This is a genomic window from Micromonospora noduli, from assembly GCF_003264365.1.
Classification (GTDB): Bacteria; Actinomycetota; Actinomycetes; order Mycobacteriales; family Micromonosporaceae; genus Micromonospora; species Micromonospora noduli.
This window is the reverse complement of the sequence record NZ_PYAK01000024.1, coordinates 57,672-100,533: the sequence shown is the minus strand read 5'-3', so window position 1 is coordinate 100,533 and position 42,862 is coordinate 57,672. Positions and strand designations below refer to the sequence as shown.

Below are 42,862 nucleotides of genomic sequence, written 5' to 3'. Positions count from 1 at the left end.
GGCCCGGGTCGAGGGCGACGACGAACCGAACCCGCCGCCGGCCACCGCCTCGCCCACCGCCGGCGCGCCGGCCAGCACCGCGCCCGCCCCTGGCGGCACGGCACCCACGTCGGCTGCCGCCGCGGCGCCGCCCGGCACCCCACCCAGCGCGGTGACCCTGCGCGACAACCGGGACAGCATCGCGTTGAACTGGACCTATCCGGCCGGCGGAGAGGGCCCGGTGGTCATCGCGGGCGGCCGCACCGGCCAGACCCACAACATCTTCGCGACGCTGCCCGCCGGCACCACCAGCTTCGTCATCTACGCGCTCAACCGCACCAACGACTTCTGCTTCACCGTCGCCGTCGCCTGGTCCACCGACACCGTGGCCCGTTCCAAGCAGGTCTGCACCAGCCGCCGCTGACCCGCGGGGGTCGCCGACACGGGCCGTCTACCTTTGGCCGTCCTCGGCCGGCAACGCAGGCAGGAGCAGGCACACCCGTAGTCCTCGCTGCTCCGGCAGGTCGGTCAGGGTGATGCTGCCGCCCGCGCGTCGGACCAACTCCCGGACAATGGCCAGCCCCAGGCCGGCGCCCCCGTCGTCGCGGGCCCGTCCGTCATCCAGCCGGGTGAACCGGTCGAAGACCCGCTCCCGGTCCACCGACGCGATCCCCGGGCCGTCGTCGGTCACCGTCACCAGGTGGTACGCCCCGACGCCAGGCCCGGTCGTCGACGACGTCGCTTCGGCCGCGAGCACGACATCACCCTGCGCGTGGCGTACCGCGTTGTCGACCAGGTTGGCCAGCACGCGACGCAACTCCTCGACGGTGCCGATCGTCCAGAGCGGGCCGGCCGGCGGCGTCACCCGCACCGGCGGTGACGGATAGCGGGCGGCGACCTCGATCAGCAACGCGCCCAGCTCCACCGGGCCGGTCCCCCGGGCCGGCGGAGCCTCGTCCAGGCGGGCCAGCAGCAGGAGATCGTCGACCAGGCGGCTCAACCGGTCGGTGTCGGCGAGCAGGTTGGCGGTCACCGCCGTCCAGTCCGTCCGGTCGGCGAGGCGCTGGGCAACCTCCAGCTCGGTCCGGATGTTGGTCAACGGGCTGCGCAGCTCGTGTGCGGCGTCGGAGACGAAGGCCCGCTGTCGGACGCGGGCGGACTCCAGCCGGCCCAGCATGCCGTTGAGGGTGACCGCCAGACGGTGGATCTCGTCGGCCGACGCCGGCACCGGCAGCCGGCCGGCACCGGCCCTCCCGGTGATCTCCTCGGCACCTCGACGTAAGGCCTCGACCGGCCGCAGCGTCGCCCCCACCACCCGCCACGCCACCCCGGCCAGCACGGCCACCAGCAGCGGGAACGCCACCAGCAGGATGGTCCGGACCACATGGGTGCTGTGCCGCACGTCGGCCATCGAGCGGGCGACCAGCACGGTGAGCGGGTCGGCCGCGGTGCCGGCGGGTACGGCGACCACCCGGACCGGGCCGACGAGCCCGACCCGCTCGGCCGGCACCTCCAGCCGCTGCCGACCGTCGCGGTTCAGTCGCTCCGGGCGAACCATCGGCACCAGACGGTCGGCGTCGATCGAGGCCGCGCGGATCCGTCCCTGCCCGTCGACGACCTGCACGCGGACCTGCCCCCCGGCCACCGGCAGCGGGTCGGGCAGCGCGTCCTCGGCGGCGAGCAGGGCGACCGCGTCGGCGGTGCGGAACGCCTCGGTGTCGACAGTGCGTTGGAGCACGAAGCTGAGCGCGCCGAGCAGCACCACCCCGCCCAGGGCCAGCCCGATGGTGAGACCGACCACACCGATCGCCATGAGCCGCCCGCGCAGCCCGAGGGCCGGCATCCGGCCGAGCCTGGCCCGACGGGTGGGTGCCGGGCCGTCGGCGGTCACGTCGCCAGCCGGTAGCCGGCGCCCCGGACCGTCTCCAGCCGGTCCCGGCCGAGCTTGCGGCGCAGGTAGCCGACGTACACCTCGACGGCGTTCGGCGCGGTCTCCAGACTGGCGTCCCAGACGTGGTCCAACAACTCGACCTTGGAGATCACCTGGCCCGGCCGGCGCATCAGGTAGTCCAGCAGCGCGAACTCCCGTGCGGTCAGCGCCACCTCGGCGTCCGCCCGGGTCACCCGCCGGCGGGCCGGGTCCAGCCGCAGGTCACCTACCGCCAGCACGGTCGGGCGCTCCGGCGCGCCTCGACGCAGCAGGGCCCGCAGCCGGGCCAGCAGCACCACGTACGAGAAGGGTTTGGTCAGGTAGTCGTCGGCGCCGCAGTCGAGGCCGTCGGCCTGGTCGTACTCGCCGTCCTTGGCGGAGAGCATCAGCACCGGCAGCCAGTGCTGCTCCGCGCGCAGCCGCCGGACCAGCTCGTACCCGGAGAGGCCGGGCAGCATCACGTCGAGGATCATGGCGTCGTACCCGCCGTGCCGGGCCGCGTCCAGGCCCGCCGGGCCGGTTGCGGCCACGTCCACCGCGAACCCCTCCGCCTGGAGACCGCGTTGCAGGGCAGCCGCCAACCGGGCCTCGTCCTCCACCACCAGCACTCGCACAGCTCAAGGGTGCCACCCGGGTCAATCGGCGCGGTTCGCTGTCCTCAGCGCGTTCACAGCACGGAGGGGGCAAGATGGCCGCAGGAGGTGCCACCATGTCCGTCCTGAGAAGCCGTCCCGTCCTTCGTTGGCTGGTTCCGGCCACCGCGGCCGTCGCCGTCATCGGCGGTGGCGCGGCGATCGGCACGTTCGCTGCCGAGGCCGAGCCGAGCCTGCCGCCCCGAACCGCCGCTCAGCTCCTGGTCGATCTGCAGACATCCCGGCTGGAGGGGTTGTCCGGGACCGTCGTGCAACGCGCCGACCTCGGCCTGCCGCCCCTCGTCGGGCTGGTTCCCGGCAACGAGCTGACCACCCTGCTGACCGGCACCCACACCCTGCGGGTCTGGTACTCCGGGCCGGACCAGCAGCGGGTCGCGCTGATGGACACGCTGGGCGAGCAGGACATCATCCGCAACGGCCGGGACCTGTGGACGTGGCAGAGCCGCAGCAACACCGCCACCCACCGCACGCTGGGCGGCGACGCCGGGGCCCGGAAGCCCGCCCCCGAGCCGGCGGCGAGCCTCCCGGCCACCCCGCAGCAGGCCGCCGACCTGGCGTTGGACGCGATCGACCCGAGCACCGAGGTCAGCGTGGGCCGGTCGGCCACCGTCGCCGGCCGGGACGCGTACGAGTTGGTGCTCCAGCCACGCGACCAGGCCTCCCTGGTGCACCAGTTGCGGATCGCCATCGACGCCGAGCAGCACGTGCCGCTGCGCTTCGAGGTGCTCGCGAAGGGCAGCGACCGGCCGGCGTTCGAGGTGGCGTTCACCCAGGTCGACTACCGCCGCCCCGACGCTGACCAGTTCCGCTTCAACCCGCCGCCCGGCGTGACGGTCAACGAGGAGAAGGCCGAGCGCCCGACGGGCAGGCCCGGTCATGTCGAGCCGACGGGTGACCCGCAGGTCCGCGCGGTGGGCGACGGCTGGACGACAGTGCTGGTTGGCCGCCTCGACGAGGCCGATGTCGGCCGGAAGCCCGCCGCTAAGCCGGCCGCTCCCCCGGCCGGCGCCGGACCGGATCTGGACATGTCGAAGCTGCTCGGCGGGCTGCCGGCGGTCAGTGGGGACTGGGGCAGCGGTCGGCTCCTCACCAGCAAACTGTTCAGCGTCCTGCTCACCGACGACGGCCGGGTGCTGGCCGGAGCGGTGACGCCGGAGCGGCTCTACCAGGCCGCGCGCGGCTGATCTCCGCGGTGTTCGCGCCGGGTCGACCTGACGGTCGGCCCGGCGCTTCGCTGTGGGTCAGGCCGAGGAGACGCCGAGGGCGCTGAGGTACGCGTCGGCGAGGACCGCGTGGCCGGGCAGGTACGGGTGGACGCGGTCGTCGGCCCAACGCGTCGCCGGACTCACCGCCAGCACCCGGTCGAACGCCGCCTGGTTGGGCACGTGCACCGCGTCGAACTCGGTGGCCAGCCCCGCCACGACCGCCGCGTACCGGTCGGTGTCGGCGCGTTGCGGGACGCTCCGGTCGGCCTCGATGAAGAACGGGTCGCCGAGGATCAGTCGGCAGCCGGTGGCGTCGACCGCCCGACGGAGCAGGTCACGCAGAGTGCGCTCGTACTCCTCGATGCCGACGGCCTCATCCGGCCGGTCACCGTAGTGCCGCCAGATGTCGTTGATGCCGATCAGCACCGCGAGCCAGTCGGGGCGCTCGCCGATGGCGTCGTCGTCCCAGCGGGCGGCCAGGTCGCGCACCGTGTCGCCGCCCACACCCCGGTTGACCCACTCCAGCTCCAACTCCGGGTGCCGGGCGTCGACCAGGGCGCGCACGAGACTCACATATCCGCTGCCGTAGGGCGCGGCGACGTCGCGTCGACCACAATCGGTGATGCTGTCCCCGATGAAGACCACCCGTTGCCCGGTCCGCAGGATCATCCGTCGCCACCTCGCGATCACCGGCGCGCCGGACCGCCCGGCTTGGTGAGAACCGGCGGAACGCGCTATCTTCAACAGTTCCAAGGCACAAAAAAGAACGGCTAAAAGCCGTTCCTGCAAAGGATTCTAATCTTTAGGGAGACGGCTTGTCAAGGCACTCCGGCGGTTCCGGCGAATTGCCGCTCGACGACGAGATCGGTCGCGAGCAGGAGTACGTCTCGATGCTCTACAACCGGTTGGACCAACTGCGTGAGCAGGCCGCCCACCGGCTCACCGCCGAGCTGCACAACACCGGCGGCACCCTCCAGGACCGCTCGCAGCGCGACAGCTCGGTAGCGATGTACGCCGATCAGGTCGAACAGTTCTCCGCCGTGGAGAACGGGCTCTGCTTCGGCCGTCTCGACGGTGACGACGACTCCCGCCGCTACATCGGCCGGATCGGCATCTTCGACACCAGTGGTGACTACGACCCGCTGCTGATGGACTGGCGGGCACCCGCCGCCCGCCCGTTCTACCTCGCCACCGCCGCGAACCCGCAGGGCGTACGCCGTCGCCGGCACCTGCGCACCCGGCAGCGCAAGGTGACCGGGCTCAACGATGAGGTGCTCGACATCGACACCGCCTCCCCCGGTGCCCACGAGGAGCTGACCGGTGAGGCGTCGCTGCTCGCCGCGCTCAACGCGGGCCGTACCGGCCGGATGCGCGACATCGTCGAGACCATCCAGGCCGAGCAGGACGAGGTCATCCGCGCGGAACTCCCGGGCGTGATGGTGGTCCAGGGCGGTCCGGGCACCGGCAAGACCGCTGTCGCGCTGCACCGGGCGGCGTACCTGCTCTACACGCACCGCCGGGAACTCTCCAGCCGTGGCGTGCTGCTGGTCGGCCCGAACGCGACCTTCCTGCGCTACATCTCCCAGGTGCTGCCGACGCTGGCCGAGACCGGCGTGCTGCTGCGTACCCAGGGTGATCTTTTTCCCGGGGTGAGCGCCCAACGGACCGAGGCGGCCGACACCGCGGCGCTCAAGGGCCGGGCGGTGCTGGCCGAGGTGTTGGCGCTGGCCGTACGGGACCGGCAGTGGGTGCCCGACGAGCCGCTGGAGATCGAGGTCGAGCGGGAGACGCTGACCCTCGACCCGGAGATCGTGCGCGCGGCCCGGGACCGGGTCCGCCGCGCCGACCGACCGCACAACCTGTCCCGCGCGCTGTTCGACGTCGAGATCGTGCACGCGCTCGCCGACCAGGTGGCCGAACGGATCGGCGCGGACCCGCTCGGCGGGGACAACCTCCTCGACGAGGCGGACCGGGCCGAGATCCGCCGCGAGCTGCGCGAGGAGACGGAAATCCAGGCCGCCCTGGACCGGCTGTGGCCGGTGCTCACCCCACAGCGGCTGCTCGCCGACCTGTACGCCGACCGGGACCGGATCGCCGCCGCCGCGCCGATGCTCAGCGAGGACGAGCGGGCGCTGCTGCGGCGCGAGCGCGGTGGCTGGACGCCGGCCGACGTCCCGCTGCTGGACGAGGCCGCCGAGCTGCTCGGTGAGGACGAACGCGCCGCAGCCGCCCGGCGGGACCGCATCCGGATGATGGAACGGGAGTACGCCGAGGGCGTGCTGGAGATCGCCCGGGGTTCCCGCTCGATCGACGTCGAGGACGAGGCCGAGGGCGGTGAGATCCTCGGCGTGACCGACCTGATCGACGCCGATCGGCTGTTGGAGCGGCAGGAGGAGGCCGACCGGCTGACCACCGCGCAGCGGGCCGCCGCCGACCGCACCTGGGCGTTCGGCCACGTGATCGTGGACGAGGCGCAGGAACTCTCGCCGATGGCCTGGCGACTGCTGATGCGCCGCTGCCCGAGCCGGTCGATGACGATCGTCGGGGATGTGGCGCAGACCGGCGCGCTGAGCGGCACGCCGTCCTGGGCGGACGCCCTCGCCCCGTACGTCGAGCAGCGGTGGCGGCTAACCGAGCTGACGGTCAGCTACCGCACTCCCGCCGAGATCATGGCGGTCGCCGCCGAGGTGCTGGCCGAGATCGACCCGGCACTGCGGCCGCCGCGCTCGGTGCGGGAGAGCGGCGTACCGCCGTGGGACCGGACCGTGCCCGACGGTCGGTTGGCTGCGGAGTTGATCGCCGAGGCCACCCGGGAGGCGGCCGGGCTGACCGAGGGGCGGCTCGGTGTGCTCGTGCCGGCCGGCCGGGTGGGCGAGTTGGGTGCGGCGGTGACCGCCGCGCTGCCGGAGGCCGCCGTCGGCGAGCATCCGGAACTGGAGAGCCGGGTGGTGGTGTTGACAGTCGCGCAGGCCAAGGGGTTGGAGTTCGACTCCGTGCTGGTGGTCGACCCGGACCGGATGGTGGCCGAGTCCCCACGCGGGCGCAGCGACCTGTACGTAGCCCTGACCCGCGCCACCCAACGCCTGGGCGTCCTCCGCCCGACCCCCTCCCGCTGAGTCGATCATGAGGTTGACGTGGACTGGTCTCCGTCAGCCACGTCAACCTCATGATCACGCCGCCAAGGGGGCGGGTGGGTGGGGTTAGTCGTTGGATTTGTCCCTGATGGACTTTGCTGGGCCGGTCGCCGACGTGGACTGGTCGCTGGTGCCACCGCCCATCGGGGTGCTCAGGCCGCCAGTGGTGGCATCACCGGTGGTGGTCGGCGCGACAGTGCCCCGGTGTCGCTCCGGCTGTCGGGCCACCCGGCGTACGCTCGCCGGCCCGGCGGTGCCACCGGTGGTGGTCACCGCGCCCTGCCCTCCAACGGGACCACCGTCGCGCAGCACCTGTGGGTCGATCCGTTCCTTCGCCGGATCGAACGGGTCATCGCGCTGGATCTGACTCTCCACATCGGTGCGGGGCACCGTCACCTCGTCGAGGGCGCCCTTGCCGTACACGCCACCGGCGATCCGATCCTCGGCCTCGCGGGCGGCGTCCTGCCGCATGTCGTCCTCACGCACGTCCATCACCTCGCAGAAGCTGTGGAACTGACTGCGTGCCCGGTCACCGGCCGACCAAACCCAGCGTGACCGGGAGGTCGTCCACGGCGGTTCACCGTCACGCCGCCCGCTGGCCGCCTGCCCGCAGCCCGAGATGTCCATGCTGTCCCGCTACCGGTGGGAGATGCCCGCCGGCAGGAGGGGATGACAGCGTGCGCACAGTACGCCGTACCGCCGTCGCGGCCCTGGTGGCCGCGACGGTGACGACCGGGCTCGCGGTGCCCGCTCAGGCGAAGCCACGACCGGACCGGACATTCGACGTGCAGGCCCACCGGGGTGGCCTCGGGTTGCGGGTGGAGAACACCCTCGCCTCCTTCGGCAACGCCCTCCAGCTGGGAGTGAGCACCCTCGAACTGGACGTGCAGATCACCGAGGACGGCCAGGCCGTCGTCACCCACGACCGCAAGGTCACCGGCACCAAGTGCGTCGACACCACCCCGGTGACGCCCGGCGACCCGGAGTTCCCGTACGTCGGGAAGTACATCAACACGCTCAGCCTGGCCCAGGTGCGCTCGCTCGACTGCGGTTCCAAGACGCTGTCGGACAAGCCCGGCCAGCTCGCCGTCCCGGGTGCCCGGATGCCGCTGCTGCGTGAGGTCTTCGCGCTGGTCAACCGCTACCGGGCGAAGGACGTGAAGCTCAACGTCGAGACCAAGGTCGAGGCTGGCGCGCCGACCGAGACCGCCCCCCGCGAGCAGTTCGTCCGGGTCACCGCGGCCGAGATCCGCGCCGCCGGGCTGCTCAAGCAGGTCACCGTCCAGAGCTTCGACTGGGGCGCGCTGATGCGCATGCGTCAGGTCGAGCCGAAGCTGCCGCTGGTCGCCCTGACCAACTACGACTTCCTTCAGACCGGCCAGCCGGGTGCGTCACCGTGGCTGGGCGGGCTGGACATCGACGACTTCGGCGGCGACCCGATCAAGGCGATCCGCAGCTTCGGCGCCAGCGCCTTCTCGCCGGTGCACGGGTCCCCCCAGAACGGCACTGTCACCGACCCGGGCTACAAGCCGTACGTCACGAAGGAGATGGTCGCCCAGGCGCACCGCTATGGGATCAAGGTGATCCCGTGGACGGTCGACGACGTGCCGACCATGACCAAGCTGATCGACGACGGGGTTGACGGCCTCATCACCGACTACCCGGACCGGTTGCGCGGCGTGCTGGCGCAGCGTGGTTACCGGCTGCCGAAGGCGTACACCGCGCCGTTCGACATCCAGGCGCACCGCGGCGGTCGGGCCACCCGGCCGGAGAACACCCTGCCGGCGTTCGCGAACGCGCTGTCCAACCGAGCCATCTCCACCCTTGAGCTGGACACCAACGTGACGGCCGACGGCAAGCTGGTGGTACTGCACGATCGCACCGTCAACGGGTCACACTGCGTCGACACCGCCCCGGTGCGCCCGGGAGACCGCAAGTTCCCGTACGTGGGCAAGCCGGTGCACGAGTTGACCCTGGCGCAGCTCAAGACCGTGGACTGCGGCACGAGGACGCTGCCCGAGCTGCCCGCCCAGGTGCCCGCGCCCGGTGCCCGGATCCCGACCCTGGACGAGGTCTTCGCCCTGGTGAAGGCGAGTGGCCGCACCGACATCGGAATGAACATCGAAACGAAGATCAGTCCGGTGGTTAACGACACCGAGCCGTACCGCAGCTTCACCCGCAAGCTCGTCGACGCGATCCAGCAGGCCGGCTTCACCAGCCGGGCCACCATCCAGTCGTTCGACTGGCGCACCATCACGTACGCCCGGCAGCTCGACCGGCGGATCGGCACAGTAGGCCTGGTCTGGCAGTACGGCCCGGCCGAGTGCGCGACCCTCGCCGACGAGTGCTCGCTGGAGGCGGTCTACGGCGACCCGTCGGTGAAGAGCCCGTGGACCGGTGGACTGGACTGGTGGAAGTACCAGGACCTGGGCAAGCTCACCCGGGCCGCGGGCGCTGGCACGGTCTCCGCCAACTGGCAGGTGCACGACCCGAAGCAGGGCACCGTCGCCTCGACCGACTGGTACCTGCGGGAGAACCCGGCATACTTCCACGGACCGGACGTTCGGACCCTGCAGACGCGGTACGACCTGAAGGTGATCCCGTACACCGTGGATGACGCGACGGTCATGCAGCGGGTCATTGATCTGGGCGTCGACGGGATCATCACCGACGACCCGGGCCTTCTGGTGAGCGTGGCGATCCGCAACGGCCTGCGCTGACCCTGTCGACCACCCGATCGCCGGCCGGATTTCCGGCCGGCGATCGGTGTTACCTGCTCCGGGGCCTCGGGTAGTCGGGGGTTGTCCCCGCCACGAAAGCGAACCGTGCCGTGGCCGAAACGCGGTAGCGGGGCGGGGGAATGCAGGTACGACTCATCGCATCCTGAGGAGGACCAGATGAGCACGCAGGCTGCTTCCACCCGGCCGACGAACCGGCCCATGAACGACCCGCAGAATCCCGCTCAGATGCGGGACATGCAGACCCAGCAGATGCCGGTCATGCATGACGGGCGCCGCAACGACATGCAGGCACCCGGTACGGAGACCAAGCAGGCGTTCAAGACCACCGAGTTCTGGATCTACCTGATCGCGGTGGCCGCCGTACTGGGCGCGTCGCAGGTCGTCGGTCAGAACTCCGCTGGGGTGGACATCTTCCGGGCCGACAACGCCTGGTTCCTGATCACCCTGCTGACGCTTGGCTACCTCGGTAGCCGTGGCCTCTCGAAGGCCGGCAGCAACTGGCGCAGCGGCGAGGAGCGCAAGGCCCGGCACTGACCGGTTCACAGTGCACAGTGGCCTCCGGGAGATCCTCCCGGAGGCCACTGTGGTGTCTGTTTGTAACGGGCTACTCGTCGCCACCGAAGTCGCCGAAGTCGCCCTCGAACGCGTCCTCGATCATCTCGCCGGCGACCATGCCGCCGGCGACGCCCAGCGCGGCGCCGGCCACCATGCCGCCCATGCCGTGCCCGCGGCTGTGACCGTGGCCGTGGCTCGGGCCGTACTGGGAGCGCAGGCTGCCGTAGCGGGACGTGGTCTCGCGCAGCCAACCGTCGACGACCTGCGCCCAGTCCACCCGGTCAACGTCGGTGTGCGACACCTGGTAGCGGCCGAACGCGTCGTGCCCGGCGCTGAGGAACCCGCCGCGCTTGTCGCACTCCAGGATGACCTCCACACCACGCTGGCTGGTCACGAAGGTCAGCTCGACCTCCCGGATGGTGCTCGCGTACTGCGGGGAGGCGAAGAACTCGATCTCCTGGTAGAACGGCAGCGTCTGCTGCACGCCCCGGATGTGACCACGCTCCAGGTCGGCGTGCTTGAACCGGAAGCCGAGCCGCTGGAACGCCTCCAGGATCCGCTCGTGCACCGGCAGCGGGTGCACCGCCACCTGGTCCAGGTCGCTCTTGTCGACCGCGCGGGCGATCGCCAACTCGGTGCGCAGACCCATCGTCATGCCGTGCAGGCGCTGGCCGTACACGTCGGTGATCGGGGTCTCCCACGGCACCGGCAGCTGGAACGGGATCGAGAGCTGCTGCTTCGGGGCGAGTACGAGTGACCCGCTGACCGCCATGCGGTGGAACTCCATCGTGCCCGCGTACTCGGTGTCGTGTCCCTCGACCTCGACCCGCGTGACCAGGCCGATCACCACCTGCTCGATGGCTGCCTCAGCGTCGCCACCGACGAGGTTGACCTGCCCGTCGAGGGTCAGGCCGGGCCGGGTGTTGGGGTTGGTCAGCACGGTGTCCACGCTGGGACCGCCCACACCGAACGCGCTCAACATCTTCTTGAAGACCATCGGAACTCCTGTGCGACGCCGACCGCTCCAGGCTGGAGTCGGACGTTGACTCGAACGGCACCCTATCCAGCACCCCTGTGAGGTGGCTGTGAAGCGCCGGCGTCGGCGCCGCCCGCCGCCCCCTCACATCCGCGATCACCGACTCGGCCGCCCGAGGCCCGCCTCCCGTTCGGCGTCAGCGAAGGGGCGGATGTCCGTCGACGAGCCTTTGGAGCTGATGTCGCAAACGAATCAGGCGTTCGACCTTCCGCTGCACAGTCCAGCAGCCCGGCGACCGGTCAGAGCGTCGACGGCGATGCGGGCCGCCGAACGCAGCCCAGAGCGAACTTCCGCACTGCCGCACGCCAGGAGGTGGCACCCCCGACGATCCATAGACCGATCTACGATCTGCGCGCATGACGACGGGGAGACGGGCACGTCCAGCCATGCTCGCTGCGGCGGTGGGGCTGCTGCTGGTGGCTGGATGCGACACGGCTGCCGTGGACGAAACGCGTGGATGCCAGGAGCAACGGCAGGCTGACGAGGCGAAGGTACGGGTCAGTCGCTGGGATCCGCCGGAGGACCTTCCGTATGTCGGTGAGTATTCGGAGATTCACTGGCAGGCGCGCGCGTTGGGCAATCCGTGCTCGCGGGCGCCGGGCCCGACGGACTGGGAGTACCAGGGCGTCATCGTGCTGCGTCCGGAGGACGCGCACAGGTTGGCCGAGCAGTTCGAGTTCGTTCCGTTCGCATCCATCGACCCGGCCGAGCTGCTCCACTCGCACACGCCGACGGACGTGCGGCCGGACCTCGTGCCGTTACTCCCGGCCAAACCCCGCTGGCTGCACAGCGAGATGTACAACGAAACACTGCCGTCGGCAGTTTGGCGGGTGGTGTTCCTGGATCTGGAGCATCACACGCTCCTGTTCATGCTGAACGACCACTAGCGCCCAGGTCAGGCAGCCCGTGCGGCATGCGTGCTGTCAGGCGGGCGCGACGCTCGGCTCGGCCGGAACGCCATGCGGCGGCCTCGGTGCCCTGACCGTCGCGGTGATCAGCCAGGCGAACGCGGCCAGCAGCGCCACGAGCCCGGCGGGACCCAGACCCCAGGGCAGAGCACGCGGCGACAACGTCCATGCCTGCCGGGTGTCGGCGAGTACGCGGGGCTGTCGAGCCGAGGCCGGGACGGCCACCTCCCACTCGTACGCACTGTTGGGCTCGTCGTCGATGACCTTCCAGGACTTCTGGACGTCGAGGCCGTGGATGGGCCCCTGCCGCCCGCGTCCGCCGCGGGTCCAGTTGCCGACGCACCGGCTGTGCATGGCCTCCAGCCGATCGTGGGTCACATAGCAGTGATCGACTGTCGCCCGGGCCTGGTCGGCGGGCCACGAGCCAGCCACCCAACTCAGCATCCCGACGAGGGCCAGGCCCACGACGACGATCGCCGCCCAGCGCATCTTGACCGCGTGCATACCGTGCTCCTCTCACTCGAGGCGCATGGTCAGCGCCATTAATCAGGCTCCACGATCACCAGTTCGCCGACCTGTTCGCCGATCGTGGTGCGGGCCTCCGGCGGTAGCCCACGGTCGGTGATCAGCACGTCGGCGGCCTCCAGCGGGGCGATGGTGGCGATGCCTATCGTCTCCCACTTGGTGTGGTCGGCGAGCACCACGAGCCTGCGAGCCGCACCGATGAGGCAACGGTTGACGCCGGCCTCCAGCAGGTTTGGCGTGGTGAACCCGGTCCGTGGGCTGAGGCCGTGCACACCGAGGAACAGCAGGTCGACGTTGAGCGCGCTGATCGCCGCCTCGGCCACCGGCCCGGTCAACGCGTCCGACGGGGTGCGGATGCCACCGGTCAACACGACGGTCTGGTCGGCCCGCGGGTTCTGGTAGAGCGCGTCGGCCACCGGGATCGAGTTGGTCACCACGGTCAGCCCGCGTACGTCGGAGAGCAGCGTGGCCAGCGCGGCGGTGGTGGTGCCGGCGGAGAGCGCGATGGCCATCCCTGGCTCCACCATCGTCGCCGCCCGCTCGGCGATGGCCCGCTTTTCCGCCTGCTGGCGGATCGACTTCGCGGCGAAGCCGGGTTCCTCGGCCGAGCCGGGCCCGGCGAGGGTCGCGCCGCCGTGCACCTTGTCGACCAGGCCGCGTTCGGCCAACACCTCCAGGTCGCGCCGGATCGTCATGTCGGACACGCCGAACCGACTGACCAGGTGACTCACCCGCACCCCGCCACGTTGGCGAATCAGATCGAGGATGGCGGTCTGCCGCTGCTGGGCGAGCATGTGGGGAACCTCCTTCGCGCCGTGACCGTCGTCAGAATCAGGTCCGATCCTCACGGACCACCGCCACCTCACCGGCCGGCAGTGCCAGCTCACCGGCGCATTGTCCTCCGGTCAACAGCTCGACGCCGTGCGCCGGCAGGCGTACCTCGGTGTCGGTGTGGTTGATCGCGAACAGCCAGGTCCGGTCGCCGTCGCGGCGGCGGACCACCTCCACCCCGGACGGCGCCGACACCGTCGGGCGGACGCCGGCCTCGGCGAGCAGCCGGGCCACCAGTCGATCGGTGGCCTGCTCGTCCAGCCGGGTGCCGACATACCAGGCGGCGCCGTCGCCCACCGGGTGCCGGGTCAGCGCCGGCACGCCCGGCAAGGGCCCATCGGTGTACGAGGCGAGCACCTCGGCGCCGTCGGGGTGCACCCACTCGGTCCACACGTCCGCGGTGCTGCCGTCGTCCAATTGAACCTGCTCGCCCTCGCGCAGCGGGAAGAACTCCTCGGTCCGGACGCCGAGCAACTCCCGGAACGCGCCGGGGTAGCCGCCCAGCCGGATGTGGTCGTTGGCGTCGACGATGCCGCTGAAGTAGGTGACCGCCGCCGTGCCACCGGCCGCGACGTACCGGTGCAGCGCGTCGACGTCGGCGTCCCGGACCAGGTAGAGGGTCGGCACCAGGACCAGCCGGTAACCGCTGAGGTCGGTCGACGGGTGGACGATGTCGGCTGTTACGCCGGCCCGCCAGAGCGAGTCGTACAGGGCCTTGAGCCGGTCGGTGTAGGTGACGTCGACGCTGGGGTGTGAATCCAACTCGACACCCCACCACGCCTCCCAGTCGAAAAGGATCGCCACGTCGGCGTCCACCCGACTGCCGCGAACCTCGGCCAGCGCCTTGAGGTCCGCGCCGAGCTGGCAGACCTCGCGGAACACCTTCGTGTCCGGCCCGGCGTGCGGCACCAGCGCGGAGTGGAACTTCTCCGCGCCGGCCCGGGAGGCACGCCACTGGAAGAAGAGCACCCCGTCGGCGCCGCGGGCGACGTGCGCGAGGCTGTTGCGGCGCAGTTGCCCGGGCAGCTTGGCCACGTTGCGCGGCTGCCAGTTGACCGCGCTGGTGGAGTGCTCCATCAGCAACCACGGGTCGCCGCCGGCGACGCCCCGGGTGTGGTCGGCGGCGAACGCCAGCCCGAGGTGCGCCTGCGGGTCGGCGGCGGTCAGGTAGTGGTCGTTGGAGACGAGGTCCACGTCGGACGCCCAGGAGTGGTAGTCCATGTGCTTGATGCCAAAGCCGATCATGAAGTTGGTGGTGATCGGCTGCCGGACCAGCGTCTGCAACACCTCGCGCTCGGCGCGCAGTTGGGCGCGCTGCTCGTCGGAGGAGAACCGCAGGAAGTCCAGCTGCTGCGTCGGGTTGGCGAAGGTCAGCGCGGCGCGCGGCGGGTTGATCTCGGCCCAGTCGCCGTAGCGCTGGCTCCAGAACGCTGTGCCCCAGGCGTCGTTGAGCCGGTCCAGGTCGCCGTAGCGCTCGCGCAGCCAGCAGCGGAACGCCTCAGCGCTGACATCGCAGTAACAGTGCACATTGTGGCAGCCCAGCTCGTTGGAGACGTGCCACATGACCACGGCGGGATGCTCGGCGTACCGCCCGGCGACCGCGCGCACCAGCTCCAGCGACCGCTCGCGGAACACGGGTGAGCTGGGGCAGTACGCCTGCCGTCCCCCGGGCCAGAGGATCGCGCCGTCGGCCCGGCGGGGCAGCGTCTCCGGGTGCTCGCGGGCCAACCACGGCGGCGGGCTGGCCGTGGCGGTGGCCAGGTCGACCTGGATGCCACCGTCGTGCAGCAGGTCCAGCACCCGGTCCAGCCAGCCGAACTCGAACCGCCCCGGGGTGGGCTCCAGCAGCGCCCAGGAGAAGATGCCGACGGAGACCAGGTTGACCCCGGCCTGGCGCATCAGGTCGACGTCCTCGGACCAGGTTTCCTCGGGCCACTGCTCGGGGTTGTAGTCGCCGCCGAAATAGATGCCGTCACCCTGCCATCGCCGCATGACAGCTGAGGGTGCCCCCGTCGGACCACTGAAGTCAACAGGTTCCAACATCGAGCTTCTTTCCAACGTTTACCACGTAACGGCCGTGTCACGACTGGGTTATCAGAGGCGAACTGCCCTCTTGACAGCGCCCGACCGCAGGGTAGCTTGAGGCCCCAATGGCCGTTCGTGTTCGCCAATGTGGATTCTCGGTGGATCTCAATGTGTGATCACGGCGCTGGACCTGCCTTCACCACCCTGAGGCCCTTGGGCGTAGCTCCTTCTCATCCGCAGGAGGCACAGATGTCCCGTCCCCAATCCCAAGCCGAGTACCTGGCTCGGCTCGTACCGCCCTCAGTCGCCGGCATCAACCGACGATCGTTGCTGGCTGGCGCGGCCGGCACGGGCGCGCTGCTCGGCACCGGCCTGCTCGCCGGCTGCGGCGACGACTCCGGCTCCGGCGGGTCCAGCAAGGACGTGTCGCTCGGCTCGAACCAGTCCGACCCGAAGCCGAAGGACGTCCTGGTCAAGGTCACCGACGGCTTCAAGACCTCGTCCGGCGTGCAGGTCGCGGTCAATACCGTCGACCACAACACGTTCCAGGAGAACATCAACAATTACCTACAGGGCAAGCCCGACGACGTGTTCACCTGGTTCGCCGGCTACCGGATGCGCTTCTTCGCGCAGAAGGGCCTGGCCAGCGACATCAGCGACGTGTGGAGCAAGCTCTCCGGCTACTCCGACGCCTTCAAGAAGGCATCCACCGGCGACGACGGCAAACAGTACTTCGTACCCGCGACGTACTACCCGTGGGCGGTCTTCTACCGCAAGTCGGTGTGGCAGCAGCACGGCTACCAGGTGCCCACCACCATGGACCAGTTCACCGCACTCGGCGCGCAGATGAAGAGGGACGGCCTCATCCCCATCGCATTCGCCGACAAGGACGGCTGGCCGGCGATGGGCACCTTCGACATCCTCAACCTGCGCATCAACGGCTACCAGTTCCACGTCGACCTGATGGCCGGCAAGGAGGCCTGGACCTCCGACAAGGTCAAGAAGGTCTTCGACACCTGGGCCGGCCTGCTCCCCCTGCACCAGCCGGACAGCCTCGGCCGCACCTGGCAGGAGGCCGCGCAGTCGTTGCAGCAGAAGAAGAGCGGCATGTACCTGCTCGGCCTCTTCGTCGGTCAGCAGTTCAGCAACGAGGAGCAGGACGACCTCGACTTCTTCACCTTCCCCGAGATCGACCCGGCCATCGGCGCGAAGGCGCTCGACGCCCCGATCGACGGCTACATGATGGCCCGCAAGCCCAAGAACGAGGACAACGCGCGCAAGCTGCTGGAGTACTTCGGTGGCAAGGCCGCCGCGGACATCAACCTCAAGAACGACCCGGCCGTCCTCGTCGCCAACAGTGGCGCGGACGTCGGCGGCTACACCGCACTGCAGAAGAAGGCCGCCGAGCTGGTCGGGTCGGCCACCGAGATCGCCCAGTTCCTCGACCGGGACACCCGGCCGGACTTCGCCTCGACGGTGATCATCCCGGCGCTCCAGCAGTTCATCAAGAACCCCAAGGACATCGGCGGCCTGACCTCGTCCATCGAGAACCAGAAAAAGTCGATCTTCACTGACTGACGGCGGAAGGGGGAGGACATCGTGTCCGACCTGCCCCTGATCCAAGCGGATCGCGCCGTGCCGCCGCCGGCAACGACCACCTCCACTGGTGGTCGTCGCCGGCGGCTACGGCTCCTGTCCCGCACCGACCGCGTGGTCATCACGCTGATGGTGCTCGTCCCGCTGCTGCTCGTCACCGGGTTCGTCTGGTTGCCGGCGGCGGCCACAGTGCTGCTCTCCGGCACCAACTGGGACGGCATCGGCCCCCTCAACGAGATCGAGTTCGTCGGCGCCCGCAACTACAGCGACGTGGTGAACATCTACCCGCCGTTCGTGCCGGCGGTCCAACACAACCTGCTCTGGCTGGCGGCGCTGTTCGTGGTCGCCACGCCGTTCGGCATGTTCCTGGCCGTGCTGTTGGACAAGGAGTTGCGGGGCAGCCGCTTCTACCAGACCGCGCTCTACCTGCCGGTGGTGCTCTCGCTGGCGCTGATCGGCTTCGTCTGGCAGCTGCTCTACTCCCGGGACCAGGGGCTGATCAACGCCGTCTTCGGCAGCAGCATCGACTGGTACGGCGACTCGAACGTCAACATCTGGGCGGTGATGGTCGCCTCCGGGTGGCGGCACGTCGGGTACATCATGCTGCTCTACCTGGCCGGCCTGAAGGGCGTCGATCCGTCGCTGCGCGAGGCCGCGGCGGTCGACGGCGCTTCGGAGAGCCGGGCGTTCTTCCGGGTCGTGTTCCCGGTCATGCGACCCATCAACATCATCGTGCTGGTGGTGACCGTGATCGAGTCGCTGCGCGCGTTCGACCTGGTCTGGGTGGTCAACAAGGGCCGCAACGGGCTGGAGTTGATCTCCGCGCTGGTCACCCAGAACGTGGTGGGTGAGGCGAGCCGGATCGGCTTCGGCTCGGCACTGGCAACGATCATGCTGGTCGTCTCGCTGGTCTTCATCACCATCTACCTGGCGACCGTGATGAGGGAGAACCGGGAATGAGCACCGCGACCGTCACCCGGCGTACCGAGGGCGGGGCCGACGTGCCGCCGCGCCGCCGCAAGCTGACCCCGTTACGGATCCTGCTGCACGGCTTCCTCATCGTCGTCTCGCTGGCCTGGCTCTTCCCGATCGCCTGGGCGGTGCTGACCTCGCTGCGCTCGTACGACTACACCGCCGCGAACGGCTACGTCTCCTTCGGCGGCTGGACCTTCGACAACTACGTCACCGCCTGGCGGACGGCGGAGTTCGGGCAGCACTTCCTCAACTCGGTGTACATCACAGTGCCGGCGGTGCTGCTGACCCTCTTCCTCGCCTCCTGCGTGGCGTTCGTCATCGCCCGGTTCAGCTGGAAGCTCAACCTCGTCCTGCTCGGGATCTTCACCGCCGCCAACCTGCTGCCCCAGCAGGCGCTGCTCATCCCGCTGTTCCGGCTGTTCACCGAGGTGCCGCTCCCGGAGTTCATGAGTGACTCGGAGCTGCTCTACGACAGCTACTGGGGCCTGATCCTGATCAACGTGGCCTTCCAGTGTGGTTTCTGTGTCTTCGTGCTCAGCAACTACATGAAGGCGCTGCCCCGTGACCTGTACGAGGCGGCGATGGTCGACGGGGCGAGCATCTGGCGACAGTACTGGCAGGTCACCATGCCGCTGTGCCGGCCGGCCCTGGCCGCGCTGGCGACGCTGGAGGTGACCTGGATCTACAACGAGTTCTTCTGGGCCACCGTCCTGATGCGTACCGGCGACAAGTTCCCGGTGACCAGCTCGCTCAACAACCTGCGCGGTGAGTTCTTCACCGACAACAACCTGGTCTCGGCGGGCAGCGTGCTCGTCGCGATCCCCACCCTGGTGATCTTCTTTATGCTCCAGCGGCACTTCGTTCGGGGCCTGACCTTGGGAGCCTCCAAAGGATGACGATCCTGCACCTGCGCCGCGCGCGGACCAGCCTGGTGCTCGACGCGCGCGGCCCGGGGCTGCCCCGGGTCGTGCACTGGGGCGGCGACGTCGGCGACCTCGACGACGACGACCTGCGCCAGCTCACCGACGCGACAGTGCCGCCGGTGGTGCCGAGCAGCTTCGACGAGCCGGCAGTGCTGTCGGTGCTGCCGGAGGCGAGCGCCGGCTGGAGTGGACGGCCGGGCCTGGCCGGGCACCGTGACGGGGCCGACTGGTCCACCTCCTTCCGGCTGGACGGTCTCGACGTCGACCAGCCCGCCGACGGACCGGCGCGGGTGACAGTGCGGGCGTCGGACCCGGCCGCCGGGCTGACAGTGACCATCGAGATCACGCTCGACCCGTACGGCCTGCTGACCGTTCGGCATCGGCTGCGCAACGACGGCGACAGCGCGTACGAGCTGCGGGAGCTGACGCCGGTGCTGCCGGTGCCGGCGGTCGCCACCGAGCTGCTCGACCTGACCGGCCGGTGGTGTCGGGAACGATCCCCGCAGCGGCACCCGTGGCAGCACGGCGCCTGGGTCCGCGAGGGCCGGCACGGCCGTACCGGGCACGACGCCACGCTGCTGCTGGTGGCCGGCACCACCGGGTTCGGTTTCGGCCACGGCGAGGTCTGGGCGGTGCACACCGCGTGGAGCGGCGACCACGTCACGTTCGCCGAACGTCGACCCACCGGCGAGTCCACCCTCGGTGGCGGCGAGCTGCTGGCCCCCGGCGAGGTCCGGCTCGGCCCCGGCGAGTCGTACGAGACTCCCCTGCTCTACGCGGTCTGGTCCGACGCCGGGCTGGACGGGCTCAGCGACGTGCTGCACACCCACCTGCGGGCCCGCCCCGGGCACCCGCGCTCCCCCCGCCCGGTGACCCTCAACGTCTGGGAGGCGGTCTACTTCGACCACGACCTGGACCGGCTGCGGGCGCTCGCCGATCGGGCCGCGCAGATCGGCGTGGAGCGGTTCGTGCTCGACGACGGCTGGTTCCGCGGCCGGCGCGACGACACCGCCGGGCTCGGCGACTGGTACGTCGACGAGGGCGTCTGGCCGGACGGTCTGCAACCGCTGATCGAGCACGTCACCGGCCAGGGCCTCCAGTTCGGCCTCTGGGTCGAGCCGGAGATGGTCAACCCCGACTCGGACGTGTTCCGCGCGCACCCCGACTGGGTGCTCGCCGTGCCGGGGCGGCTGCCGCCGGCCTGGCGTCATCAGCAGGTGCTCGACCTGGGCCGCCCCGAGGCGTACGACTATGTTCTGGAACGTCTCGACACGCTGCTCACCGACCACCCCGGCATCCGGTACCTCAAGTGGGACCAGAACCGGGACCTCACCGAGGCCGGGCACCACGGCCGCCCCGGGGTGCACGGGCAGACCCTGGCGGTCTACCGGCTGTTCGACGAGTTGCGCGATCGGCACCCGGGTGTGGAGATCGAGAGCTGCTCGTCCGGCGGGGCCCGGGTGGACCTGGCCATCCTGGCGCGTACCGACCGAGTCTGGGCCAGCGACTGCAACGACGCCCTGGAGCGGCTCAGCATCCAACGCTGGACGGGGCTGCTGCTGCCACCGGAGCTGATCGGCACTCACGTCGGCCCGGAACGCTCGCACACCACCAACCGCGTACACGACCTGGGTTTCCGGGCGGCGACGGCGCTCTTCGGCCACCACGGCATCGAGTGGGACATCGCCTCGATCAGCGCTGCCGAGCAGACCGAGCTGGCCGCCTGGGTGGCGCTGCACAAGCGGCTGCGCCCGCTGCTGCACGCTGGTCGGGTGGTCCGGGTCGATCACCCGGACCCGGCCGTCTGGGCGCACGGCGTGGTCGATCACGACAACACCCGAGCGGTGTACGCGGTGGCGCGGCTGACCACCTCGGTGACGCAGGTGCCCGGCGCGGTGCGCCTGCCCGGCCTCGACCCGCGCCGGCGGTACCGGGTGCGACAGGTGTCGGGCGTACCGGCCCCGGCGACCATCGACCTGTCCGCGCCCACCTGGCTGGCGGCTGGTCTCACCCTCAGCGGGGCGGCGCTGGCCCGGGTGGGTGTGCAGCTGCCCGCCCTGCACCCGGAGCAGAGCCTGGTGCTGGAGGTCGACGCCGTCGACTGAAAAGATTCTGGAAAATCTTCGGCCGGGGTGTCGAGAACGGCGGGGCTCGCTTCTACCTCACTGTGAGAGCACCGACGAGGGTGCACAGGCGTGAGGAGCCAACCATGAAGTACATGCTGCTGATGCAGTTCAGCGCCGCCGGGACCGACTTCCCGAGTATCGACACCTGGACCCAGGACGAGGTCCGGGCGCACATTGCCTTCATGGGCGAGGTCAACGCCAAGCTGACCGCCGCCGGTGAGTGGGTCGACGCGCAGGGCCTCGGCGGCCCGCAGCAGGCCCGGATCGTCCGCGCTGGTGACGGCGGGACGCCGGTGGTCACCGAGGGGCCGTTCGCCGAGACGAAGGAGTTCCTGGCCGGCTACTGGATCGTCGACTGCGAGAGCCCGCAGCGGGCCGTGGAGCTGGCCTCGCACATCTCCACGGCGCCCGGCCCCGGCGGCCGGCCGCTGAACATGCCGATCGAGGTGCACCCGGTGATGTCCGCCCCGGCACAGGAGTTGTGAGGGCTGAACACCGATCCCCGCATCGAGGACCTGCTGCGCGAGTTGGCGCCGCAGGTCCTCGGCGTGCTCAGCCGCCGCTTCGGTGACTTCGCCACGGCGGAGGACGCGGTGCAGGAGGCGCTGCTGGGCGCCGCCACCCAGTGGCCGACCGAGGGGCTACCGGCGAACCCCCGTGGCTGGCTGATCCAGGTCGGTTACCGGCGGATGATCGAGCTGGTCCGCGGTGAGCAGGCCCGACGCCGCCGGGAGGACCTGGTCGCCCGCCGGGATCCGGACGACCAGCGGTACGCGCCAGCCCCGGACGAGCAGTTGACCGCCGAGCGGGACGACACGCTTGTCCTGCTCTTCCTCTGCTGCCACCCGGCGCTCGCGCCGACGTCGGCGGTGGCGTTGACCCTGCGCGCCGTCGGTGGGTTGAGCACCGCCGAGATCGCCCGCGCGTTCCTGGTGCCCGAGGCGACGATGGCGCAGCGGATCAGCCGGGCCAAGCACCGCATCCGGGCATCCGGGCTGCCGTTCCGGATGCCCGAGCCGGCGGAGCGGGCGGACCGGTTGGTCGCCGTACGACAGGTGCTGTACCTGATCTTCACCGAGGGGCACACCAGCACCACCGGCCCGGACCTGCGCCGCGTCGACCTCGCAACGGAGGCGATCCGGCTGACCCGCGCGCTGCACACGCTGCTGCCGAACGACAGCGAATCGGCCGGGCTGCTGGCGTTGATGCTGCTCACCGAGGCACGCGGGCCGGCGCGGACCGGGCCCTCCGGCGAGCTGATCTCACTCGCCGATCAGGACCGCAGCCGCTGGGACGCGACGGCGATCGCTGAGGGCGTCGCACTGGTCACCCGGGCCCTGCCGCGCGGGCCGGTCGGTCCGTACCAGGTGCAGGCCGCCATCGCCGCCCTGCACGACGAGGCGTCGAGCACCGAGCAGACCGACTGGCCGCAGATCCTGGCGCTCTACGAGGTGCTGGAACGCTTGGCCGGCAGCCCGGTGGTGGCCCTCAACCGGGCCGTGGCGACGGCCATGGTGCACGGACCGGCCGCCGGCCTGGCGGCTCTCGACGCGTTGACCCACGACCCGCAGTTGGCCGGACACCACCGGCTGGCCGCCGCCCGCGCCCACCTGCACGAGATGGCCGGCGACCGGGCCCAGGCGGTCGCCGACTACCGGCTCGCCGCCGCCCGGACGAGCAGCCGTCCAGAACAGCTCTACCTGACCATGCGAGCTGCCCGGCTGGCCGCCGAGACTGTTGATCTCCCGTGAAGGCAGAGATCAACTGGTCCCCCGCGGCGCGACCCAGGCAGCTTCCCCCGCCACAGCTGGCAATCTTGGACAGTTTCCGTCAGCGCCGAACGGAAAGTGTCCAAGATCTACCCTGCGAGCCTCTCCCACGCCACTGCCGGGGGCGACAGCGCGAGGAACAGCGGCGCGGCCCGCAACAGCGGCGCGGCCCGCAACAGCGGCGCGGCCCGCAACAGCGGCGCGGCCCGCAACAGCGGCGGCGCGGGTGGGATGGGGTGCCGGGTCGGCTTTGGAGCTGATGCCGTAAACGATTCATCCACCGGGCCGGGCGCCAGGCGAAGGGCGCCAGGCGAAGGGCGCCAGGCGAAGGGCGAAGGGCGCCGGGCCAATCCGATGACGAAGTCTGACTCGTCAATGGGGTCTGATCGTTGGCGAAGTCTGCTTCGTCGTCACAACCGATTCGTTTGTGACATCAGCTCCAAAGGCGTTCTGTGACAGATGCCGAGGCCGCACGGACGTCACTCTCCGGGCCGCACGGACGCCACGCGACGGGTCGGCCGGATGCCAACGGATCGCCGCATGCCCGCGGATTGGCCGGACGCCCACGGATCGGCGCGACGTCGACAGGCCGGCCGGGCGGGGACATCGCCGGCACTAGCCTGGGTGGCGACAGGCTCATCGACCACGAAGGACCAAGGGGACGAATGGCGTACGTGCTGCTGGGGATCGCCATCCTCGCCGAGGTGGTGGCGACCAGCCTGATCAAGAGCACCGCCGGGTTCAGTCGGCTCTGGCCGACGGTGGCGTGCCTCGGCGGCTACGCGCTGGCGTTCCTCCTGCTGGCCCAGGCCGTCAAGGAGATCCCCGTGGGGGTGGCGTACGCCCTCTGGTCGGGTCTGGGCACCGCGGCCATCGTGGCGATCGGGGCGGTGTTCCTGGGTGAGTCGGTGGGGTTCGCCAAGCTCACCGGCATCGCACTGATCATTGCCGGGGTGGTCATCGTGAACCTGGCCGGGGAGCACTGACCAGGACGGTTTCCGGTGGCCGGGTCCGGCGCGGACCCGGCCACCGGTCCGACGGTCAGCTCGCCGTGCAGCTCACGACCGGCAGGCTGTTGGTGCCGGTCCAACTGCCGAGGAAGCCGAAGCTGGCACTGGCCCCGGCGGCCAGCCGTCCGTTGTAGTCCGTGTTGCGGGCGCTCACCGTGGTTCCGCTGCTGGTGAGGGCCACATTCCACGACTGGGTGACGCGCTGGCCGTTGGCGAAGGTCCACCCGGCGGTCCAGCCGGTGATCGCCCTCGTGCCGGCGGTCACCCGTACCTCACCCTGGAAACCGCCCTGCCACTGGTTGGTCACCGTGTACGTCGCCGTGCAGCCACCGTTCGGCGGGGGCGTCGTCGGTGGCGGCGTGGTCGGCGGAGGCGTCGTCGGAGGTGGGGTGGTCGGCGGAGGCGTCGTCGGTGGAGGGGTGCCGCCGAAGACGCTGGCCTCGCGGGCGGTCTGCCGGATGCCGTTGACGCCGTTGAAGAGGCGCTGACCCCAGTCGGTCAGGCTCGCCGGGTTGAAGTTGGTGGCCAGGTCGAGATACTCGACGCCGCCGCCGTTGCCGCTCCACGACCAGCCCAGCCAGCCGATCCCGTTGGCCTGGCTGTACGCGAGGATGGCGTCCTCGTCCGGGTTCCCGTCGGAGTGGTTGAAGCCGAACTCACCGACCACGATGGGCAGCCCGGCGGTGCGGAACCGACCCAGGTAGTCGCTGATCTCCGCGGCGGTGTCGAACACCCCGTACATGTGGATGGAGAACACTGTGTTGCGGGCCGGGTCGGCGGCGAAGACCGACGCGGCGTTGTCGCGCATGGTGAACGACCAGTCCTGCCCCCAGTTCGGCGCGTCCACCATGATCGTGTGGGTCAACCCGCCGGCCCGCAGGCGCTTGATCGCATTGGCGTTGTCGGTGGCCCACGAGGCGTAGTTCTGGTTGCCGTACGGCTCGTTGCCGATGTTGACGATGACGTACCTCTCCTGGCCGGCGAGGACGTCGGCGAGGCTGAGCCAGTAGTCGACGGCGCGGTCGAGGGTGATCGCGCCGCTCTGCTCGCCGTACCCGGTGGTGTCGTGCACCTCCAGCACGCAGATCAGCCGGTTGGCCTTGCAGAGCGAGATGACGTTGGCGACGTCGGCGTTGGTGTTGCGGGTCCACCGGTCGCCGCTGGAGAGCACCACCCGCACGGTGTTCGCGCCGAGCGCCTTGACGTCGACGAACGAGCTGGTCTGCTGCGGGTACCAGGTGTGCGCGTGGTTGACGCCGCGCATGATGAATTCGGCGCCGTTGGCGTCGTACAACTTGCCGCCAGCGACGGAGAAACCGGCCGCTGCGTGTGCCGGCTGGCCGAACGCCAGCACGGTGACGAGCAACGCGAGCACTGTCGCGCCGGCGGCGGAGAGTCGAGTCTTCATGGCCTTCCTCAGGGAGGACCCCCGGTGCCCGACAGGGGTGGGACGTGACAGGGGAAGGCGGCTGCAGCCCGGCAGCCGCGCCCGGCTCCCGGCGCAGGCATCAGCGTAGGACGATGGATTGATCCTCGCAACCGGTTCAGTTGACGGGCCCGCAGCCCGGACAGCCGCAACGGCCCACGCGGACGCGGGCCGTCACGGGGCGGTCATCCCCACCACAGGATGTGCGCCACACCCGGCTCTTAACCGGTTAAGACCGACGGTAGGCAGGCGGCCGGGATCCGTCAAGCACTGCGGCAGCCGAACCGGACGGGAGGGTTGACCGCCGTGCACCGGGGTATCCCGGGAACGATCCGTCAGCGAGAGGGGATACCAGGATGGTCAGCGTCGGCTACACCCTGATGAGCGAGCAGGCCGGGCCCAAGCAGCTAGTGGACCATGCGGTACGGGCCGAGGCGGCTGGTTTCGACCAACTGGTGATGTCCGACCACTACTACCCCTGGCTGGACTCCCAGGGCCACTCCCCGTACGCCTGGTCGGTGCTCGGCGCGGTCGCCCACGCCACCTCCCGCGCGCAGCTGATGTCGTTCGTGACCTGCCCGATCCGCCGCTACCACCCGGCCGTGGTCGCGCAGAAAGCCAGCACCATCGGCGCGCTCTCCGACGGTCGGTTCACCCTGGGCCTGGGCGCCGGGGAGAACCTGAACGAGCACGTGGTCGGCGGCTGGCCGCACGTCCAGCAGCGGCACGAGATGTTCGAGGAGGCGTTGCAGATCATCCGGCCGTTGCTCAACGGGGAGACGCTGACCTTCTCCGGCAACCACTTCGACGTGCCCGACGCCTACGTCTGGGACCGCCCGGACCAGCCGGTGCCGATGGCCGTCGCCGCGTCCGGTCGACAGTCCGCGACGCTGGCCGCCGAGTACGGCAACGGTCTCATCTCCACCGAACCCGACCGGCACATCATCGAGATGTACGACGACGCCGGAGGCGCCGGCCAACCCCGCTACGGCCAGGTGGCCATCTGCTACGGCCCCGACGAGGCGGAGTGCCGCAAGATCGTGCACGACCAGTTCCGCTGGTTCGGAATGGGGTGGAAGGTCAACGCCGACCTGCCCGGCCCGGAGTCCTTCGCCGCCGCCACCCAGTTCGTCCGCGAGGAGGACGTCGCCGAGGGCATCTCCTGCGGTCCGGACGTGGACGCGCACGTCGAGGCGTTCCGCAAGTTCGTCGACGCCGGCTTCACCCACGTGGCGATCATCCAGGTGGGTGGGGAGAGCCAGCCGATGTTCCTGGACTGGGCGCAGGAGCAACTGCTGCCCCGGTTGCGCGAGCTGTGAACCGAGGCGCGGCACCCCGGCCGCCCGGGTCGCCCCTCCGCAGCGCGGTCGGCCGGTTCGGGCCGGCCGAGCTGCGGCTCGCCATGGCCGCGCCCCGGCCAGCCGGCGGGCTGACCAGCGAATGGCGGGTCGTCGACGGGCTGCGCACCCACACCCGCCGCAGCGCAGACCCGGGGACCGGGGCGCCACCCGTGGTGCTGGTCCACGGCCTGGCGGTCTCGCACCGGTATCTCACCCCGCTGGCCGTCGCGCTCGCCACCACCCATCAGGTGTATGTGCCGGACCTGCCCGGCTTCGGGCTCACCGAACACCCCCGGGGCGCGTACGACGTCCGCCGGCACGCCGACCACCTGGCCGCCTGGCTGGCCGCGTACCAACTGCCGCCGGTCTGCCTGCTGGGGCACTCGTTCGGCGCGGAGGTGGCCGCCTCAGTCGCCGCGACCCACCCCGACGCGGTACGCGCGCTGGTGTTGGCCGGACCGACAAGTGACCCGGCGGCCCGGTCCCGACAGGGTCAGTTCGGTCGTTGGCTCGTGGACAGCCTGCGTGAGGCGCCGCTACAGGCCCCGATCCTGGTACGGGACGTCTGGAACGCCCGGCCCTGGCGGGTCCTTGCCACGCTGTCGCACTCGGTGCGGAATGCCATCGAGGCGGACCTCGTCCGGGTCAGCGCGCCGACAGCCGTCGTGACCGGCGACCGCGACCCGGTCGTGCCGCAACGGTGGCGGGACGAGGCGACCCGGCTGGTGCCGGAGGCGGCCCTGGTGGTCGTTCCCGGTGCCGCGCACAACGTGGTCACCACCGCCCCAACTGCCGTCGCGGACGCGATCCGGCACCTGCTCGCCCCTCAACCCGCACTCACGGACAGGTGAACATCATGCGCTTCGGCAACACGGAGATCCGCCCGCTCGGCGGGGGCCTCGGCTGCCTCCTGATGATTCTCTTCTCGATCGTGGCGTCGGTGGTGCTGACCGTCCTGCTGAATCTGGTGCTCTGAGCCCCCGCACGCGTCAGCCGGGAGACAACTCCAGCGTGGCGAGCAGCGGATAGTGGTCGGAGGCGGTGGCCGCCGCGCCGTCGCGGATCACCCGACAGTCGTGCACGCGTTGCGCCACCGCCGGGCTGCCGAGCAGGTAGTCCAACCGCATCCCGGCGAACTCGGCCCCGCCGAGCCGGGTGGGCACGGTGTGGCCGGCGGCCTCCGGCGCGTCGACGTTGCCCGACGGCCAGAGGTCGACCAGACCGGCCGCGAGCAGCCGGGCGATCGCGCGGGTGTCCACGGCGCCGCCGGAGCGACGTAGGTGCCGCCGCCGGTAGAGGGTGGGCATGCCGGCCAGCCGGGCCGTGTGGTCGACGCTCGGGTCGAGCGAGTTGAGATCACCGGTGACCAGTGTCAGCTGCCCCTGGTCGCGGCGCATCGCGGCGACCAACCAGTCGACCTCCATCCGCCGACGGCCCCCGGAGTACGGGTAGAGGTGGGTGCCGAGCACTGTGAACGGGCCGGCGGACGTGGCCACCACGACGCGGGCGGCGGCGTGGTGGAACGGGCGGCGCACCGACCCCGCGTCAATGATCCGGTACGGCGGCCGGACCAGCACCGCCACCGGCTGCCCGAAGCAGGACCGGGCCAGGTGGGGAACCATCCCCACCCGGCCCGCCATGCCGGCCATCAGCCCGTCCCGGTCGAAGCCGCGCAACTCCTGCAGGGCCAGCACGTCCGGTGCCTGCTCGCCGACGACCCGGACCACCTGATCCAGCCGGTCGAGGCCGCCGCGATCCCGGCCGCCGGTACGGATGTTCCAGGTCATCACCCGCAGCACGACGGCGGCGCCTAGTCAGCTCGGCCGGCCCGCGCCAGCTCGTCGTCGAGGCTGCCCACGTCCTCCGACTCGATGGCCGGTCGGTTGCCTTCCTTCAGGTCCTCGTTCGGTCGAATCACCAGGTAGAGCAAGCCGATCCAGAGCGCGGAGAGCAGGATCGCGCCCATGAAGTCGGTCGGGTGGTGCATCCCCCGGTACATCCGGGAGGTGGCCACCCCGACCGGCATGAGCACGGCCAGCGCCACGAAGATCCAACGCCACCACCGGTCGGTACGCGGGAAGACGACGAGGGTGATCGCCAGCCAGACGCAGATCGTGGCCGCGATGTGCCCGGACGGGAACGACGAGGTGGGCATCTGCCCGTCCAGGTTCTCCACCGGCGGACGCGGCCGGTCGACCGCGCGGGCCGACGCGAGGAAGAGGGTCAACTCCCCCACCATCGCCAGCGCCACGAAGAGCACCGGGCGCCAGCGCCGCCACACGGCCAGCACCAGCGGGCAGAACACCAGCGAGATCAGCAGGATGGCATGGGTGTCACCGAACTTGCTCCACCACCAGCTGACGTCGGTCAGCACCTCGGTGTGCCGCTCGGCGAACCACTGCGGCACCTTGGTGTCGAGGGTGTCGAAGAAGGTGCCCTTGGCGTGGTAGCTGACGTACGTGCCGAAGCCGTACAGCGCGCCGAACACGATCACCCAGCCAACCAGCAGCTCGGCCACCGCCGAGCGGGGATGGGCCAGCACGTGTTCCTCGGCCGGGGCGGGGGCGATGTCGTGCCCCGCCTCCGGCTCCAGGCCCTCGGTCAACGGCGGCACCGGCCGGCCACGCTCCTGCCGCCACAGTCGGAAGGCGTACGCGGTGACGCCCAGCCAGGCGGCCCCGAGCAGCCAGGCGGCCAGCACGTCGGAGACGAAGTGCACGCCCAGCGCGATCCGGGTCAGCCCGACCAGTGCCACCAGCACACCGACGCCGACGATGGCCGGCTTACGCCAGCGGGGCGCCATCGCCGGCAGGAACACCAGCAGCAGCGCTCCGTACGCGACGAACGAGCCGAGCGCGTGCCCGCTCGGGAAGCTGTTGCCGGGCGCGCTGGCGATCGGCACGTCCACGACCGGGCGGAGCCGGCCGACAAGCGTCTTCAGTGACGGGTCGAGGATCAGGCCACCGACCCCCGTGATGATCAGGTAGACGGCGAGTCGAGGCTGCCGCCGGATCAGCAGCCCGACCACGGCGATGGTGACCAGCCAGATGAGGATCGGTCGGCCGCCCAGGTCCGTCACCGCCTGGAGCACTGTGACCAGCGCGTGGTGCGGGGCGACGAGCCCGTTGAACCACTCGGCGAGCCCGTGGTCGACATCCTGCAACGGGCTCCACTGCACCCGGACGAGCAACAACAGCAGCCCGAAGGCCACCCCGGCACCGGTGACGGCCACCAGACCGGCAATGCTCCGTTCGGCGAAATGACCGATCGGACGGCGAGCCACCTCTTTGACCGCGGTCACCCCGCACCTCCCTTATCTGTCTGGCGAGGCGCTTTACCCGATCCGCGTCCGTCGTACACGCCGGTGCCGTCAGAGCGCTGACATGTCACCGGTGTCGTAGAGCTCGGCGCGGTCCGGGTCGGGCTCCCACAGGTCCGGTTGGGCGGGCTCCTGCACACCGATGCGCAGCGCCTCCAGCTGGGCGGCGAAGGACAGCCCGCCGAAGAGCGCCATCCCGGTCAGGTTGGCCCAGAGCAGCAGCGCCATCATGCCGGTCAGGGCGCCGTAGGTCTGCCCGAAACCGTCACTGAACCGCACGTACGCGGCGAGCAGCAGGCTGGCCAGCCACCACAACGCCGTGGCGATGCCGGCGCCGAACAGCAGCCAGGACAGGCCGGGCTGGTTGCGGCGCGGCGCGTGTCGGAACAACACGGCCACGGCGACGACGGTCAGCGCGAGACTCAGCGGGAACCGGATCACGTCCCAGATCCCGTTGGCGAGTTCGCCCCACTCATAGTGTTCGCGGACCGAGTCGCCCATCGCGCCGCCGCCCACCAGGATCAGGAAGCCGGCGAGCGCGGGCAGGCCGGCGGTGACGGCCAGCACGGCGGCCCGCAGGTACTTGCGCAGGGCCGGGCGGTCCCGCTCGACGCCGTAGATGCGGTTGGCGCCCCGCTCGATCTGGGCCATCGTGGTGGTGAGCGCGAACAGACCGGTGAGCAGACCGAGGGTGAGCGCCAGCTCCCCGGCGTCCTCGACGCGTTCGCCCTCGCCCAGCAGCTCGGAGACCATCTGCGAGCTCTGGCCGGGGGTGAGCGCCAGGACGGTGTCGGCGACCACCTGGCCGCCCTCCTCGACGCCCAGCTCGCTGATCAGGCCGGTGAGGGCGATCAGGAAGGGCACCACGGCGAGGCAGAGTTGCAGCGCGAAGGCCCGGGAGTGGCTGAACCCGTCGCCGTAGCGGAACCGGATGAACGCGTCCCGCAGCAGGTGCCAGCCACCCTGCCCGCGCAGCGTGTGCCAGGCGTCGTCGGCGGACAGCTCCTCATCGGCCATCAGCCGGGTCTCCGGCACGATGCGGGTGCTACTCACTGCGTGCTTCCTCGATCAGCTGCTCGCCCCGCTCCCCGGCACCTTGCGCGTCGACGGCCAGGTCGGGAGCGTCCTCGGGCTGGGGGACGCAGAGCCAGAGCGCCTGCGGCCGGACCTCCGCGCGCAGCTGGCGGCCCGGGGAGATCAGGTCGCCGTCCAACTCCCGAGGTTGCGCCCGGTTGCTGGTGACCACCACCCGCCGGCCCCGGAAAATTTCCAGCTGCGGCACCTGGCCGCTGCGGCGGATCACCGCCCAGCCGAGCGCGAGCCAGTGCCGCAGGTTGCGCGGGGTGAGCACGGCGACGTCGAGCCAGCCGTCGTCCGGCTCGGCCTCGGTCAGCAGGGTCACGCCGCCCTGCAGGCGGCCGACGTTGGCGATCAGGACCGAGCGGGCCCGGCGACGCACCGGCGGCCGGTCGTCGATACGGATCTGCACCCGCATCGGCCGGTCCCGTAGGTGGCGGGCGGCACCCATCACGTACGCCGGCCAGCCGATGCGGGCCTTGGTGGTCTCGTTGGTGGCTTCGAGCATCTGGGCGTCGAAGCCCATGCCGGCCATCACTGTGAAGTACTTGTCCTCGACAGCGCCGACGTCGAGCAGCCGTCGGCCGCGTTCGACGGCGACCTGCAACCCGGCGGCCAGGTCGGTGGAGAGCCCCAGGTTGGCGGCGAGCAGGTTGCCGGTGCCCTGCGGCAGCACGGCGAGGGCGACATCGGTGCCGACCAACCCGCTGACGCAGGACATCACGGTGCCGTCGCCCCCGCAGGCGAAGACCAGGTCGACGCCGGCCTTGACGGCCTGCTCGGTCTGGCCGCGACCGGGGTCGTCGACGGTCGTCTCGTACCACTGCGGCGCGGGCCAGCCGGCCGCGGTCAGGGCGTCGTCGACGGTACGACGCAACTCGTCGAGATCGTCGACCTTGACCGGGTTGACCACCACCGCGGAGCGCAACCCGCCGTCGCCGCCCGAGGGCCGCCTGTCCTGTCCAGCATCCACGGCGCCAGTGTGCAGCACCCGGACGGCTTCAGCGACCCGGCGACCGGCGCGCGTCGGAAGTGCCACAGACAGGTTTCAACCCGGCCCCAACCGTCAGGCCGCCGCCCGCAGTGCGAGCTCCACCCGCCGGCGCAGATCGTCGAGGTCGACCCCGGACTCGGTGAGCACCAGAGCTCCCAGCCCGTTGCCCTCCCGGAGCACCCCGAGCAGGATGTGCTCGGTGCCGATGTGGCGGTGGCGCAGGCGCAGGGCCTCCCGCAGGGACAGCTCCAGCACCTTCTTCGAGCGGGGCGAGAACGGGCCACCGAGGTACCGCTTACGCCCCCAGCGGCGGCGCGGCGCCGGCACCGCCTCCCGTAGCGCGTCCGGGCCGAAGGACTGCTCGATGCGGGCAACGATCGCGGCCAGGTCGATGCCGATCTCCCGCAGCGCCGCCGCGTCCGCGTCACCGAGGCCCGCGCCGCCGCTGGCGGTGTGCCGGCGGACGCGTTCGCGCAGGTCGTCGGCGCGTACCCCGGCGTCGGCGAGCACCCGGCTGGCCAGCCCGGCCTCGTCGGCGAGCAGGGCGAGCAGCAGGTGCTCGGTGCCGACGGGGCGCTGGCCCTCGACCCGCGCCTCCTCCAGCGCCCGTCGCACCACGTCGCGCGCCCGGTCGGTGAATCGTTCGAACATCACGCCTCCCAGGATGAGTTGACCGCCGGTCGCCCGGCGTGCTTCTTGTGCACTGCCTGCCGGCTGACCTCGAGCGCGTCGGCGATCTCCTGCCAGGACCAGCCCTGTCGTCGGGCGTTGTCCACCTGGACCACCTCGAGCCGCTCGAGGAGCCGGCGTAGCGCGCGGACGGCGCGCAGCCCGACCCGGGGGTCGGTGCTGCCGGCTGCCGCCGCGAGTTCTGTCGCCTGACTCATGCCGTCAACATACGTTGACAGCCCCTCTGATGTCAACCCTGGTTGACGAGCGGCGGTCGCAGCGGATCGGACCCGCCATCGTGCTCATCCGACTACCCTCGGTCAGGGACAGCTTGGTCGTGCCGGGCGCGACGCCCGGGAGGTGATATCGGATGGCCGCACCCGCCGACGCAGCGGTGCTGGTCGGCCTCGGGTCGGAACTCGACCTTCCGGTCGTCGAACAGGCCGCGCAGGAGGCCGCCGACCACGGCCGGCCACTGCACCTGCTGCACACCTTCGACTGGAGCGCGGCCTTCGCCGCGGACACCGTTGCCGCACCCCGCGACCAGGCCGAAAAACTGATCACCCGCGCCGCCCAGCTCGCGCATCAGACCGAGCCGGGGCTGACCGTACGCGGGGAGATCGTCGAGAGCTCCATGCTGCCCACCCTCATCCGCCGCTCGGAGGTCGCCTTCCTGCTGGCCGTCGGCGACAGCGGCATGGCGGGCAGCGGTCAGTGCGTTCCGGCCGAGACGACAGCCGTGCAGTTGGCCGCCCGGGCCGGCTGCCCCCTGTTGGTGGTCCGGCGTGAGCCGCCACCGCAGGGCCCGGTGCTGGTGGGCGTGGACGGCTCGCCCAGCTCGCACCTCGCCCTGCAGTGGGCCGTGGAGTGCGCGGGCCGCCGCGACGCCCGACTGCTCGCCCTGCGGGTGGTGGAGTACGACGAGGACACCGACGCGGTCGCCGAGCAGCTCACCGAGGCAATGGCCCGGCACACCGGCCGGGACAACACAGTGCCGACCGAGTGTCGCGTGGTACGCGGCGACCCCGCCGAGGTGCTGATCGACACCTCCCGCAACGCGCAGGTGGCGCTGGTCGCCGCCCGCGGCGACGAACCGGGCCGGGCCATGCTGGGCGCGGTCGCCCAGTCCCTGCTCTACCACTCCCCGGCCCCGGTGGTCGTCGTCCGCGGCCTGGCCGAGGCGCCGCTGACCGGGCCTGGTGCCCGCCCGACGGGGGACCAACGGCCCTGACCCGGGGCGTCCGCAGTGACCAGGCTGGACGCCGGACGCCCCACTCCTACCCGCGAGAGGCAGCATGATGGAGACCGCTCTCGACGTGCACCGCGCCCTCACCGACGACGAGTTGCGCCGGCTGGACGCCTACTGGCGCGCCGCGAACTACCTCACCGTCGGGCAGATCTACCTGCTGGACAATCCGCTGCTGCGCGAGCCGCTGACCCCCGACGACATCAAACCGCGGCTGCTCGGGCACTGGGGCACCAGCCCCGGCCTCAACCTGATCTACGCCCACCTCAACCGGGTGATCGTGGCGCGCGACCTCAACGCCATGCTGGTCACCGGCCCCGGTCACGGCGGCCCGGCCATCGTGGCCAACACCTGGCTGGAGGGCACCTGGTCGGAGCGCTACCACGACGTGGCCCGCGACGAGGCCGGGATGTCCCGGCTCTTCCGCCAGTTCTCCTTCCCGGGCGGCATCCCCAGCCATGTCGCGGCGGACGTGCCGGGTTCGATCCACGAGGGCGGCGAGCTCGGGTACGCGTTGAGCCACGCCTACGGCGCCGCGTTCGACCACCCGGACCTGCTGGTGGCCTGCGTGATCGGCGACGGCGAGGCGGAGACCGGGCCGCTGGCCGGCAGTTGGCTCTCCGACGTGTTCCTCAACCCGGCGCGCGACGGCGCGGTGCTGCCCATCCTGCACCTCAACGGCTACAAGATCGCCAACCCGACCGTGCTGTCCCGGATCCCCGAGGCCGATCTGCTCGACCTCATGCGCGGATCGGGCTACCAGCCGTACGTGGTGGCCGGTGACGAGCCCGACCGGGTGCACCGGACCCTCGCCGCGACATTGGACCGTGTGCTGAACGAGATCGCCGAGATTCAGCGGCGGGCCCGCTCCGGAGGCGCCGTCGAACGCCCCCGCTGGCCGATGATCATTCTGCGGACGCCGAAGGGCTGGACCGGCCCGCGTGAGGTCGACGGCACCCAGGTGGAGGGCACCTACCGCGCCCACCAGGTGCCACTGTCGGGCGTACGCGACAACCCGGCACACCGGGCCGAGCTGGAGCACTGGCTGCGCAGCTACCGGCCGGAGGAGCTGTTCGACGCGACCGGCGCCCCGGTGGAGGAGCTGCTGACGCTGCCGCCGCGCGGTGACCGGCGGATGAGCGCCAACCCGGTCACCAACGGCGGCGTGGTGCTGCGTGACCTGACCCTGCCGGACTTCCGCGACTACGGCGTGGAGGTTCCCGAACCGGGTACGCCGGTCGCCGGCGCGACCGGGGTGCTCGGCCCGTGGATCCGCGACGTCATCAGCGCCAACCCGGAGACGTTCCGGCTGTTCGGCCCGGACGAGGTCGCGTCCAACCGGCTGGGCGCGGCGTTCGAGGTGACCGACCGGGCCTGGGTGGCCGCCACAGTGCCCGGCGACGACCACCTCTCCCCCGACGGGCGGGTCATGGAGGTGCTCTCCGAGCACCTGTGCCAGGGCTGGCTGGAGGGCTACCTGCTGACCGGCCGGCACGGCGTGTTCACCAGCTACGAGGCGTTCATCCACATCGTCGACTCGATGCTCAACCAGCACGCCAAGTGGCTGAAGGTGACCCGGGCCATCCCCTGGCGGCAGCCGATCGCCTCGCTGAACTACCTGCTCTCCAGCCACGTCTGGCGGCAGGACCACAACGGCTTCTCCCACCAGGACCCGGGCTTCATCGACCACGTCGTCAACAAGAAGGCCGAGGTGGTGCGGGTCTATCTGCCGCCGGACGCCAACACGCTGCTCGCCACGATGGACCACTGCCTGCGCAGCCGGCACTACATCAACGTGGTGGTGGCCGGTAAGCAGGCCGCCCCGAACTGGTTGACGATGACCGAGGCGATCCAGCACACCCGGCGTGGCCTGGGCATCTGGGAATGGGCCAGCAACGACGGCGGTACCGAACCGGACGTGGTGCTCGCCTGCTGCGGAGACGTGCCCACCCTGGAGACATTGGCCGCCGTCGAGCTGCTGCGCCAGAACCTGCCGACGTTGAAGGTGCGCCTGGTCAACGTGGTCGACCTGATGCGACTCCAGCCGGACACCGAGCACCCACACGGCCTGACCGACAACGAGTTCGACACCATCTTCACCGAGGACCGGCCGATCATCTTCGCGTACCACGGATATCCGTGGCTGATCCACCGACTCACCTACCGCCGCACCAACCACGAGAACCTGCACGTGCGCGGGTACAAGGAGGAGGGCACCACCACCACTCCGTTCGACATGGTGATGCTCAACGACCTGGACCGCTTCCACCTGGTCATCGACGTCATCGACCGGGTGCCCGGGCTGGCCGCCAGCGCCGCGCACCTGCGCCAACGGATGGTCGACGCCCGACAGGCGGCCCGCGACTACACCCGCCAGTACGGCGAGGACGACCCCCAGGTCGCCGAATGGCGCTGGGTCCGCGAAACCGACCCGACCACCCCCTGAAGGAGGACGACGTGCGCGACGCGGAGATCCTGGTCGGCTACGACGGCTCCACCGACGCCTCGGTGGCCCTGGACTGGGCCGTGGAGGAGGCGCGGCACAGCGGCCAGCCGGTGCGGCTGGCGTACGTCTTCGAATGGCTGACAGTGGCCAGTTGGGTCGGCCCGGGCGTCGCGCCCGGCGTGTGGCCGGACGACACCGCCCGCCGTCAGGTCGAGGACCTGGTCCGCAGGGCCGCGGCGGACGCCACCGCGGCAAACCCCGGGCTGCGGATCACCGGCGAGGTGTACGACGGGCCGCCCGCGCTGGTGTTGCAGGAACGCTCCGCGGAGGCCGGGATGCTGGTGCTGGGCAGCCGGGGTCACGGCGGCTTCGGCGGCCTGCTGGCCGGGTCGACGGCGGTCTCGGTCGCCGCGCACGCCCACTGCCCGGTCGTGGTGGTCCGGGACGGGGGCGGCAGCGCCGCGACCGACACGTCGGGCCGCCCGGTGGCTGTCGGGGTGGACGGCTCGGAACCGTCGCTGGTGGCGCTCGGCTACGCGGCCGAACGGGCGGCGCAGCGGCAGCTGCCGCTGCGCGTCCTGCACGCCTGGACACCGGGCCCCGGCGGGGCGGCCGGGGTGCCCGACGAGCGGGCCGCCGTGGAGCAGGCGCTGGAGCCGTGGCGGCGAACATTCCCCCAGTTGGCGGTGACCGTCGACCTGGAGTCGACAAGCCCGTCGGCGATGCTGATCGAGGCGAGTCGGGACGCGCGGCTGGTAGTGGTCGGCAGCCGGGGCCGGGGCGGGCTGGCCGGCATGCTGCTCGGCTCGGTCAGCCAACAGCTCATCCAACACGCCGCCTGCCCGGTCGCCGTGGTCCGCGAACGCTGACATCAGTCGGGCGGGGCCGCACCCGCGGGCACGGCGGCCCGGCCCGGGGTCACCGCCGCGCGGTCGTCGGATCGGACGGGTCGAGGGAGAAGAACTCCTCCTCTTCCTGAGCCAGGTGCAGGCGCAGCACCGCGTCCAACCCGTAGAGGGTGGCCAGCAGGTCGGGAACCTGGTCGGGGCGCAGCCGACCGTCGGCGGTCTGGGCGAGTTGGGCGCCGAGCAGGTCCACCTGGCGGCGGATCTCCACATGTGCCCGGCTCATCGTCGACGTCGCCTCCCCGCTGCCCAGCGGGGAGGCCAGCGCGGGGTAGAGCTGTCGCTCCTCGGCAGCCTCGTGCGGCAGCACGCGTTCGGTCAACCGCCGGTGCGTCTCGCGTACCGCCGGCAGGCACCTCGGCGACGCCGGGTCGGTGGCGACCAGGTCGGCCGTGTCCCGCAACCCGGCCAGCACGTCGCGTACCACCTGGTGTTCCCCCGCGTAGTGGGCGAGCAACTCCCGGGTACGCGGCGGGACGTCGCGCCGGCGCAGCCCACCCCTCAGTGCCCGCAGCGCGTTGAGGATCACCAGCACGTCGATGCCCTCCTGCAGGAACGCGCCAGCGACCGGGGGCAGCCGTCCGACCGCCGCCACGAGCATCGCCAGCACAGCCAACCCCATCCCGACGGTGGCGCTCTGCACGGCGATCTGCCGGGCGTACCGGGCGATCTCCACCGCGTCGGCGAGCCGGTCCAGCCGGTCCACGGTGAGCACCGCGTCCGCCACGTCCGCTGAGGCGCTCGCGCCGGTCGCACCCATCGCGACGCCCACGTGCGCCTCAGCCAGCGCGGGAGCGTCGTTGACCCCGTCGCCGACCATCACCGTGACCGCCTGGTCGGCCTCCGCCCGGACCCGGGCCACCTTCTCCTGCGGCGTGCAGCGGGCAAGCACGTCGTCCACCCCGACCATCGCCGCGACCTGCGCGGCGGTGGTCGGTTGGTCGCCCGTGACCAGCACGATCCGCCGCAGCCCCGCCGCACGCAGCCGGCGTACAGTCCGGCGAGCGTCGGGGCGCACCGGATCCTCCAGCAGGATCGCGCCGAGCGGTCCACCCTCGTCGCTGACCCACACCGCGGACCAACCGGCCAGCTCGGTGCGGGCCCGCGCCCGATCTGCCCACTCGGGCAGCTTCCCGGTGACCTGACCGACCCGGACCACTCGGCCGTCGACCCGGCCGCTGACCCCCCGTCCCGGCTCCTCGGTGACGCCGGTCGGCTCGGTCAGTGTCAGCCCTCGATCGCGAGCCTGCCGGACCAGCGCGGCGGCCAGCACGTGCGGAGACAACTGCTCCACCGAGGCCGCGAGGCGCAACACCTCGTCACGATCACCACCCGGGGCGACGACCGTTTCGGCGGCGCGCGGGCGGCCGGCGGTCAGCGTGCCGGTCTTGTCCACCAGCAGTGTCCGAGCCCGGCCGAGCAGTTCCAGCGCTCCACCGTCGCGGACCAGGACCCCGCGCCGGGCCACCCGGGACAGGCCGGACACGATCGCGATCGGGGTGGCCAGCAGCAGCGGGCAGGGGGTGGCCACCACCAGCACCGCCACCGCCCGGACCACGTCGCCGGAGAGCAACCAGCCCAGCCCGGCCAGGACCAGCGTGAACGGCACGAACGCGGCGGCGTACCGGTCGGCCAGCCGCACCATCGGGGCCTTGCGGGCGGTCGCCTCCTGGGCCAGCCGGACGATCCCGGCGTACGTGCTCTGCGCCGCGTTCTTCGTCGCCCGCATGCCGAACCCCGCGCCGGCGTTGACCACACCACTGGCCACCGCCTCCCCGGCGGCCCGCTGGACCAGCCGCGACTCCCCGGTCACCACCGACTCGTCCAGCGTGGCCGCCTCGTCGACCGTCCCGTCGACCGGCACCACGTCCCCCGGCCCGACCAGCAACCGGTCCGCCACCGCCACCCGGTCCAACGGCACCACCTCGATCGCGCCGCCAGGCCCACGCCGACGGGCGGTACGCGGAGCGCGCGCCAGCAATGCCCGCAGGTCGCGGGTCGCCCGGCGCTGCGCGTACGACTCCAACGACCGCCCGGTCGCCAGCATCACGGCAATGACCGCCCCGGCCAGGTACTCCCCGACGCCGAGCGCACCGGCCAGCGCCAGCACGGCGATCACGTCCACTCCGAAGTGCCGGCGCCACAACGAGCGCAGCATCGACCACGCCGCCGGCAGCAGCGCGGCCACCGTGACGGATGCCCAGATCAGGTTGGCCGCATTCGGTCGGTCCGCGATCCGCAGCGCCACGCCGGCCAGCACCCCGAAGCCGAGCCCGAACAGCGGCGCCCACGCCCACCACCGCCGCACGCCTCCGCGGACCGGCTGCTCCGGTACGCACTCGCTCGGCTCGGCCCTCACCTGCGCATCGTCGCAGCCGGTGGGCGGCCAACGGCCGGACACTGGGCGTTTCGCCCGGTCGACGGAGGCCGTGGCGGTACCGGACCTGGTACGGCGGGCGTAACGGCCCGGCGGGGTCGGGACCTGCGGCCCCTGCGCGCGCACCACTAGATGACCCAGGATGAGGCGGCAACCCCCGACGCGGCGACGCGGCGTACGGCACGATGAGCAGAGACGGAAAGGTCGTGACCATGAGTCAGGAAAGTCGACTGACCACCGCGCTGGCGGAGGCCGCCGCCACCGCCGGCCACGCCCCCTCGGTGCACAACACCCAGCCGTGGCGCTGGCGGGTGCTGCCCGACGCGTTGGAGCTGCGCTCGGTCGCCGACCGACAGCTCGCGGCCAGCGACCCCGACGGGCGACTGCTCGCGGTCAGCTGCGGCACCGCCCTGCACCACGCCCGACTGGCGCTGGCCGCCGAGGGGTGGCGTGCCGTGGTGGAGCGGCTGCCCGACCCGGGCGACAGCGAGCTGCTGGCCCGGCTGACCGACCTCAGCCACACCGGGGCCGACCCGGACGCCATGCGCATGGTGCAGTGCATGCAGGTGCGACACACCGACCGGCGGCCGGTCAGCGACGAGCCGGTTCCGCCCTCAGCGATCGAGGAGATCACCCGGGCGGTCAACGCGGAGGGCTGCCGGCTGCAGATCCTCGACCGTGACCAGGTGCTGGAGCTGGCCGCCACCGCCGCGCACGCCGACACGGTCGAGGCCGAGGACCCGGAGCTGCGCACCGAGCTGGCGTACTGGACCAGCCGGGCCGGCTCGGGCACCGGCCTGCCGGCGGAGGTGCTGCCCGAGCAGCCCGCGCAGACCACAGTGCCGGGCCGGGACTTCGGCCGTCCCGGCAGCCTGCCGATAGGCCCGGGCCACGACCGGATGGCGGTGTACGCGATGCTGCACGGCGACGAGGACGAACGGGACAGCTGGTTGCGTGCCGGCGAGGCGCTATCCGCCGGTTGGCTGACCGCCACCCGACTCGGCGTGTCAGTGGTGCCGCTCAGCGCGGTGGTGGAGGTGCCGGGCACCCGGCAGACCCTGCGGCAGCTGCTCTCCGGGATCGGCTTCCCGTACCTCGTGCTGCGGTTGGGCATCGCGGACCCGGCACACGCCGGCCCGCCGCACACGCCGCGGTTGACCACCGCGCAGGTGGTCGACACCTCGGCCGTCGGCTGACGGGTCTGGCGACGAGCGGCACCGGCGCTACCATCCCCCGGTGACCAGCAGTGTGCCGCCGCCCCGTCCGGAATCGTCCCCGGCACCGTCGCTCGGGCTGAGCCCGCTGTCGCGGGTCCGTCTCGACGAGTTGTTGCAGGAGATGCTGGTCCGCGTCGGTGAGGTGGTGACCAGCCGGGAGCGTCTGCGGGCCCTGCTCGACGCGGTGGTCGGCATCGGCACCAACCTGGATCTGCGCACCACTCTGCAACGCATCGTGCAGGCGGCCTGCGAGTTGGTCGGCGCCCGGTACGGCGCGCTCGGCGTGGTCGGCCCGGACCGGCTGCTGCACGACTTCATCGTCCACGGGATCACGCCCGAGCAGCATGAGCGGATCGGCGACCTGCCGCACGGGCGGGGCGTGCTCGGCCTGCTCATCGACGATCCCCGGCCACTGCGGATGCCCGACATCACCCAGCACCCCCGCTCCTACGGGTTCCCGGCCAACCACCCGCCCATGCACAGCTTCCTGGGCGTGCCGGTCCTCATCCGGGACCAGATCTTCGGCAACCTCTACCTGGCGGAGAAGAAGGGCGGTGCGCAGTTCACCGAGGACGACGAGGAGATCGTCGTCGCGCTCGCCGCCGCCGCCGGCGTGGCCATCGAGAACGCCCGCCTGTACGCCCTGGCGCACCGGCGGGAACGCTGGCTCGCCGCCACCGCCGAGATCACCACGGTGCTGCTCGGCGAGGTACGTCGTATCGACGCGTTGGCGTTGGTCGCCCGCCGAGCCCGCGAGGTCGCCGAGGCCGAGCTGGCACTGGTGCTGCTCTACGACAACGACACCGAGCAGTTCTCCGTGGAGGTGGTCGACGGCACCGACGAGCAGGCCCTCGCTCTCGTCGGAGCGGTCCTGCCCGCCGTCGACACCAGCTTCGGCGCGGCGGTCGCCGAGGGCCGGCACGACCAGGTGGACGACCTGGCGCACGCAGCGCCGTGGCCGGCGCTGCTGCACACCGGCCCCGCGATGATCTCACCACTCGCCACCGCCGAGACCCTGCACGGTGTGCTGATCGTGGCGCACCGGCCGGAGCGCGGCGGTGGCGCCAGCGAGGAGGATCTGACGCTGCTGGGCAGCTTCGCCGGGCAGGCCGCGCTGGCGATGGAACGGGCGCGCGGCCAGGAGGAACGGGAACTGCTGGTGGTCCTTGAGGATCGCGAGCGGATCGCCCGCGACCTGCACGACGTGGTGATCCAACGGCTCTTCGCCACCGGCCTGCAACTCCAGAGCGCCGCGCCGATGGCCCGCCCCGAGGTGGCCAAGCGGATCAACGCGGCCGTCGACGACCTGGACGCCACCATCCGGGACATCCGCCGGACGATCTTCGAGCTGCGTACGCCGATGACCTCGGAGCTGCGCACCGAGATCCGTGCGGAGATCGAGGCGGCCGCCGAAGCGCTGGGCTTCAAGCCGCACCTGGAGCTGACCGGGCCGGTGGACAGCGCCGTGCCGGACGCCATCCGCCCGGACCTCACCGCCGTGCTGCGCGAGGCGCTGTCGAACGTGGTCCGCCACGCGCAGTCCACCCGCGTCGACGTCGTCGTACGCGTCGACGCCGGCCAGGTCACCGTGATGGTCACCGACAACGGGGTGGGCTGCGACCCGGCCGCCGCCCGGGGCGGCCTGGTCAACCTTCGCGAACGCGCCAGCCGCCTCGACGGCACCTTCACGATCGCCCCGGCCGAGCCGCACGGCACCGAGGTGCGCTGGGCCGTGCCGCTGCGCGACTGACCCCCGCGCCCCTGGGTCAGGGCGTTTTGCCGAGCAGACGCGTGGCCAGAACGGCGGCCTGCGTGCGGCGCTCCAGGCCCAGCTTGGCCAGCACGCTGGAGACGTAGTTCTTGACCGTCTTCTCCGCCAGGAACATCCGCCCGGCGATCTCCCGGTTGGTCAGCCCCTCGGCCAC

37 protein-coding genes and 2 pseudogenes (1 of these 39 running past the window's edge) are annotated in these 42,862 nt (G+C 71.4%); 20 read left to right on the top strand and 19 right to left on the bottom strand.

Annotated elements, in window-relative coordinates; translation table 11 throughout:
- Window positions 1-403 (top strand): annotated as a pseudogene (locus tag GUI43_RS33920) (tetratricopeptide repeat protein); the annotation flags it as partial.
- A 27-nt stretch (window positions 404-430) separates the two neighbouring features.
- Here the strand turns inward: GUI43_RS33920 and GUI43_RS19320 are convergent.
- Window positions 431-1,792: an ATP-binding protein gene (locus GUI43_RS19320; protein ID WP_112699453.1), complete on the bottom strand. Its 1,362-nt coding sequence runs from the start codon at window positions 1,790-1,792 to the stop codon at window positions 431-433.
- Window positions 1,793-1,866: 74 nt separating this feature from the next.
- A complete protein-coding gene (locus tag GUI43_RS19315) occupies window positions 1,867-2,523 on the bottom strand; it encodes a response regulator transcription factor (protein WP_112585109.1) in 657 nt (218 codons plus the stop codon).
- Between the two features lie 95 nt (window positions 2,524-2,618).
- Between GUI43_RS19315 and GUI43_RS19310 the strand changes: the two genes are divergently transcribed.
- A complete protein-coding gene (locus GUI43_RS19310) occupies window positions 2,619-3,746 on the top strand; it encodes a LolA family protein (RefSeq protein ID WP_112699445.1) in 1,128 nt (375 codons plus the stop codon).
- A gap of 57 nt (window positions 3,747-3,803) precedes the next feature.
- Here GUI43_RS19310 and GUI43_RS19305 read toward each other — a convergent pair whose 3' ends face one another.
- Complete coding sequence (locus GUI43_RS19305) at window positions 3,804-4,436, bottom strand: SGNH/GDSL hydrolase family protein (protein WP_112603885.1); 633 nt, start codon at window positions 4,434-4,436, stop codon at window positions 3,804-3,806.
- Between the two features lie 146 nt (window positions 4,437-4,582).
- On the opposite strand from GUI43_RS19305, the gene GUI43_RS19300 reads away from it, so the two are divergent.
- Window positions 4,583-6,883, top strand: coding sequence for a HelD family protein (locus GUI43_RS19300; RefSeq protein WP_112699444.1), 2,301 nt, complete (start codon window positions 4,583-4,585; stop codon window positions 6,881-6,883).
- Window positions 6,884-6,967: 84 nt separating this feature from the next.
- Here the strand turns inward: GUI43_RS19300 and GUI43_RS19295 are convergent, their stop codons facing one another.
- Window positions 6,968-7,387, bottom strand: a complete 420-nt coding sequence (locus GUI43_RS19295) for a hypothetical protein (protein WP_112585595.1) — start codon at window positions 7,385-7,387, stop codon at window positions 6,968-6,970.
- A gap of 191 nt (window positions 7,388-7,578) precedes the next feature.
- Between GUI43_RS19295 and GUI43_RS19290 the strand changes: the two genes are divergently transcribed.
- Window positions 7,579-9,621 (top strand): glycerophosphodiester phosphodiesterase family protein, encoded by a 2,043-nt coding sequence (locus GUI43_RS19290; RefSeq protein ID WP_112699443.1) that lies wholly within the window; start codon window positions 7,579-7,581, stop codon window positions 9,619-9,621.
- A 177-nt stretch (window positions 9,622-9,798) separates the two neighbouring features.
- Window positions 9,799-10,176, top strand: coding sequence for a hypothetical protein (locus GUI43_RS19285; RefSeq protein ID WP_112585099.1), 378 nt, complete (start codon window positions 9,799-9,801; stop codon window positions 10,174-10,176).
- A 70-nt stretch (window positions 10,177-10,246) separates the two neighbouring features.
- On the opposite strand, the gene GUI43_RS19280 is transcribed toward GUI43_RS19285, so the two are convergent.
- Entirely contained in the window at window positions 10,247-11,194 is a 948-nt protein-coding gene (locus GUI43_RS19280; RefSeq protein ID WP_112699442.1) for a sporulation protein, read from the bottom strand.
- A gap of 440 nt (window positions 11,195-11,634) precedes the next feature.
- Here GUI43_RS19280 and GUI43_RS19275 point away from each other — a divergent pair, with 440 nt between their 5' ends.
- Window positions 11,635-12,120, top strand: a complete 486-nt coding sequence (locus GUI43_RS19275; protein WP_146765930.1) for a hypothetical protein — start codon at window positions 11,635-11,637, stop codon at window positions 12,118-12,120.
- Between the two features lie 36 nt (window positions 12,121-12,156).
- Here the strand turns inward: GUI43_RS19275 and GUI43_RS19270 are convergent, their stop codons facing one another.
- The 3 genes from GUI43_RS19270 to GUI43_RS19260 are packed head-to-tail and all read right to left on the bottom strand — an operon-like array spanning window position 12,157 to window position 15,489.
- The gene (locus GUI43_RS19270) at window positions 12,157-12,645 is read right to left on the bottom strand and encodes a hypothetical protein (protein WP_112603875.1); all 489 of its coding nucleotides are present in this window, start codon (window positions 12,643-12,645) and stop codon (window positions 12,157-12,159) included.
- Window positions 12,646-12,683: 38 nt separating this feature from the next.
- Window positions 12,684-13,460 carry a DeoR/GlpR family DNA-binding transcription regulator gene (locus GUI43_RS19265; protein WP_112603873.1) on the bottom strand — a complete coding sequence of 259 codons (777 nt, stop codon included), beginning with the start codon at window positions 13,458-13,460 and terminating at the stop codon, window positions 12,684-12,686.
- A gap of 37 nt (window positions 13,461-13,497) precedes the next feature.
- The gene (locus GUI43_RS19260) at window positions 13,498-15,489 is read right to left on the bottom strand and encodes a beta-galactosidase (RefSeq protein WP_112699440.1); all 1,992 of its coding nucleotides are present in this window, start codon (window positions 15,487-15,489) and stop codon (window positions 13,498-13,500) included.
- Between the two features lie 282 nt (window positions 15,490-15,771).
- Between GUI43_RS19260 and GUI43_RS19250 the strand changes: the two genes are divergently transcribed.
- From GUI43_RS19250 to GUI43_RS19225, 6 genes are all read left to right on the top strand, one after another.
- Window positions 15,772-17,100 (top strand): ABC transporter substrate-binding protein, encoded by a 1,329-nt coding sequence (locus GUI43_RS19250; protein WP_112699439.1) that lies wholly within the window; start codon window positions 15,772-15,774, stop codon window positions 17,098-17,100.
- Window positions 17,101-17,121: 21 nt separating this feature from the next.
- Window positions 17,122-18,078 carry a carbohydrate ABC transporter permease gene (locus GUI43_RS19245; RefSeq protein WP_112699438.1) on the top strand — a complete coding sequence of 319 codons (957 nt, stop codon included), beginning with the start codon at window positions 17,122-17,124 and terminating at the stop codon, window positions 18,076-18,078.
- Entirely contained in the window at window positions 18,075-18,989 is a 915-nt protein-coding gene (locus tag GUI43_RS19240; RefSeq protein ID WP_112699437.1) for a carbohydrate ABC transporter permease, read from the top strand. Before GUI43_RS19245 ends, GUI43_RS19240 begins: the two co-directional genes overlap by 4 nt.
- A complete protein-coding gene (locus tag GUI43_RS19235; protein ID WP_112699436.1) occupies window positions 18,986-21,121 on the top strand; it encodes an alpha-galactosidase in 2,136 nt (711 codons plus the stop codon). The genes GUI43_RS19240 and GUI43_RS19235 overlap by 4 nt, the downstream gene beginning before the upstream one ends.
- 104 nt (window positions 21,122-21,225) lie before the next feature.
- Window positions 21,226-21,627 carry a YciI family protein gene (locus GUI43_RS19230; RefSeq protein ID WP_112585080.1) on the top strand — a complete coding sequence of 134 codons (402 nt, stop codon included), beginning with the start codon at window positions 21,226-21,228 and terminating at the stop codon, window positions 21,625-21,627.
- Window positions 21,628-21,630: 3 nt separating this feature from the next.
- Entirely contained in the window at window positions 21,631-22,893 is a 1,263-nt protein-coding gene (locus GUI43_RS19225) for an RNA polymerase sigma factor (RefSeq protein ID WP_112699435.1), read from the top strand.
- Between the two features lie 107 nt (window positions 22,894-23,000).
- Here the strand turns inward: GUI43_RS19225 and GUI43_RS33500 are convergent, their stop codons facing one another.
- Entirely contained in the window at window positions 23,001-23,192 is a 192-nt protein-coding gene (locus GUI43_RS33500; RefSeq protein ID WP_146765929.1) for a hypothetical protein, read from the bottom strand.
- Between the two features lie 384 nt (window positions 23,193-23,576).
- Between GUI43_RS33500 and GUI43_RS19220 the strand changes: the two genes are divergently transcribed.
- Window positions 23,577-23,897 carry a DMT family transporter gene (locus GUI43_RS19220; RefSeq protein ID WP_112603856.1) on the top strand — a complete coding sequence of 107 codons (321 nt, stop codon included), beginning with the start codon at window positions 23,577-23,579 and terminating at the stop codon, window positions 23,895-23,897.
- Between the two features lie 55 nt (window positions 23,898-23,952).
- Here GUI43_RS19220 and GUI43_RS19215 read toward each other — a convergent pair whose 3' ends face one another.
- Window positions 23,953-25,329, bottom strand: coding sequence for a cellulase family glycosylhydrolase (locus tag GUI43_RS19215; protein WP_112699434.1), 1,377 nt, complete (start codon window positions 25,327-25,329; stop codon window positions 23,953-23,955).
- A 374-nt stretch (window positions 25,330-25,703) separates the two neighbouring features.
- Between GUI43_RS19215 and GUI43_RS19210 the strand changes: the two genes are divergently transcribed.
- The gene (locus tag GUI43_RS19210) at window positions 25,704-26,666 is read left to right on the top strand and encodes a TIGR03557 family F420-dependent LLM class oxidoreductase (protein WP_112699433.1); all 963 of its coding nucleotides are present in this window, start codon (window positions 25,704-25,706) and stop codon (window positions 26,664-26,666) included.
- Window positions 26,663-27,538, top strand: a complete 876-nt coding sequence (locus tag GUI43_RS19205; RefSeq protein ID WP_244220549.1) for an alpha/beta fold hydrolase — start codon at window positions 26,663-26,665, stop codon at window positions 27,536-27,538. Before GUI43_RS19210 ends, GUI43_RS19205 begins: the two co-directional genes overlap by 4 nt.
- 138 nt (window positions 27,539-27,676) lie before the next feature.
- Here GUI43_RS19205 and GUI43_RS19200 read toward each other — a convergent pair whose 3' ends face one another.
- From GUI43_RS19200 to GUI43_RS19175, 6 genes are all read right to left on the bottom strand, one after another.
- Entirely contained in the window at window positions 27,677-28,486 is an 810-nt protein-coding gene (locus GUI43_RS19200) for an endonuclease/exonuclease/phosphatase family protein (protein WP_112699432.1), read from the bottom strand.
- 11 nt (window positions 28,487-28,497) lie between these two features.
- Window positions 28,498-29,988 carry a phosphatase PAP2 family protein gene (locus GUI43_RS19195; RefSeq protein ID WP_112699431.1) on the bottom strand — a complete coding sequence of 497 codons (1,491 nt, stop codon included), beginning with the start codon at window positions 29,986-29,988 and terminating at the stop codon, window positions 28,498-28,500.
- Between the two features lie 69 nt (window positions 29,989-30,057).
- Window positions 30,058-31,059: a YihY/virulence factor BrkB family protein gene (locus tag GUI43_RS19190; protein WP_091400795.1), complete on the bottom strand. Its 1,002-nt coding sequence runs from the start codon at window positions 31,057-31,059 to the stop codon at window positions 30,058-30,060.
- Window positions 31,052-32,056: a diacylglycerol/lipid kinase family protein gene (locus GUI43_RS19185; RefSeq protein WP_112585589.1), complete on the bottom strand. Its 1,005-nt coding sequence runs from the start codon at window positions 32,054-32,056 to the stop codon at window positions 31,052-31,054. The genes GUI43_RS19190 and GUI43_RS19185 overlap by 8 nt, the downstream gene beginning before the upstream one ends.
- Window positions 32,057-32,149: 93 nt before the next feature.
- Window positions 32,150-32,728: a Clp protease N-terminal domain-containing protein gene (locus GUI43_RS19180; RefSeq protein WP_112585066.1), complete on the bottom strand. Its 579-nt coding sequence runs from the start codon at window positions 32,726-32,728 to the stop codon at window positions 32,150-32,152.
- Window positions 32,728-32,964, bottom strand: coding sequence for an HTH domain-containing protein (locus tag GUI43_RS19175; protein WP_007457155.1), 237 nt, complete (start codon window positions 32,962-32,964; stop codon window positions 32,728-32,730). The genes GUI43_RS19180 and GUI43_RS19175 overlap by 1 nt, the downstream gene beginning before the upstream one ends.
- 152 nt (window positions 32,965-33,116) lie before the next feature.
- Between GUI43_RS19175 and GUI43_RS19170 the strand changes: the two genes are divergently transcribed.
- The 3 genes from GUI43_RS19170 to GUI43_RS19160 all read left to right on the top strand — a co-directional run bounded on the left by GUI43_RS19170 (window position 33,117) and on the right by GUI43_RS19160 (window position 37,307).
- On the top strand, window positions 33,117-33,977 hold the full coding sequence (locus tag GUI43_RS19170) for a universal stress protein (protein ID WP_112585064.1): 861 nt from the start codon (window positions 33,117-33,119) through the stop codon (window positions 33,975-33,977).
- A 67-nt stretch (window positions 33,978-34,044) separates the two neighbouring features.
- Window positions 34,045-36,438, top strand: coding sequence for a phosphoketolase family protein (locus GUI43_RS19165; RefSeq protein ID WP_112585585.1), 2,394 nt, complete (start codon window positions 34,045-34,047; stop codon window positions 36,436-36,438).
- Window positions 36,399-37,307: a universal stress protein gene (locus GUI43_RS19160; protein WP_428842222.1), complete on the top strand. Its 909-nt coding sequence runs from the start codon at window positions 36,399-36,401 to the stop codon at window positions 37,305-37,307. Before GUI43_RS19165 ends, GUI43_RS19160 begins: the two co-directional genes overlap by 40 nt.
- Before the next feature lie 49 nt (window positions 37,308-37,356).
- Here the strand turns inward: GUI43_RS19160 and GUI43_RS34650 are convergent, their stop codons facing one another.
- Together GUI43_RS34650 and GUI43_RS19155 are read right to left on the bottom strand one after the other, a co-directional pair.
- On the bottom strand, window positions 37,357-37,800 hold the full coding sequence (locus GUI43_RS34650) for a hemerythrin domain-containing protein (RefSeq protein ID WP_373861863.1): 444 nt from the start codon (window positions 37,798-37,800) through the stop codon (window positions 37,357-37,359).
- Window positions 37,801-37,824: 24 nt separating this feature from the next.
- Window positions 37,825-39,702, bottom strand: a pseudogene (locus GUI43_RS19155) (heavy metal translocating P-type ATPase); the annotation flags it as partial.
- Between the two features lie 230 nt (window positions 39,703-39,932).
- Between GUI43_RS19155 and GUI43_RS19150 the strand changes: the two are divergent.
- Both GUI43_RS19150 and GUI43_RS19145 read left to right on the top strand, forming a co-directional pair.
- The gene (locus tag GUI43_RS19150; RefSeq protein ID WP_112699430.1) at window positions 39,933-40,916 is read left to right on the top strand and encodes an Acg family FMN-binding oxidoreductase; all 984 of its coding nucleotides are present in this window, start codon (window positions 39,933-39,935) and stop codon (window positions 40,914-40,916) included.
- 97 nt (window positions 40,917-41,013) lie between these two features.
- Window positions 41,014-42,687, top strand: a complete 1,674-nt coding sequence (locus GUI43_RS19145) for a sensor histidine kinase (RefSeq protein ID WP_428842223.1) — start codon at window positions 41,014-41,016, stop codon at window positions 42,685-42,687.
- Between the two features lie 16 nt (window positions 42,688-42,703).
- On the opposite strand, the gene GUI43_RS19140 is transcribed toward GUI43_RS19145, so the two are convergent.
- Window positions 42,704-42,862 carry the 3' portion of a response regulator gene (locus tag GUI43_RS19140; RefSeq protein ID WP_030488585.1) on the bottom strand. It continues 480 nt past the right edge of the window, so only the last 159 of its 639 coding nucleotides appear in the window; its start codon lies beyond the right edge, outside the window — the gene reads right to left on this strand; it ends in the stop codon at window positions 42,704-42,706.

Coding starts and splice junctions, on each gene's coding strand:
- GUI43_RS19320 (WP_112699453.1), bottom strand. CDS start 1,792: ATGGCGATCGGTGTGGTCGGTCTCACCATCGGGCTGGCCCTGGGCGGG.
- GUI43_RS19310 (WP_112699445.1), top strand. CDS start 2,619: ATGTCCGTCCTGAGAAGCCGTCCCGTCCTTCGTTGGCTGGTTCCGGCC.
- GUI43_RS19305 (WP_112603885.1), bottom strand. CDS start 4,436: ATGATCCTGCGGACCGGGCAACGGGTGGTCTTCATCGGGGACAGCATC.
- GUI43_RS19285 (WP_112585099.1), top strand. CDS start 9,799: ATGAGCACGCAGGCTGCTTCCACCCGGCCGACGAACCGGCCCATGAAC.
- GUI43_RS19280 (WP_112699442.1), bottom strand. CDS start 11,194: ATGGTCTTCAAGAAGATGTTGAGCGCGTTCGGTGTGGGCGGTCCCAGC.
- GUI43_RS19270 (WP_112603875.1), bottom strand. CDS start 12,645: ATGCACGCGGTCAAGATGCGCTGGGCGGCGATCGTCGTCGTGGGCCTG.
- GUI43_RS19265 (WP_112603873.1), bottom strand. CDS start 13,460: ATGCTCGCCCAGCAGCGGCAGACCGCCATCCTCGATCTGATTCGCCAA.
- GUI43_RS19260 (WP_112699440.1), bottom strand. CDS start 15,489: ATGCGGCGATGGCAGGGTGACGGCATCTATTTCGGCGGCGACTACAAC.
- GUI43_RS19250 (WP_112699439.1), top strand. CDS start 15,772: ATGTCCCGTCCCCAATCCCAAGCCGAGTACCTGGCTCGGCTCGTACCG.
- GUI43_RS19240 (WP_112699437.1), top strand. CDS start 18,075: ATGAGCACCGCGACCGTCACCCGGCGTACCGAGGGCGGGGCCGACGTG.
- GUI43_RS19235 (WP_112699436.1), top strand. CDS start 18,986: ATGACGATCCTGCACCTGCGCCGCGCGCGGACCAGCCTGGTGCTCGAC.
- GUI43_RS19230 (WP_112585080.1), top strand. CDS start 21,226: ATGAAGTACATGCTGCTGATGCAGTTCAGCGCCGCCGGGACCGACTTC.
- GUI43_RS19220 (WP_112603856.1), top strand. CDS start 23,577: ATGGCGTACGTGCTGCTGGGGATCGCCATCCTCGCCGAGGTGGTGGCG.
- GUI43_RS19215 (WP_112699434.1), bottom strand. CDS start 25,329: ATGAAGACTCGACTCTCCGCCGCCGGCGCGACAGTGCTCGCGTTGCTC.
- GUI43_RS19210 (WP_112699433.1), top strand. CDS start 25,704: ATGGTCAGCGTCGGCTACACCCTGATGAGCGAGCAGGCCGGGCCCAAG.
- GUI43_RS19180 (WP_112585066.1), bottom strand. CDS start 32,728: ATGTTCGAACGATTCACCGACCGGGCGCGCGACGTGGTGCGACGGGCG.
- GUI43_RS19175 (WP_007457155.1), bottom strand. CDS start 32,964: ATGAGTCAGGCGACAGAACTCGCGGCGGCAGCCGGCAGCACCGACCCC.
- GUI43_RS19170 (WP_112585064.1), top strand. CDS start 33,117: ATGGCCGCACCCGCCGACGCAGCGGTGCTGGTCGGCCTCGGGTCGGAA.
- GUI43_RS19165 (WP_112585585.1), top strand. CDS start 34,045: ATGGAGACCGCTCTCGACGTGCACCGCGCCCTCACCGACGACGAGTTG.
- GUI43_RS19160 (WP_428842222.1), top strand. CDS start 36,399: ATGGCGCTGGGTCCGCGAAACCGACCCGACCACCCCCTGAAGGAGGAC.
- GUI43_RS19150 (WP_112699430.1), top strand. CDS start 39,933: ATGAGTCAGGAAAGTCGACTGACCACCGCGCTGGCGGAGGCCGCCGCC.